This is a genomic window from Thiohalobacter sp. COW1 (genome assembly GCF_016629505.1).
Taxonomy (GTDB): domain Bacteria; phylum Pseudomonadota; class Gammaproteobacteria; order Thiohalobacterales; family Thiohalobacteraceae; genus Thiohalobacter; species Thiohalobacter thiocyanaticus_A.
In genome coordinates, this window is the sequence record NZ_AP024239.1 from 1,090,258 (window position 1) to 1,146,645 (window position 56,388).

Consider the following 56,388-nt stretch of genomic DNA (forward strand, 5'->3'; position numbering starts at 1 on the left):
TATCGCGCCACATCCGCTCGTAGAAGCGTGCGCTGTGGCGGCCGGATTTGAGGAGTTCAGGCGTGGCGCCGATCGCCTCCTCCGCCGTATAGCCGGTAATGCGGGTGAAGGCCTGGTTGACCTGCTCGATGCGCAGATCCCGGTCCGTGATCATGATGCCGTTCTCGACCTCGAAGGCGGCCGCGGCGATGCGCAGCCGGTCCTCCGTGCGGCGGCGCTCGGTCACATCGCGGATCACGCCGGCGTAGCCGAGCAGCTCGCCCGCCTCGCTGCGCAGCGGTGTGCCGATGGTCTCGCCGACGAACTCCGTGCCATCCTGTTTCCGGTACACCATCTCGTAAGGGGATTGTCTCGTGTGCGCCCCGCTGTGGTAGTGCAGCCGCCCCTGCTCACTGAAATCGTTTTCGTCGGCATAAAGCATCCGGGTCGGTTGTCCCTGCAGTTCCTCCAGCCGGTAGCCGAAGGTCTGCTCGAATCCCGGGTTGATCCACTCGATGCGCCGTTCGGGATCGGCCAGCACGATGGCGTCGGGGAAGCCGTCGGCAATGGCATGGAAACGCGCCTCGCTGCGGATCTGGCGCAGCCGGCGGCGGTGGTTCTCCACCCCGAAGCCGATGTCGGCCGCCATCTCGTCGAGCAGTGTTATTTCGCGTTCCTTGAAATAACCGGGCGTGTCGGCGTAGATGTTGAACACCCCGAAGACCTCGCCCTCGCAGACCAGGGGAAAGGCGGCAGAGGCCCCGAAACCGACCTGCTCAGCCCGCTGCAGCCAGGGCCGGGTATCCCGGTTGGCGCTGAAGTTGTTGTTGATCTGATGTCGGCGTTCGCGGAAGGCGCAGCCGCTGGGGCCGCCGCCTTCGGGCCGGCCGGCATCGACCGAGACCTGCAATCCCTGGAGATAATCCAGTTCCCCGCTGGCGGCAGCCACCTGCAACCAGCCGTCGGCATCGGGCAGGCCGATCCAGGCCAGTCGGAAGCCGCCGTACTTCGCCGCGATATCGCACACCTGCCGGAACAACTCATCCTGGTTGCTGAAGCGCACGATCGCCTGATTGGTCTCGCTGAGGGTGGCATACAGCCGGTTGGTATGGGCGATCTCGGCCTCGTTGCGCTTGCGCCGGCTGACATCGGTGTGGGTGCCGAGCATGCGCAGCGGCTGGCCCTGGTCGTCCCACTCCAGCACCCGGCCACGGTCATGAATCCAGATCCAGTGGCCGTCCCGGTGGCGCATCCGGTGTTCGATATCGTAGTAATCCAGTTCGCCGCGCAGATGGCGTTGCAGGGCATTGCGCGCCCGCGGCAGGTCTTCGGGGTGGACGCGGTCTTCCCAGGTCCTGGTGGTGGTGGGCATCAACTCATCCAGGCGGTAGCCGATCAGCTCCGCCCAGCGCTCGTTGAACACGGTCCGGCCGCTGGGGATGTGCCACTCCCAGGTCCCGACCCGGGTGCCCTCGATGATCCCGGCCAGGCGCTCGCGCTCGGTGGTGAGCGCCTGGAGCACGCTGACGGTATTGCGGTTCTCGTGCCGGATCAGGGCATAGATCAGGAGTGCAGACAGCAGCACATAGGCCAGCCCCTTGAGGTTCTGCAGACTGTGCAGCATGTCTGCATCCACGGCGATCAGGCGCACCAGCCAGTCGCTGGACAGGATCCAGGCAATGCCGAACAGGGCGTAATAGAAGGTCACCCGCAGGGCACTGCGGCTGCGGCTGAAGCGACGCTGGTCGGTTGGCGGACTCTGCATATCTTGTCGCTCGCCGGTGCTCTGTCCCTGGCGGACATGATTTCCATAAAAATCAGTTCATTAACTGCCAGCGCGGAGAGCCGGCCTGGGTGCCCGGCAGTGTCCGCCACGCCCCGCTGGAAATGCATCATACAGGGCGTCTGCATGTCATGTAACGGCCGGGATTTGTGGAATTTGATCCGCGTTTCGGAATGAAACCCGGCGATCGGACCGGTCCGGCGGGACAGAACCGACCGGGGCAGCGATCAGCTTTCAGCGGGGGAGGTGGTGTTTCACCCAGCGCACGATATCGGCCGCGCCCATCGCGCCGGGCTGGCGGGCCAGTTCGCGGCCCCGGGCGAACAGGGCCAGGGTGGGAATGCTGCGGATGCCGAAATGCGCGGCCAGTGACTGCTCGACCTCGGTGTTGACCTTGGCCAGCCGCAGCTGCGGTTCGAGCTGCCGCGCGGCCTGGGTGAACTGCGGCGCCATCATCTTGCACGGCCCGCACCAGGGGGCCCAGAAATCGACCAGCAGCGGGATGTCGCTGCGTTCGAACTGCTTCTGGAATCCGGCCTGGGTCAAGTCGACCGGTTCGCCGGTGAACAGCGGCCGGTGGCATTTACCGCATTTGGGCCCCTCGCCCAGGCGCATGGACGGGATGCGATTGACCGATTGGCAATGCGGACAGACGAGATGCAGTGCTTCAGGCATGGCGAAAATCCGCTGTCGATAACTCCATGCCGATCAGATGGGGATCGGCCTGTGATTTTCAAGATCCCTTCACCTGTCCGGCCTGGGGCTTGACTGCCTCGATGGTCGCGGACAGCACATAGTCCTCCACCCTGCTGCCGGGCAACCAGTCGCGGATGAACTCGCGCGACGCGTCCTTCGGCTCGATGCGGATGTCGGCGAAACCCGCCGCCGCCAGTATCGCGGTCAGTTCCGCGGCGGTGGAGGCACCGGACACACAGGCCGAGTGCAGCTGCAGGTCCTGTTGCATCGCCTCCGGCAGTTCGGTACCGGCCACCACGTCGGAGATGGCCAGACGCCCGCCCGGCCTCAGCACCCGGAAGGCCTCGCGAAAGACCTGTGCCTTGTCCGGTGACAGGTTGATCACGCAGTTGGAGATGATGACATCGACGCTGGCATCGCTCACCGGCAGGTGCTCGATCTCCCCCAGCCGGAATTCGACCTGCGAATAGTTGCCCTTGCGGGCATTGGCGCGCGCCTTGGCCAGCATCTCGGGCGTCATGTCCACGCCGATCACCCGGCCGGAGGCACCGACCTCGGCCGCGGCCAGAAAGGCATCGAAGCCGCCGCCGCTGCCCAGGTCCAGTACCGTCTCGCCCGGCTGCAGGCTGGCAATGGCACGCGGGTTGCCGCAGCCCAGGCCCATGTCCGCGCCTTCCGGCACGCTCTCGAGGTCGGCCTGACTGTAACCCAGTCGGGTCGAGATCAGGGCATTGATGGCGGCATCGTCGGACACCCCGCAGCAGCTCGACTCCACCCCGCAGCAGTCGCCGGCCTCGCTGGCCTCGGCCACGGCGGCATAGCTGCTGCGCACGGCGTTGCGGATATCATCGGATCGTTGTTCGCTCATGGCCATTACTCCCGTTCGGTATTAACAGAATGCAGATTGGGTCAACCCATCGTTGGCCGTCTGCGCAATGATGGGTTACGCCTTGCTTCACCCATCCTACGTTACTCCGTTACCGGATCAGATTTCCGCACAATTCCGGCCTGTCGCGCTGCAGCCGCAGCCAGTCCTCACGGGTATCGATATCATACAATGCATCCAACTCCTCCCACGCCAGGCCGGCTGCGCGGCAGCGGTCGCGGGTCTGGGCCATGACTTCTGCCGTACCCCAGTCGATATTCCGGAAGGGCGCCGGATCGGCACGGCAGGTACCCACCAGACCGTAGCCACCGTCGATGGCCGGTCCGAACACCCAGGGCACGCCCGCCTGCAGCCGCGCGGCGGCAGCTTCAATATAGGCCGGATCGATACCGGGGCAGTCGCTGCCGATCAGGATCGCGAAATCGGCGTGTCGCAGTTCGGCCGCCAGGGCATTGCCCATGCGCTCGCCCAGGTCACTGCCCTGCTGCGCCCGGAGCTGCAGGGCATGACGTGCGGCCAGGTTCTGCAGCCAGGGTGAATCGACATCGGGCCAGGCATACAGGCAGGCCGGCATCAGGGCAGCCCCGCCTGCCATGCCGGCCAGGTACGCGGTCATGGCGCAATGAATGTCAAAGGCCGCCTGTTCGCCCATCTCGGCCGCCAGGCGGCGCTTGACCCGGCCGCGCACCGGGCTGCGTGCGAACAGCAGCAGGCGGGCATCCGGGTATCTGGCTGTACGATTCATTCCGGGCGACTCGCCTGACTGACCACCAAACCCGGGAAATCCACGAACCGTATTCCTCGAGGAAACTTCTGATTGATTCCTTCTTCGTCATCCCGGCTAAGGCCGGGATCCAGAGGCATCAGACACCTGGATGCCGGCCTTCGCCGGCATGACGGATTGATCAGAGCTTCCTTTGTGGATTCAGTGGGTTTCGCAGCCATATCCTCAAGTGTAAAGCCGGGCCAGGCGCTCGGGCGCCAGGCCCAGGAAATAACCCAGACGCAGGCTCCACATCAGCAGGATGGTGCGGACCACTCCGCCCTGCTCCCAGCGCCGGCCGGAGGTTTCGATGCACTGACGCAGGCACAGCGGCGGACTGATGCGTTTAAGCGCCCGGCTCAGTTCGACGTCCTCCATCAGCGGCTGATCGGCATAGCCGCCGATGTCCAGAAACGCAGCGCGTCGCACGAAGATGCCCTGATCGCCGGTGGCGATGCCGGTCAGGCGCGAGCGCAGATTCATCATCCGGGCCACCCACCCCAGCAGAGGGGCACGGCCGTTGATGCGCACATCGAATCGTCCCCACGCCCGGTCCGGATCGGCTTGCATTGCCTGCAGCAGCGCCGCGGCATGCCCATGACCGAGCCGGGTATCCGCATGCACGAACCAGAGAATATCGCCGCCCGCCGCCCGCGCGCCGGCGTTCATCTGCCGCGCCCGGCCCGGGGCGCTCTGCAGCGCCGCATCGATATACGGGCGGGCCAGTTCGAGCGTGGCATCCTGACTGCCGCCGTCGACCAGTATGACCTCATGGCCCTGCCCGCGCAGCGGCTGCAGCGCATCGAGCAGACCGACGATACCCCCGGCCTCGTTCAGGGCCGGGATGATGATGGACAGCCGTTCAGCCACCCAGCGCTCCGCCGCAGCTGCTGCCCTGCCCCGCCGTGCAGCCATAGCAGTGATCGGCCACGGCAATGGGGCGGCCGTCCAGGTCCCGGCCGATCAGTTCGGACAGATGGGTCGGGCGATCGTCTCCCAGGGCGAGCGCGAGCATCTGGTTGAAATCGCAGTCGTAGACGTAACCCTGCCAGTCGACGCTGATCAGACTCCGGCACATCACCGTATTCAGGTTGTCCGGACAGTGCGCCGACTTGAGCAGGGCCATGTAATCCTCGAACCCGTCATGCGAGATCAGGGTGCTGCCGAAGCGGGCGATGGGCATGTTGGTCAGCGCATACAGGCGGTTGAATACCACGCCCTCGCGTTCAGCCAGTTCGCGCCGGTAATCGGCCTCCAGACCGGCCTGCGGCGGTGGCAGCCAGGGACCGACCGGGTTGTACATCAGATTGAGTTCCAGCCCGCTGTCGGGCTGCCCGTAGCCCAGGGCGTTCAACCGCTGCAGGCCGCGGATGCTGGCGGCATACACGCCCTTGCCGCGCTGGCTTTCCACGTTCTCTTCCAGATAACAGGGCAGGGAGGCGATGATGCCGACCCGGTGTTCGGCCAGGAATTCGGCCAGCCCCTCCTGGCCGGGTTCCTCCAGAATGGTGAGATTGCAACGGTCGATGACCTCCACCTCCAGCGCGCGTGCCACACTGACCAGTTCGCGGAAGCGGGGATGCAGTTCGGGTGCGCCGCCGGTCAGATCCAGCTGCCGCACGCCGCTGGCCTGCAGGAAGGCCACCACCATCTGCAGAGTGGTACCGTCCATCATCTCGCTGCGGGTGGGACCGGCATTCACATGACAGTGCAGACAGCTCTGGTTGCACTTGTAGCCGAGATTGGCCTGCAGGGTCTGCAGCGGGCCGCGGCGGATGGTCGGGAAATCGGTTTCGCGCAGTAATGGCAGGGTGGCGTGCATGCCGGTCGGACTCCTTGGGGCTGTTGGTGTCGTGCGTTGGACAGCGAGTCGAGCGGAATAGTGCCCCCGCAGTTTGATGAAACACCGTCATTTCTCCACAGGATAACCCTGCTGATTCCAGCTCACCATGCCCTTGCGCACCACATGCACATCGGCAAACCCCTGCTGGACCAGCAGCCGGGCCGCGGCGGCCGACATGCGGTCGGTGCGACACACGGTCGCCACCGGGCGCTCCTGGTACTCACCGAGCTCATCCAGACGCTGCGGCAGTTCCTCCAGCGGGATATTCACCGCACCGGAGATGTGGCCCAGCTCACCGTGATAATCCTCCGGTTTGCGCACATCCAGCAGCAGCAGATCCTCTCCGGCATCCAGCCGTCGCTTGAGTTCATCCGTGGGCAGCAGTTTGCCCTTGCGGATGATGGCGATCAGCCGCGGCAGGAAGGCCACCACCGCCAGCAGCGCCAGTGCCAGCAGCCCCTTCTGGATCAGGCCCTCGCCGCCGGCCACCGCCTCGCGCCCGGCATAGCCGAGGTAGGTATAGGCCAGCGCGCCCGGCAGCATGCAGATCCAGGTGGCAATGAGGTAATGCAGGAACCGGATGCGGGTCAGCCCCAGGGCGTAGTTGAGCAGGTTGAAGGGAAACAGCGGCACCAGGCGCACGAAGGCGACGAAGCGCCAGCCCTCGGCCTCCACGCCCTGGATCAACTGCTTCAGCCGGCCGCCGGTGCGCCGCGCCACCCAGTCCGAGGCCAGGTAGCGTGCCACCAGGAAGGCCAGGGCCGCGCCCAGGGTGGCGCCGGTCAGGTTGTAGAAGGTGCCCAGCACCGGCCCGAACAGGGCGCCGCCGGCCAGGGTCATCACCGAGCCGGGCAGGAACAGCACCGCGGCGATGGCATACAGGGCCATGAAGGCCAGCGGCGCGACCGCTCCGGCCTCGCCGATCCAGGCCTCCAGCGCGGCCACATCGAAGCGGTCGCGGTAGATCACTGCCAGGGCAATGCCGGCTGCCAGCAACGCCAGCAGCAGGAGACGGCCGGTGGACTTCATTCGCCCTCCCCCCACTTGCGCCGGTTGATGGCATAGCCGGCAGTGCCGCGGCTGAAGGGAATGCTCAGCAGCCCCGGCAGCCAGCTGCACCATTTGTCCTCGCGGAAGGTGCGGATACCGATGGTCATGCCCTCGTGGCCGGCGCGCGGCTGGTCGCGGTAGGTGCCCAGCAGCCGGTCCCACCAGGGCAGGTTGAAGCCGAAGTTGCTGTTGGTCTCGTCGTCCTCGATCGAATGATGCACCCGGTGCATGTCCGGCGTAACCACGAACCAGCGCAGTGCCCGGTCCAGCGCAACCGGGATGCGCACATTGCCGTGATTGAACATGGAGGTGGCGTTGAGCAGCACCTCGAACAGCACCACGGCCAGGACCGGCGGACCCAGCACGACGATCACGCCGAACTTGATCAGCATGGACAGCAGGATCTCCAGCGGATGGAAGCGCAGGCCGGTGGTGACGTCATAGTCCAGATCGGCATGATGCACCCGGTGCAGGCGCCACAGCGCCGGGACGGCATGCACCATCACATGCTGCAGCCAGATGAAGAAATCCAGCGCCACCACCGAGGCCAGCACTGCCAGCCAGAAGGGAACCTCCAGATAATTGAACATGCCCCAGCCCTGGGCCTGGGCGAAGGCCGCCATGCCCACGGCCGCGGCCGGGAACACCAGCCGCAACAGCACCGTGTTGAGCACCACCAGACCCAGATTGTTGGACCAGCGCACCGATTTGCTGTGGCCGGGCATGCGCCGCGGGGCCAGAATTTCCCACAGCGCCATCAAAGCGAACACACCGACGAAGAACCCGAGGCGTATCTGCGCCTCGTAGGCCAGTATCCAGCTTTCGCCTGCCATGGTCCGATCCTCTCGCTTGCATCCGGCCGGCGCCGGAGATATTCTGGTAATATTATTCAATTGATCTATTGAATACAATATACGCCACCCGGGATCGCGTCAATGAGCTTCAACGTCAAACATGCCCTGTTCACCCAGTTCGCCCGCGTCGGCAAGGTCCTGGGCAACGCCCACCGCCTGGCCCTGATTGAATACCTGGGCCAGGGCGAGCGCAGCGTGGAGGCACTGGCGCAGGTCGCGGGTCTCAGCGTGGCCAACACCTCGCAGCACCTGCAGCAACTGCGCCAGGCCGGGCTGGTGGAAACCCGCCGTGAAGGCCAGCGCATCTACTACAGGCTCTCCGGCGAGGACGTGGTCGCGCTGCTGGACGCCATGCGCCGTGTGGCCAACCGCCACCTGGCCGAGATCGACCAGCTGGTCGATACCTATCTCACCGTCAAGGACAGCATGGAACCGGTCGCGGCACAGGAACTCATGAAGCGGCTGAAACGCGGCGAGGTCACTGTGCTGGATGTACGGCCCGAGGAGGAATATGCGGCCGGCCATCTTCCAGGCGCGGTCAATATCCCCCTGGACTCGCTGGAAAAGCAACTCGCCGCCCTCCCCGCTGACCGGGAAGTCATCGCCTACTGCCGCGGTCCCTACTGCGTGCTCTCCTACGACGCCGTGGCCGAGTTGCGCCGGCGCGGCTACCAGGCCCGGCGGCTGGAGGAAGGCTATCCCGAATGGCGCAGTGCCGGTCTGCCGGTGGAGGAAACCCGGCACTGATTTCGTGGTCCAATCCGGTAATGACAGCCAGCGGAGGCGGCCATGCATCACTCAGCCGACAAACTGATCTTCGTCTACAACGCCGACAGCGGCCTGTTCAACACCGCCACCGACATCGCGCACAAGATCCTGTCGCCGCAGACCTATTCCTGCGACCTGTGCACCCTGACCCACGGGCATTTCCGGATCCGCAAGGAGTGGGTGGCCTTCCTGGAATCGCTGCCGCTCGAGCAGGAATTCCTGCACCGGGATGAATACCGGGCCCGCCACGGCGGGGCGGAATTGCAACCGCCGGCCGTGCTGCTGGATACCGGCGACGGCCCCGAACTGCTGCTGGACCGCCAGGCCATCGCTGCCTGCCGCGACCTGGCCGCGCTCAAGCAGCGCATCCGTGCCGGACTCGATGCGCAGCTGGCGGCGACCGCGTGAATGCATCGAGCCATACCCGGCCGTTCAGGCTGAGGCCTTCGCTTGCGTGATTCCTGGGCAGGCAGGACAAAAGCGCGCAGCGTGTTGAACGCCCGAAGGGCGGCCCTTTATGCCCTTCAGGGTAGTAGGGCGAGCGCAGCGAGTAATCCAGTCACCGCGGCGGCCTGGAATAACGACCGGGGCAGTACCGTCACAGACGCAACCGGATGACGCCAGCTTCGCTGGCTGATCAGAAAGCTGAAAGGAAACCCAATATGTCGACACCCATCCGAACCCTCGCCGCCCTGGCCCTGACCACCGCCCTCGCCTTCCATCCGGCACTGGCCGAACAACTGGACCGGCTGGTGGTGCACAAGAGCCCGACCTGCGGCTGCTGCGGCAAGTGGATCGATCACATGGAAGCCAACGGCTTCGCCGTCACCCCGATCGACGTGGCCGATCTCGGCCGGATCAAGCGCGAGCACGATATCTGGCCCGCCTACCGGTCCTGCCACACCGCCGTGGGCGAGCAGACCGGCTACATCTTCGAAGGCCATGTCCCGGCCCGGATCGTGGCCCGCTTCCTCGCCGATCCGCCGGCAGACGCCAAAGGCCTGAGCGTCCCGGCCATGCCGGTGGGCAGCCCCGGCATGGAGGTCGGTGACAAGTTCATGCCCTATGAAGTATTGCTGCTGCAGAAGGACGGCGGGAGCCGGGTCTATGCCCGGATCGATTCGCCCGACGATCAGTACTGAACCAGCCTGGCCCTGGAGCGGGAATGAGCCATGTCAGATTCACCACTTCCCAGTCCAGGGCCTTGCATACGGCAATCACGATCGACACAATCACCTTTCCGCCTGATCCTGTAATTCGAACACCAGATTCACCGCGGTTCCGGCTTCGTATTCCCACGAATACACACGATCGACCACGCCATCTCCATCGAAGTCCTGGCTCTCCGTCAACTGCATACCGTTCGCGTCATAGGTGCGGGTCAGGATATAATCCTTGTCGCCATCGGCATCGCGGTCCTCCGACTCCTCGATGAAGTTGCCAGCCGCATCGTATATATAAAACTCGACCGTCTCCAGCACACCGTCGGCATTCCCGTCATACTCCTCTCGCACCCGCCGCCCCTGGGCATCGTAGATGTAGCTATCGATCTCATCAGCCACGCCATCACCGTCATGATCCTCAGTGTAGCCGGTCACGCCCCGGGGATAAGAAGCATTGGCATACGCATATTCATCAATCCGCTCGGCCACGCCGTCGGCATCAGTATCGTCCGCGAACTTCATCAGGTTACCCAGGGCATCGTAATCATACCGGGCGATACGATCCACCTGTCCATCGCCATCATTGTCCTCCTCCAGACCTGTAGCGTACCCGGCATCGTCATAGAAATAATTAGCAATATAATCCCAGGCCCCATCAGCGCCTGAATCGTGCTTGTAAACACTGGTAGCCCCGGCCGCTGTCAGTATGACTGCTCCGATGAAGTTCCAGTCCCCGTCCGCATCCGTATCAATACGTTCTCCGGTCCGGGTGCGCGGATGGTCGCTGTCCGAGAACTCGTACACCTCGATGCGATCCCAGACACCGTCACCGTTCGAGTCAAGACGCTCACGGATCAGATTGCCGAAGGCGTCATAGGCAAAATCCTCTGCTCTTTGCGCAGTTCCGTCACAACCGTCATCGCGACTTTCACTTTCCAGCTTACCGTCCTCACCCCAGACGTAGAAGCGACACTGATCGTCTATGCCATCGCCTTCATAATCCTCGGCCGTTCTCACCAGGCGGTCCTGAGCATCATATTGGTAGGCCATCTTCCAGTCCCCGCGATCGCGTTCCAGAATCCGGCCGTTCTCGGCATAGGTGGTATTCATAATGGTGTCGAAGACACCGTCGCCGTCATTGTCATCGCGTTCTATAACGAGACGGCCATCCTCGTCATATTCATACTCTTCCCGCTTGTCTGCCACGCCGTCATTATCATCATCCTCCTCATAGGCAACAGGACGGGCAGCAGTGAAGCCCACCCCCTGGGCGGCGGAGAAATGGGCCAGAGCCTGAGCGGGAGAGGGAATCCGCGTGCTCGCAAGCAGACCGGCGCCCACCCCCATCTGGACAACGTGTTCGAGTTCGGAATCCCGGTGGAAATCATTCGGTGACTGCGCGAAGTCGATCTCGGTATGCTCTAGCAGTTCCAACATACCGGATTCGATGGATATCCCGTTCTCGGGATTGCCATCACTGTCCAGTGCCTGCAGGAGCACCAGCTGGTTGATCGCCTGGATGGCGCCGGGCACCAGCTGCTCCAGGGTTGCCCCTTCAGGTAGCCTGATTCGCGGGCCGCTATTTTCCGGGATCTGCCGCAATAGGGAATAGATCGCCTGTTGGCTGTCCGGCACGCTCGCATCGGGAAACAGATCAAAAGGTGTCATGGTGGCTCTGGCCTGACCACCACCCAGCACGACAGCGCCAAGGGTGAAGGTGATCTCCTCACCCGGCAGGTAGAGAAAGCTGCCGTCGGCGCCGGTCAGGCCGGACTGGGTTGCGGTGCTATAACCTACGCCTGCAACCGGAGAGTCAACGAAATAGCCGGTTGACGGACCGGAGGCATCGCCCCCACCACCACCGCAGCCAGCAAGCAGATACAAACACGGAAGGAATAGACGGTTTTTATTCATTTTTCACCACTGTGTATAGTCTGTTGGCTTATGTGGACATCAAAGCCCGACTGGAAGCCTCGGGTTCCAGGCTATTCGTACATCCCGAATAACACAGCAAAGCTGCAGACAGTATACCTCTTCAGTTGCTGATGCCCGGTTAGCGACCCCTTGAGAAATTACTTGAACTGAACCATATAATAATATTTGAAAAATATATTATATGTTCAGATGCCGGAAATAATCCGGAGGTGTCGTATCAGTTACTGACACGGGACAAACGGCGATTTCAGGGATATCTCCGTCACCGCCGAAGGCTACACGCCGGGACCAGGCAGGCTCATTCAGCCATCTCATCCGGCCAACCGAACTCGTCCAGGTACTCCACCAGGTTCTGCGGCCGGTAGTCGGGGTCACCCTCGTAGCGCTGGCGCACCGAACTGTGGATCAGCACCTCACCCTTGCCGTGGTCGATGGGACGCAGGTATTCCTGCCGCAGCCGGTAGAACTTGCGCCGGGAATCGTGCACCGTGGCGAACGGGCTGCCGTGGATCTGCTCGCCCAGGTGGGGTTCGACGCTGAGGCCGGCCTGGGTGGCCTCGTTCACCATCCACACCAGCGGGACATCGGACAACACCCTGCCGTCCGCATCCGGCTTGTAGCTGCCGCCGACATTGCTGTGCGCGCCGGCAAACCACACCTGCCGGATGTCGATATCGGCGCGCGGTTCCCAGACCGTGGGCATGAAATCGATGCGACGCTCGTCGATCGCCATGGCGTGGCGGGCCACGCGGACATTGCGGCCGAGCTTGGTGTCGTAAAATTCGTCCCTGTCGTCGAACAGGCCCAGGAAGGAGATCGGGATACCCATCGCCCCCACCGTGTCCCAGACGCCGACGAACTCCACCTCCCGGGAGGGGTGGGAATGCGCCTCCCGGAACTCGATCGATTTCTCACCGTCGGGCTTGTAGGCCCGGGCCGGATTCTTGTAGTGATCGAAGGCCTGCTGAATCAGGTGCGCCACCGGCCGGGTGACGATGCCGACATTGTTGATCAGGCCGCACAGGCAGCGCACGGTATAGGCGCCGCGGCTGAAACCGAACAGATACAGTTCGTCACCGGGCTTGTAGTTCTGCACGATATAGCGGTAATCATCCATGATGTTCTTGTGCAGGCCCTTGCCGGTGGCCCCGCCGACGACCGGGTCGTAGTAGGAGCCCACGCCCCAGTCGTAGAACACCTGCTGCGGCACGCCATCGGTGCCGACGGGCGCGATGGCCCGGGCGAGTTTCAACACATTGGTGGGAAAGTCCTGGGCGAGGTCCTTCTCCGGACGGTTCCAGGTACCGTCGGCGCAGATCACGATTCTTTTCTTCATTGCATCAATCCCTGATGACGTTCCGACAGGAGACAGTGAGCGGGGATTAAAACCGAATCAACAGCGTTTGTCACCGTGCATCCGAAGCTTCCCTGCCCTTCGGACACCTGCGCCCCCACCGGGTTCAGCCGCCGAGCCTGCTCAGCACATGGTCGATAACCCGGCCGTGCTCCTCCTGCGGGCTGAACATGACGATGTCGGTGTCCTCCTCGGCGCGCACGCTGTGGCCGGGCGGCCAGTAGAACAGATCTCCGGTCGCCGAGGTTTCCTCCTCGCCGTTCTGGTAGATCGCCGTGATGCGGCCGTCCACCACGTAGCCCCAGTGCGGGGACTGGCAGGCATCGCCTTCCAGCCCGTGCAGCAGTTCGGTGATATCGGTGCCGGCACCGAAGGAGAAATACTCCGCCCCCATCCGGCCGTAGCCGGAGACATCGCCGAAATCGGCCTGCTGGCGTGCCGTCGCCCCCGGGACGTCGATCCGCACCGGTATGTCTTCGCGTGCAATGCGCATGCTTCCTCCTTATTGGTGTCGATTCATGTCAACTCAGCGGTATCCGCGCCTGCGGCATGGTCATTCCATGCACTTGGGCAGGGTCCCGCACAGCCAGGTGGAATAGCTGATCTGTGTATAGGGCACGTTAACATTGCGCACAAGGTCGGTGTACTGCATCTGTTTGGCCTCGATGCGCAACTGGGTGTCGTCGAGGGTCTGCTTGTCCCGGTCCTGATGCCAGACCATGTACCAGCGAACGTCGGGATATCCCTCCAGCTTGTGCGGTTCACCCAGGCGCTCGAGCACATAGGCTTTCACAGCATCAGGGCCATCGAAGGTGCTCGCGCTGACGCTGATCCTGCCCACCCGCCCCTCGTAGGCCACCAGCGAAACCTTGCCTGACTGCACGCTCTGGATGCCGAGCCGGGTCTGGTAGGCCCGGGATTCCGCCGGCGTCATTGTGCCGGGAAAGGGTTCGGTCTCGCCCTTCTCCAGTTCGGCGAAATCCAGCCAGTACTGGTACACCCCCAGCTTGTGCAGATTGCCGCCCTTGTCCTTGAGCCGGAACCCCGCCTGCTGCACCGCCTCGATCGCGGCCTCCAGTGGCATGCCGAGGCGAACGCCCACCAGCCGCGTCTGCGTGACATCGGCGCCGCCCTGCAACGGCGGCGGCAGCAACTCGATCTGCGAGATATCCGGCACGTCGAGAGACTGGGAAGCGGCGACCCGGGACTCAGCCGGCGCAGAGGTCTCTGCCTGCTCCGTTGTCGTCGTCGGCGGCGTCGCCCGGCGATCCGGCGACTGCGATGCGACCGCACGGCTCTGCGCGTCCTTCTGCGCTTCGACATCCGCCCCGCCCGGCACCCTGTCAGCACTGGTCCCGGCAACGCCCTCGCCGCTGCCCAGCTGCGCCTGCAGGGCCTCGATATCCCGCTGCGGCAGCAGGCCGTGGATATTGGTCAGCCCCATCAGCGGCCGCATGAACTCGCGCGGCACATTGCGCAGTTCACGCCGGATGTTGGTTCCCCGCAGGGCCTGCTGCGCCAGTTCGATCGCCGCTGCCCTGCCTTGCGATTCGGGTGCGGCCAGGAGACTGGCGACGGCCTGCTCCGCCTCGCCGCGACTACGGTCAAACTGCTGGACATAGCCGGTCAGCCGCATCATGGCCCCGCTGGCGGTCGCCAGGGTCCGGGCAGCGGCAGGGTCGCCGTCCTGCAGAAACTGCTGGCGGCACGTGCGCATCCACTGGCTGAGATTGCGGAAATCCTCCATCGACCAGCGGGTTACCGACTCGCCGAACACCGGCACCAGGACCTCATCGCGGCTGATGCCGGGAAACTGATAACGGGGAGTGACCTGCCATTGCTGCTTCTGATCATGCTGCGCCGCCCACGACAGGAGTTGCGCGCAGCCCGGCTCGGTGATCGCGGCATGCAGGGGAATGCTGCACAGCAGCAGATACAGGCTGACGACATATTTCATGCTCACCGCCTCCTCGGCGCCATCCCGGGGTTGATTCAAGTATAGAAGCGGATTCCGAGGCTTCTACATTCAGGGGCGGCGGGCATCGGGGCATTCTGATGACCGGGCTGCACCGGGGCGGACTCAGGCCAGGTCGAAGCGGTCTGCATTCATCACCTTGGTCCAGGCCGCGACGAAGTCCCGGACGAACTTCTCCTGGTTGTCGTCCTGCGCATAGACCTCGGCATAGGCGCGCAGGATCGAGTTGGAGCCGAACACAAGGTCCATCCGCGTGGCCGTCCATTTGACCTGATCCGTGCTGCTGTCTCGAACTTCATACAGGTCATTGCCGGCCGGCTTCCAGGCGTAACTCATATCGGTCAGATTGACGAAGAAGTCGTTTGTCAGAACCCCTTCGCGATCGGTGAACACACCGTGTCGGCTGCCGCCGTGATTGGTGCCGAGCACCCGCATACCACCCACCAGCACGGTCATCTCCGGCGCGGTCAGGCCCATCAGCTGGGTGCGATCGAGCATCATTTCCTCGGCGCTGACGACATAGTCCTGCTTGAGCCAGTTGCGGTAACCGTCGTGGAGGGGTTCCAGCGGTTCGAACGATTCGGCATCGGTCATCGCGTCGGTGGCATCGCCACGGCCGGATGCGAAGGGAACGCTGATATCGAAGCCGGCAGCCTTTGCCGCCTGCTCAATGCCAACGTTACCCGCGAGGACGATGACATCCGCCAGGCTGGCGCCACTGTCGGCCGCTATCGGTTCGAGCACATCCAGCACCCTGCTCAGGCGCTGGGGCTCATTACCTTCCCAGTCCTTCATCGGGGCCAGGCGGATACGCGCGCCGTTGGCACCGCCGCGGTTGTCGGAACCGCGGAAGGTTCTGGCGCTGTCCCAGGCAGTGGCAACCATGTCGCTGATGCTCAGACCGCAGGCGGCGATCCTGTCCTTCACGGCCTGGATATCGTAGTCCGTCCTGCCCGCCGGCACCGGATCCTGCCAGATCAGATCTTCATCGGGCACATCGGGACCGATATAGCGCGCCTTCGGCCCCATGTCGCGGTGCGTCAGTTTGAACCAGGCCCGCGCGAAGGCATCGTTGAACGCAGCGGGATCCGCGCGGAATTTCTCCATGATCCCGCGGTAGACCGGGTCCATCTTCATCGCCATATCGGCATCGGTCATGATCGGTTTGCAGCGGATCGAAGGGTCTTCCACATCTACGGGCATGTCTTCTTCCTTGATGTCGACCGGTTCCCACTGCCAGGCGCCGGCAGGACTCTTCACCGATTGCCACTCATGATCGAGCAGCATATCGAAGTAGCCCATGTCGAACCGGGTGGGGTCGGACGTCCAGGCCCCCTCGATGCCGCTGGTGACCGTGTCGCGCCCGATGCCGCGCCGGGTGTGGTTGTTCCAGCCCAGGCCCTGCTCTTCCACATCGGCGGCCTCGGGTTCCGGACCCAGCAGCGCCGCATCGCCGTTGCCGTGGGTTTTACCCACGGTATGGCCGCCGGCGGTCAGGGCAACGGTTTCCTCGTCGTTCATGGCCATGCGCTCAAAGGTAACGCGAACGTCATGGGCGGTCTTCAGCGGGTCAGGATTGCCGTCCACACCCTCGGGGTTGACGTAGATCAGCCCCATCATCACCGCGGCCAGCGGGTTTTCCAGATCGCGCTCGCCGGAATAGCGGCTGTGAGGATTATCGCTGGGGGCGAGCCATTCCTTCTCCGAGCCCCAGTAGGTGTCCTTTTCCGGGTGCCAGATGTCCTCTCGGCCAAAACCGAACCCGAAGGTCTTCAGGCCCATGGACTCATAGGCGATGGTGCCGGCATAGGCGATCAAATCGGCCCAACTCAGCTTGTTGCCATATTTCTTCTTGATCGGCCAGAGCAGACGCCGGGCCTTGTCCAGGTTGGCGTTGTCCGGCCAGGAGTTTAGCGGCGCAAAGCGCTGGTTGCCGGCACCGGCACCCCCGCGGCCATCCTGCATACGGTAGGAGCCGGCCGCGTGCCAGGACATGCGGATCATCAGGCCGCCATAGTGACCCCAGTCCGCCGGCCACCAGTCCTGGCTGTCGGTCATCAGGGCATGCAGGTCTTTCCTGAGGGCGTCAAAATCGAGTTTTCTGACCTCATCCCGATAGTTGAAGTCTGCCCCCATCGGGTTCGTCTTGCGGTCGTGCTGATGCAGGATGTCGAGGTTCAGCGCCCTGGGCCACCAGTCCATGTTCGACATGCCGATCTCCGTTGCGCCACCGTGCATCACCGGGCATTTGCTTTCAGACATTGGGCACCTCCTTATTGGGAATTTCGCTGTTTATTACCGGCCTGGCAGGCTGGCATGGCAGAGTGTGGACAGGATTCGATAAATTGACTCCGAATGAAACAGGCCGTTACTGCCCATTGCAGACGGCTGGCACGAAGGGTACGGCAATAACAAGAATGGCCGCGTGGCATGCCCCCCTGACTGTTGCCGGGATTAAGGAAAGTATAGAACCGGATCGCGGCTGATCTATATTCATGGATGCCACCCAGTCGGATTCAAGGAGACAGCATGCGCTACGAACTCTTCTACTGGCCCGCCATCCAGGGCCGCGGTGAATTCGTGCGGCTGGCACTGGAGACAGCCGGCGCCGACTATGTCGATGTGGCCCGCGAGGGCGCCGCCGGCATGCAGAGGATGCTGGACCTGATGCAGAGCCCGGAGTTGAAACACCCGCCCTTCGCCCCGCCCTTTCTGCGGGCCGGCAGGCTGGTCATCGCTCAGACCGCCAATATCCTGCACTACCTGGGGCCGCGGCTGGGCCTGGCGCCCGATTCAGAGGCCGGCCGGCTGTGGGCACACCAGCTGCAGCTGACCGTGGAGGATTTTCTGGTGGATATCCACGACACCCACCATCCCATCGGCGCCAATCTCTACTACGAGGATCAGAAGCCCGAGTCACGGCGCCGGGCGAAATACTTCCGGGAGGAACGCGCCCCGGAACTGCTGGGCTATTTCGAGGGCGTACTCCAGCACAACGGCGGCCAACGCGGCTGGATGCTCGGCCGCAGTCTCAGCTACGTGGATCTGTCCATGTTCCAGCTCGTGGCCGGTCTGCGCTATGCCTTTCCGAAACTGATGGCGGGGATCGAGCCGGATATCCCCGGCCTGGTCGCCCTGCATGACCGGGTGGCCGGACGAGCGAATCCGGCGGCCTATCTCACCACGCAGCGGCGGCTGGCTTTCAACGAGGATGGGATCTTCCGGCATTATCCGGAACTGGATAAGCCGTCATGAAAACCGCAGGCCCATGTGCCTGCACGATTGCCGCAGCCTGACTGCCTCCCTCGATCCGCCTTATTCGAATGGATTATCGGAAAACAGGATGCTGAGATATGGCGCATACGTCAGTACTGCACCCTGCGTCCCCTTCAGGTCATTGAACGCGGCCGCCACCTGCACCAGACACGATTCATTCCGAGGCTCTGCTTTCAGTGCCTCCAGGGCATAGAGCAGGGGTTTGATATCGTCGGCGTCCAGATAGGTTTCCAGCATCTGGATCGCGTGTTCAATCCTCTCTGCATCAACAGCCTGCACCTTGACCCGCAGTCGAATATCATGGGATTCCTCGAATTCCTGCGGCTCATGATGATGGTTTCCATCGAATTCGCCGGAATGAGAAGCTGCCTTTACCCCGGCGGCAACGCTGTATTCTTCCAGCACCCGCCGCTTCAGCGCCTCGACAAAGGCATCGAATTCCTCGGGGTTCGGCTGGTTCAGCAAAAGCGACAGCACCGGCTCGTTTGTATCGCGACCATGAAACTCAAGACATGCCTGGTTGACGACGGGGTTGGGGTTCAACATCGACAGCGACACCGTCAATTTTTCCTTATTGAATGGCGTCTTTATCCGCACATGAATGGCATCATCGATTATCTCGAATTCCCGGGTGCCTTTCAGAAAGCGTTTTTGTGTCAGCTTCATGCTCATGGTGATGTGATGATCTACCTGTATATCCGGTTCAATGGTGTCGGTTGAAAAGAAACAGGGCGCGACGGGTAAAACGCAATCCCGATGATCCGCCACCAGGCCCGCAGCTCGATAGCGACCGATTTCGGCAAATCGGAGATTGCCATGTCGCCGCGCTCCCCGCAATGACGGCCTGATGCTGATCGGTTATGTTTTCTGCTTCGCCACCCACTGCACGTGTCGCCTGATCTGGTCGTCCCGCTGCAACTTCTCCAGGGTGTTCAGTTCCTTCGCCAGCGTCATCTCGTCGTGGGCATTGTGGATGCCATTGTGACAGAGCCGGCAGACATGGATGCCCGCGGCGAGCTGATTCCGGCTGTAGTGCCTGACGAAGTGATTGCGGCGGTGGACCTTGCGCGGGATGAGGTGGTGGAAGGTCAGGGGCACGGCCCGGCCGCAGAGGGTACAGGTTCTGGAGGAGTTGTGAAATGGCTTATCCACCCAGAAAATCCTTGAGGAAGCGGGCAGTGTGGGATTTCCTGCTGGCAATGAGGGATTCAGGTGTGCCTTGGGCAACGACGCGGCCGCCGCCCTCGCCGCCTTCGGGGCCCATGTCGATGAGCCAGTCGGCTTCGGCGAGCACATCCAGGTTGTGTTCGATCACCACCACGGTGTGGCCGGCGCCGACCAGGCGGTGCAGGACCTGGATGAGTTTTTCCACGTCGGCCATGTGCAGGCCGACGGTGGGCTCGTCCAGGATGTAGAGGGTGCCGGGGCGGGCGGCCGGTTCGGCCGCGTCGGTCCTGGCCTTGGCCAGTTCGCTGACCAGCTTGATGCGCTGGGCCTCGCCGCCGGACAGGGTCGGGCTCTGCTGGCCCAGGGTGAGATAGCCCAGGCCGACGTCGTCCAGCAGCTGCAGGGCGCGGTGGATCTTCGGATGGGCCCGGAAGAACTCCACCGCCTCGCGCACGTCCATGGCCAGCACCTCGCCGATGCTTCTGTCCTTGTACAGGACTTCCAGTGTTTCCCGGTTGAAGCGGGCGCCGTTGCACACCTCGCAGGGCACCTTCACGTCCGGCAGGAAGCTCATCTCCACCTTCTTGAAACCCTGCCCCTCGCAGGCCTCGCAGCGCCCGCCCTTCACGTTGAAGGAGAAGCGGCCCGGGCCATATCCGCGCAGGCGCGCCTCGGGGGTGCCGGCGAACAGCTTGCGGATATCGTCCCAGAAGCCGATGTAGGTAGCCGGGCAGGAGCGCGGGGTCTTGCCGATGGGGGTCTGGTCCACCTCGAGCACACGCTTGAGATGCTCGATGCCCTGTATATCCCTGCAGCCGATCAGTGCCGGAGTCTTTTTGCCTTTGGCTTTGCCGCGCTGCAGCAGGGCGTGCAGGTTGGTCTGCAGCACCTCGCGCACCAGGGTGGACTTGCCGGAGCCGGAGACACCGGATACGCCGATCAGCCGGCCCACGGGGAAGCGCACATCCAGGTTCTTCAGGTTGTGCAGGCGCGCGCCCTGGATCGCGATGAAGGCGTCGGCTCCCCGGCCCTTGATACGCACCGGGCGGCGTTCACTCAGCGGGTGCCTGAGCGGATGGGCGAGGAACCTGCCGGTGAGCGAGGCCGGATTCTTCATCAGCTGATTGACGGTGCCGGCGGCGACCACCTCGCCGCCCTGCACCCCGGCGCCGGGGCCGAGGTCGATGACATGCTCGGCGCGGCGGATGGTGTCCTCGTCGTGCTCCACCACCACGATGGTGTTGCCCTTGCCCTCCAGCCGACCGAGGGTGTCCAGCAGCATCTGATTATCGCGCGGGTGCAGGCCAATGGTGGGCTCGTCCAGGATGTAGCACACGCCGCGCAGGTTGGAGCCGAGCTGGGCGGCCAGGCGGATGCGCTGGGCCTCGCCGCCGGACAGGGTCGGCGCGGCGCGGTCCAGGGTGAGATAGCCCAGGCCCACGTCCTGCAGAAAACCCAGCCGGCTGCGCAGCTCGGGCAGGATGTCACGGGCGATCTCTGCCTCCCGGCCCTTCGGGCGCAGCTTATCGAAATGCTTGCCGGCCTCACTGACGGTCAGGCCGGCCAGCTCGGCGATGGAGCTGTCACGGTAGTAGACCGCCAGCGCCACGGGATTGAGCCGCTGGCCCTCGCAGGCGGGGCAGACGGCCGCCTCGCCTTCCCACCAGTCGTTCCACCAGGTCTCCTCGCCGGTCTGCTCCTCGTCGAAGCCCTGTAATCGCAGGCCGGTACCGTAGCAGGCCTGGCACCAGCCGTGCTTGGAGTTGTAAGAGAACAGTCGCGGGTCCAGTTCGTCGAAACTGCGGCCGCAGCCGGGGCAGGCGCGGTGGATGGAGAAGGTCACGCCCCTGCTGCTGCCGGGGCCGCTGTCGGGCAGCAGCTGGATGATACCCTTGCCCAGGTCCAGGCCGAGCCGGATCAGTTCGCGCAGTCGGCCTTCCTGTTTGGGCGCCACCTTCACCTCGCCCACCGGCAGTTCGATGTCGTGTTCCCTGTAGCGGTCCAGGCGCGGCCAGTCGGCGGTCGGAGTGAGTTCGCCGTCGACGCGCAGGTGTTCATAGCCGCGCGCCAGCGCCCATTTGGCCAGATCGGTGTAGAAACCCTTGCGGGCCACGACCATTGGGGCCAGCACGCTGACCGATCTGTTGCGGTAGTCGCGCATCACCCGGGCCAGGATGGAGGCCGGGGTCTGCGGCTCCACCGGGATCATGCAGTCGGGGCAGTACTGGGTGCCGAGCTTGACGAACAGCAGGCGCAGGAAGTGATGGATCTCGGTGAGCGTGGCCACGGTGGACTTGCGCCCGCCGCGGCTGGTGCGCTGCTCGATGGCCACGGTGGGCGGGATGCCGAGGATGGCATCCACGTCGGCACGCGCCGCCGGCTGCACGAACTGGCGGGCATAGGCGTTGAGCGATTCCAGGTAGCGGCGCTGGCCCTCGTTGAACAGGATGTCGAAGGCAAGCGTGGACTTGCCCGAGCCGGACACGCCGGTGATGACGGAGAACTTCCCGCGCGGGATGTCGACGGTGACGTTCTTCAGGTTGTGTTCGCGGGCGTGGCGGACCTCGATGTGGCGGGAGGCGGCGGGCGCTGCCTTGTTCGCCGTGGTTTCGAGGTCGGCCGGGGCGCGGGCCTGGTCGAGGCCGGCGGCATAGTCGCACAAGGCGAGACCGGTGTGGCTGGCCACCCGTCCTTTCCCGTCATCCCCGCGCAGGCGGGGATCCAGGCTTCCGCAGTCTGTGGATCCCCGCCTGCGCGGGGATGACGGAGCATTGAGGTCAGCGGTCCTCATTAACGCCTGCGGCGTCCCGGCGAACACCAGCTCGCCGCCGCCCTCCCCGCCCTCGGGACCGATGTCGATCACCCAGTCGGCGGCGCCGATCACATCCAGGTTGTGTTCGATCACCACCAGCGAGTGGCCCTCGGCCTGCAGCCGGCGGAAGGCCTGCAGCAGCTTGTGGATATCGTCGAAGTGCAGGCCGGTGGTGGGCTCGTCGAACAGGAACAGGGTGCGCGGTGTACCTTTGCTCTTGTTCCTGCCCCTGCCCTTCGCCTTGCCGCCGGTCTTGGCCAGATGGCCGGCGAGCTTCAGGCGCTGGGCCTCGCCGCCGGACAGGGTCGGCACCGGCTGGCCCAGGGTGAGATAGTCCAGCCCCACGGCGGCCAGCGGCTCCAGCGCCTGCTGCACGGCGGCGTCCCCGGCGAAGAAGTCCAGCGCCTCGGTCACGGTCATGGCCAGCACATCGGCCACCGAGACCGCGCCTTCCCGGCTTCCGGCCGGCGGCGGCAGCCGGATCTCCAGCACCTGGGGGCGGTAGCGGCTGCCGTCGCAGTCGGGGCAGCGGATGTAGACGTCGCTCAGGAACTGCATCTCCACGTGTTCAAAACCGTTGCCGCCGCAGGTGGGGCAGCGGCCGTCGCCGGAGTTGAAGCTGAAGGTGCCGGGTTTGTAGCCGCGCTCGCGCGCCTCGGGATGAGCAGCGAAGCGTTCGCGGATGGCGTTCCAGGCCCCGACATAGCTGGCCGGGTTGGAGCGGGTGGTCTTGCCGATGGCGGACTGGTCCACCAGCACCACTGCATCGATATGCTCATGGCCGCTGATGGCCCGGTGCTCGCCGGGCGGGTCCACCGGGCTGCCCTTGAGCTTGCGCAGGCCGTTGTAGAGCACGGTCTGCATCAGGGTGGACTTGCCCGAGCCGGACACGCCGGTCACGCACACCAGCCGGTTGAGCGGCAGGCGCACGTCGATCTGTTTCAGATTATGCGCGGCGGCGCCCTGCACCTCGATGCAGGGGCCGTCCGGCTCCGGCGGCGACGCGGCGTCCTCGTCATCCACGACGGACTTCTCGCCGCGCAGGTATTGCGCGGTGAGCGAACGCCTGTTGCGCAGCAACTGTTTCGGCGTGCCGAAGAACACCGCCTCGCCGCCGCGCTCGCCCGGCCCCGGGCCCATGTCCAGGATGCGGTCGGCGGCGAGCATGATCTGCGGGTCGTGCTCGACCACCAGCAGGGTGTTGCCGGCATCGCGCAGCCGGCGCAGTACGCCGGTCATGCGGTCGATGTCGCGCGGGTGCAGGCCGATGCTGGGCTCGTCCAGCACGAACAGGGTATTGACCAGCGAGGTGCCAAGCGCGGTGGTGAGGTTGATGCGCTGCACCTCGCCACCGCTGAGGGTGCGTGACTGCCGATCCAGGGCGAGATACCCGAGGCCGACCTCGACCAGGTAGCCCAGGCGCGAACGGATCTCGGCCAGCAGCAGTTCGGTGGCCTCGTCCAGCGGCTTTGGCAGTTCCAGCTGCTCGAACAGGCGCAGGGCGCGGTCCAGGGGCAGCAGCATCAGGTCGTGGATGGTCAGGCCGGGCAGTTGTTCGAATGTTACTTCGGAATCCCCTCGATCATTTCCTTTTCCGTCATCCCGGCGCAGGCCGGACAAAAGCGCGGAGCGCGTTGAACGCCCAGAGGGCGGCCCGAAGGGCGAGCGAAGCGAGTAATCCACGCTTCCGCGGATGCTGGATCCCGGCCTGCGCCGGGATGACGGCTTCATTTGAGTGTCTCTGGGAACCTGCATGCCGGGCGGATAAAAGCGCTGATCAGGGGGCAGTGCATTATCGGCATTGTCCCGCGTGCCCAGCCGCCACAGCAGCGGCTCGGGCTTGAGCCGGGCGCCGCGGCAGGCAGGGCATTCGTTGTAGGCCCGGTAGCGCGACAGCAGCACCCGGATGTGCATCTTGTAGCTTTTGGTCTCCAGCCAGGCGAAGAAGCGCTGCACGCCGTACCAGACACCTTCGTCCCAGTCGCCCTCGCCCTCGATCACCCAGCACTGCTGCTCCTCGGTCAGCTCCTGCCAGGGGATATCGGTGGGGATGCCGCGCCTGTGCGCGAAGCGCATCAGATCACCCTGGGCCTCGATGTAGCTGTCGGTCTGCCAGGGCTTGATCGCGCCGTCGGCCAGGCTGCGCGCGGGATCGGGGATGACCAGGTTGTAGTCGATGCCCTGGGTGCGGCCGAAACCGCGGCAGGTCTCGCAGGCGCCGACCGGGGAGTTGAAGGAGAAGCTGTTGGGGATCACCGGCGCATAGTGGATGTCGCAGTCGGCGCAGTGCAGTTCACTGGAATAGCGCCAGGCGGTCTGTGCATTACCCGCGTCATCCAGCGGCTGGATGTTCACATGCCCATGGCCGTGCTTGAGCGCGGCCTCCAGCGCCTCGGTGAGACGCTCGCGTTTTGCGGGCTCCAGCCGCAGCCTATCCTGCACCACCTCCAGGCGTTTGCCCTCAAGACGCTGGATGCGGGTATAGCCCTGCTGGCCGAGCAGGCCCTCGACCTCCTCCAGGCTGAAGTTGTCCGGAACCTGAATGGTGAAGCTGATGCTGGCGCGCGGGGCCGAGGCATCCGCGCGCTGCAGCAGGCTGTCGGCAATGCTCTGCGGCGTGTCGCGGCGCACCCGGGCACCGCAGCCGCGGCAGTACAGCTGCGCGGCGCGGGCGAACAGCAGCTTGAGGTGATCGTTCAGCTCGGTCATGGTGCCGACCGTGGAGCGCGAGGTGCGCACCGGGTTGGTCTGGTCGATGGCGATCGCCGGCGGGATGCCGTCGATGCGGTCGGCGCCGGGCTTGTCCATGCGGTCCAGGAACTGGCGCGCATAGGGCGAGAAGGTCTCCACATAGCGGCGCTGGCCCTCGGCATAGACGGTGTCGAAGGCGAGCGAGGACTTGCCCGAGCCGCTCACGCCGGTGACGACAATGAACTCGTTCAGAGGCAGGTCGAGGTCGAGATGCTTGAGGTTGTTCTGGCGCGCGCCGCGCACGCAGATGGCGGGTTTTGCCACGTCGGTGTCCGGTTGGTGGAGTGGGTATTGAGAGTCGGATTTTACCCGTTTTCAGAGCACAACGTCATCGCGGGCGGGGCGTGGCAAGCCCCCAACGCAGACTCGATCGGCAAGAGATTGCCGCGGCGCTTCGCGCCTCGCAATGACGATCAATTGACCAAACTACAGGGAACAGGGTCGGCGATAAACCGATACCGCGTGGGGTTATGGAACTTCCCTGTTGCCGAGGGCTTCTATACTCGTGAGACTGCAAGCGCAAAGCGGGTCCCCCGCGAGGAGGCTGTCATGGAGCACACCCCCGGTTATCGTGTTTTCGCCTACTGGATGCTGGCCGCAGGCGCGGTGCTGGCGTTCATCTCCGGCCTGGCGCCGCAACCGGCCATGGGCCATGAACTCTGGGTCAGCGTGATCCTGGCCGGCCTGGTACCCTATATCGTCTACGCCATGACCTTCCCGCATCTGCGCGGCTCCGCCCTGACCGTCCCCGGCGCCGCCCTGGTGCTGATTCATGCCGGACTGGTCGCCAACCAGCGTTTTCTCAACTTCAACGGCTACGAGGACGGCCTGATCTACACAGTACCGCTGGTGCTTGCCGTGATCATGGCGGGGCTGGTGGTGTGGGCGCTGCTGAACCGGGATCCGATGGGCCGGCCCTGGCATCCGCTGCATCACTGATGCCTGCCTCAGCGACAGAGGCGGCCGGGCGCACCGGCCGGCCTGAACAGCGATAAACGTCATTCCCTGCACAATCAGGGCGCATACCACGCCCTGATTGCACCTCTACCGTCCCGGCCTCCACACACCGAGTACTGCAGGCCCCTGTTTTTCCCCACAGTCGGGATCAGGCACGAATAGTGCCTGACAAATGCAGATTGTCACGGCGGCGGGGAGAAGCCAGACACCATGGACGAATTGAGGCAGGAGGTCTCGGCCAAGAAACGCGCCATAGCGGCATTGATTGATGCGCCCCTGAATCAGCTGGCCGATTGCTGCAGGCCGGTATGGGATGACAACGACGCGCTGGATCGGTGTCTGCATCAGGCTCTGGAATCACTGCCCTACTGCAATCATCTCTATGCCATCGCACCGGATCTGAAGCAGGTGTCCTCCAACGTCGGTCATGGCCGCATCGATTCGGACAAACGCGAGCAGGACCTGGCCGACCGCCCCTACCTGGAATCCACCCTGCCCTACCGCGGCTTCGTGTTGTCGAACATCTATCTCGACCGGCTCGACCACGAGCCCTGCATCACCGCCGTGCAGGCAGTGAGCGCGGATGAGCGGCTGCTGGGCTTCGTGCTGGCGGACTTCCGGCTGCGCGACCTGCCGTTGACCACACCCGTCACCGCGCTGCTCCGCCGGCAGCAGCAATTCAGGGGCGATCCGGCCATCCGCGGCGGGATCTTCGCTCAGGAACGCACGCAGAGTTTCCTGGATGAACACATTCAGGCCACCCACGCGATGGCACAGACGCTGATGCAGGGACACGGCGTCTTTCATCTCAAGCTGCACTACTCCAGTTCCCGGGTCACGCTCTGGCTGCTGAACGATCCCTGGTCCTATCGCGTGCACGGAGTGGAGGAGATCCTGGACCCGGAGATCTGCCTCGCCTATCCGCCCTGCAGCTATTCGCAACGGGCCAGTGTCGCGGCGGACCGGATCGAGGCGGTGTTCGAACAGTTCCGGGCACTGCGCACCCTGGACACCAACATCTATCTGCGCTCGGGCTCGCTGAACCTGATCAACGGCATGGTGGGGCTGACCTTTTCCTGCGACGGGTCGTATTACATCCCGGTGGATGAGTTCATTCGCCGGAGTCTGGGATTCTGGCTCGGGACGAGCCATGCGGGATAGGGCCTGGCTCAGGCCGCCGTGCGCAGCGGCGGCTGATGCACATGGAGGAACCAGCGATCCAGCACCACGTGGCGGGTAAACCAGCGGTTCTTCAGCAGCGGCGCGGCCAGACGCTGACGCAGGCCGTCGGGGATCATGCTGTAGTCATTCGTCTCCAGCGGTCCGAAACGGGCCTCCAGCCGCTGGCGATAGGGCGCGAGACGGGCGACGCTGTAATCGCCGTCGGCCTCGCGCAGGGTCTGCGCGGCCAGCACGGCGGACTCGATCGCCGGCCGGATGCCCTCCCCGCTCTGGGGATAGGCCAGGCCGGCGGCGTCGCCGATCAGCAGCACACCGTCGTCGATGAGCGGCCGGTTGCCGTGGGCATAGAGCAGGTAGGCATGACCCTTGAAGCGATGATCGATGTCCGCGGGAATGCGCCCGCTGGCCTTGAGCCAGTCCATGAAGGCGTCGATGTGCTCGGACAGCCGGTGATTGTCCTCACGGCCCAGGCCGATATTCAGGTAATCCCCCTTGCGGAAGATCCAGCCGTAGCCCTTGAGGTCACTGCAGAAGTACAACTCCGGCCGGCGCGCATCGACCCGACAGGCCTGACGCTGCGCCGGCGTCATCTCGAACTCGATCTCCTTGGCCGCGACCACCGGCTCACCGCTGCCGACGCGGGCGCCGAGTTGTTTCGCCACCGGGCAGAAGTGGCCGCCGGCTCCGATCACCAGCGGCGTGCGCAGACGGTCGTTGATGAGCCATTCACCCTCGCGGCGCTCCATTTGCTTCAGTGGCTCGCCGAGCAACAGTCGGGCATCGCTGCGCCGGAGCAGATAATCGTCGAACTCGCAGCGGCGGATGCCATAGCTGACCACCTCCGCATAGTCGACCTCCACCGCATCACCGCCGATCATGCCGCTGCGGAAACTGCTGATCGGCTGCAGTACCCGGCCGTCGGCATAGTCGTCGCGATCGATCTCCAGGGTCTGGAGCACCAGCGGTGTGACCCAGCCGGCGCACACCTTGTCCCGCGGGAAGGTCTTCTTGTCCAGGATGACGACATCCAGCCCGGCGCGGCGCAACTCGCGGGCGCAGGTCGCCCCGGACGGACCGCCGCCGACGATCAGGGCGTCGCAGCGTTCCCCGCTCATGCCGGCTCCCGGTAGATATAGTCGCGGGTCCAGGGCAGTTCGTTGCTGCCGTGGCGGTTGAACACCACCTGGAACAGCTGCAGGGCGCCGCTGGTGAAGGCGGCGATGGAGCCGGCCAGGTACAGCCGCCAGGCGCGGACGAAGGTGTCATCGAACATGTCGCGCACGCGGTCGGCGTTGGCATCGTAACGCTCCAGCCAGTGCTCCAGGGTGCGGGCGTAGTGCAGACGGATGTTCTCCACGTCCAGCACCGACAGCCCCCAGGGTTCGAGTATTTCGGTGATCTCGCTCAGGCTGGGAGGATAGGCGCCGGGGAAGATGCGCCGTTCGATCCATTCGTTCATGGGGCCGGGAGCGTCACGGCCGATGGTGTGGATCAGGCCGCGGCCATGGGGCGCCAGCACCCGATCGATGGTCTCGCCCAGGGCGCCGTAGTTGTCCACGCCCACGTGTTCCAGCATGCCCACCGAGACAAAGGCGTCGAATTCGCCCTGGATGGCACGGTAGTCGTCCTCGATGAATTCGACCCGGTCGTCCAGCCCTTCGGCGCGGGCCCGCTCGCGGGCAAAGGCCAGCTGTTCGCGGGAGATATTGTAGGCCTTGACGTGGACACCGTAGTGGCGCGCCATGTGCAGTGCCAGCGCGCCCCAGCCGCAGCCGGCCTCGGCCACCCGGTCGCCGGGCTGCAGCCGCAGCTTGCGGCAGACATGGTCCAGCTTAGCGGTCTGCGCCAGCTCCAGACCGGCTTCGGAATGCGGATAATAGGCACAGGTGTAGACCATGTTCTCATCCAGCCACAGCCGGTAGAAGTCGTTGCCGATGTCGTAGTGATGGGTGATGTTCTGGCGGGCGCGGTCCTCGGTATTGCCCTGACGCCGGGCCAGCAGGCGCACCAGCCGACCGCGCAGGCCGTCGCGGCGGACCTTGTGCAGATGGCGATAGACCACATCCAGAAACTCGGCCAGGTTGCCCTCCACCTCGATGCGCCCGGCGCTGTAGAGCTCGCCGAACTCGTAATGGGGGTTGCCCAGCAGCTTCTGCAGGGCACGACGGTCATGGATGTGCAGACGGGCGACCGGTTCGGTCCGGCTGGAGGCATACTCGGAGCCGTCCCACAGCCGGACCGCCACTGGCGGCTGTCCGGCCAGGTCGAACAGGCGTCGCACCAGCCAGTTGCCGGACTGGCGCGCACTCTCGCCGGCGTTGTCCACCTGAGTGATACGGGGACGTTCAGGGGTCCCGTTGCCGGCTGGGTAAGAATCCTGAGCCTGATCCCGCTTGTTCAACATATCGACTCCTCGACATCGTTTCCTTCCGGGTTTACCCAAAATCCGCTGCCGGTGCAAGTCCTCGCCGTTGCTCCGCTCCGCCGCCGCCGGGGTCTACTCGGCCCGTGCCGCGGTCTGTGACAGGGGCGCGGCCATCGACATCGGCATATCCATGCGGTTGCGCGCATGCAACAGCATCCAGTAGCCGAACAGGTTCACCGGAATACGTTCCACCAGATCGAGGCGGGTCTCCCACAGGAATTCCTCCAGCGAGAAATCCGGCCGCCAGCCCAGGCGCCGCGACAACGGCGCCAGCAGCCGCTCGATGCCGCCGAGCACCGGGTTGGCACTGGAGAAGTGGTTGAGAATGAACAGATCGCCCCCGGGCTTGCATACCCGCCCCATCTCCTCGATCAGGCGCGCCGGCCGGGGCGAGACGGTGGCGACGTACATGGCGGCCACCTTGTCGAAGCTGGCATCATCGAAGCTCATGTCCTCGGCATCCATCAGTTCCAGCCGGACCCGGGACTGCATGCCCAGGCGCCGGCAGCGCCGTTCGGCCCGCTCCAGCATCTCGGGCGAGAGATCGATGCCGACGATCTCCACGTCGGCGGGATACATCGGCAGCGACAGCCCCGTGCCCACGCCCACCTCCAGCACCCGGTCGCCCGGTTGCAGGTCCATGCGCTGGACCAGGGTGGTACGTCCGGCGTGAAATACCCCGCCGAACAGCAGATCGTAGCCGGCGGCGTAACGCTTGTAGCTTTTTCGTATCGCCTCGATATCCAATGTCATCCCCTTCCGCTAGCTGGCCAATTCAGGCGCGTGTCGTGTCTCCGGACAGACACCTGACGCAGTACATACTATCTTAACCTTAGAAAAAAATGGACAATCCGTCATTATTTCCAACCCACCATGGTGTCATACATGGCAGATATCAAGAACCCCGACCTGGCCGCCGGCGGCCGCGAGCGCATCGCCTGGGCCGCCCGGGAAATGCCGGTGCTGCGCCAGCTGAGTGAACGCCTGGGCCGCGAGCGCCCCCTGGCCGGGCTGCACATCAGCGGCTGCCTGCACATCACCACCGAGACCGCCAACCTGGCCCTGGCCCTGCAGGCCGCCGGCGCCGAGGTCGTGCTGTGCGCCAGCAATCCGCTGAGCACCCAGGACGACGTGGCCGCCGCCCTGGCCGGGGATCACGGCATCCCGGTGTTCGCCATCCGCGGCGAGTCCACCGAGACCTACTATGGCCATATCAATGCCGCGCTCGATCACCGCCCCGTCATCACCCTGGACGATGGCGCCGACCTGGTCAGCGAGATCCACAAACGCCGACGGGACCTGATCGACACCATGCTCGGCGGCACCGAGGAAACCACCACCGGCGTCATCCGGCTGCGGGCGATGGCCGCCGAGGGCGCGCTGAGCTACCCGGTGATCGCGGTCAACGACGCCCAGACCAAGCACCTGTTCGACAACCGCTACGGCACCGGCCAGAGCACCCTGGACGGACTGATCCGGGCCACCAACATCCTGCTCGCCGGCAAGACCTTCGTGGTGTGCGGCTACGGCTGGTGCGGCCGCGGCATCGCCATGCGGGCAAAGGGCCATGGCGCGCATGTGATCGTCACCGAGGTCGAGCCGTTGCGGGCGCTGGAAGCGGCCATGGACGGCTTCCGCGTCCTGCCGCTGCGGGAGGCGGCGGCGATCGCCGATTTCATCGTCACTGCCACCGGTGACAAACACGTGGTGGACCGGACTCACTTCGAACGCATGAAGGACGGCTGCGTACTGGCCAACTCGGGCCACTTCAACGTGGAGATCAACATCCCCGCACTGGAGGCCCTGGCGGTCGAGCGGCGGCGGCCGCGGGCCTCGGTCGAGGAATTCTTGCTGGCCGACGGCCGGCGCCTGTGCCTGCTGGCCGAGGGCCGGCTGGTCAACCTGGCCGCGGCCGAAGGTCACCCCTCGGCGGTCATGGACATGAGCTTCGCCAACCAGCTGCTGGCAGTGGTGCACCTGGCGCAACACGGGCGCGAACTGGCAGCGCAGGTGCATCCGGTTCCCGCGGAGATCGACCGCGAGGTCGCCCGGCTCAAGCTGGCGGCCATGGGCATCGACATCGACAACCTGACCGGGGAACAGCGCGACTACCTGAGCTCCTGGCAGGAGGGAACCTGAAGCATCCTCCAGCATCGCGGGAGCGGGCGTGTCCACCTGGCCAGCCGGAACATCCATGCTGACAGAACTGCGGCCCTCAGGTAGGCTGCGACTGTCACTTCGAACCGCAACAAAGGCATCATGACCATGTCCACCGATCCCGCCGCCGCCCTCCATATCCGGGAAATGGAACTCGAGGATCTCTCCACCGTCTACGCCCTGGGCGAGCGTGTGTTCACCGCCGACAAATGGCCCAGCCTGTACCGGACCTGGGACGAGTACGAGGCGGTCGGGCTGTTCTCCTCTGATGGCGAGTACTGCCTGGTTGCCGAGCGTGACGACCGGGTGGTCGGCTTCGCGCTCGGCACCCTGATCAACAAGCGCAAGAGCGCCTGGACCTACGGCTACCTGATGTGGCTGGCGGTGGAGCCCGACCTCAAGCGCAGCGGCATCGCCTCGCAGCTGGTCGACGCCCTGACCGAGACCTTCATCCGGACCGGCGCCCGCATGATGATCGTGGACACCGACGCGGCCAACGCGGCCGCCATCGCCTTCTTCCACCGTCACGGCTTCGGCAACGAGGACAAGCACGTCTACCTGAGCAAGAACCTGACCAGTCACCCCGATTATCAGCGCCTGCGCGATGAAGGCCTGGACTGAAGCCGCCACCGGACAGCGAGACCCTGGATCATGACGCAGTCACTGAAAGACATACTGGAACAGATCAACGATGACCGCCTGGTCGAACTGCTGACCGAGGCCGTGGCCCAGTACAGCCCCTCCTTCGCCGAGGAGCCGGCCATGGAGGTGTTTGCCTCGCAGCTGGCGCAGGCCGGCATCAGCTACCTGCGTCAGCCGGTGGAAACCCCAGGCGGCACCATGGGCGATGCCCGCGCCAATCTGATCGTCCAGCTCGGCCCGACCCCGCCGGCCTTCATGTGGGTCGGGCATGTCGACACCGTACCCATGATCGACGAGGAGGAGCAGGCCCTGCGCCGCGAGGATGACGTCCTGCACGGCCTCGGCACGGCCGACATGAAGTCCGGCTGCGCCGCCATCGTCGAGGCGGTGACCGCGCTGCACGAGGCCGGCGCGGAATTCAAACACGGGCTGTGCATCGCCCTGGTGGTGGGCGAGGAGGAATACGGCGACGGCGCCGAGGCCCTGCTGCAGGCCCATACCGCGCCGCTGGTGGTCATCGGCGAACCCACCGGACTCACGCCCTGCATCAATCACTACAGCTACTACGAGTGCCGGCTGAGTGCGCGCGGCACCCGCGCCCATGCCGCACTGCCCGAGGTCGGCGCCAGCGCCATCCACGCCATGCTGGAATGGATGCAGCAGCTGCTCCAGGTCGGCAGCGAGGCCGAGTTCGCGCGCCAGCTCACCATCAATCCGCGCGAAATCCGCGGCGGCGCCGATCAGTTCGTGGTAGCCGAGGACTGCGAGGCCGCCATCGACATCCATGCCCCGCCGGGAGTGGACCGGACCGAGGTCGACGGTCTGATCGAGATGGCGATGCTGCGCGCCCGCGAGACGCACCCGACCTGCCGGCTGGAGTACGAGAACATCTTCTGGGGCCCCGGCTACGCCAATCCTGCCGACCATCCCCTGCTGACGCCGTTGAGCGCAGCCTATGGCGCCTGCGGACTGGCCTGGGAGCCGGTGGCCTTCCGCTCGCATTCCGACGGCAGCCTGTTCCACCAGAGCGGCGCGGTGCCGGTGATCTGCGGCCCGGGCCGGCTGGAGGTCGCCCACACCCGCGGCGAGCATGTGGCGCTGGAGGAAGTGCGCCGCGCTGCGCGGCTGTACACGGCCATGATCTACGAGGCCTGCGTGAAGCAGGAGGGGTGAAGCGCAGCGTAACCCATCATGCCGATTGCGATGGGTTGCGCTGCGCTTCACCCCTCCTACGCCCGGCCTTTGACGCCGCGCAGCACCGACAGCAGGTCACGCAGTGCCGTCGGACCGGGGGATTCGATCAACTCCGGCAGGATCGCCCTGATCGCCTCCGCGCGCCGCCCCTGGCGCAGCAGCGCCGTGGCCCAGTCGCGCCGTACCCGCCGCACCAGGGCCCTGAGCGCCCGGCCCACACCGGGATCCGCATCCCGCAGATCTGACCGCAGCCGGGTGAAGGTGACCACGGATTCGGCCTGCGCCCGCAGGCTGTCGGAACGGATCGCCCCGGTGTCATGTACGGTGTATACCGCCATCGGCGCGGTGATCACGCCGACGGCCCGGGCGCGGGCACACAGCTGGACGATGCAATAGACGTCCTCGCCCACCGCAATGCCCGCAGGGAAACCGCCGACCGCCTCCATCAGCGGCTTGGGTACGCTCAGGCAGCGGACGTCGGAGAACTGGTGCTCGATGAACTGCAGGATATCCTCGCCTTCCATGATGACTTCACGCCGGCCGCCGGCCTGCTCCAGCAGCCGCTGACCGACCGCGGTGCCTGCCATGCCGGTGCCGAGCGGCCTGCCGGTCTCATCGCGGTGTTCGAAGTTGCCGACGTAGAAATCCAGCCCCGGATTGCGTTGTATCCATTCGGCATGCCACCTCAGGCGGTCGGGCAGGTACAGATCGTCGGCATCCAGAAAGGCGAGCCAGTCGCCGCTCGCGGCGCGGATGCCATGATTGCGGGCGGCGGATACGCCGGCGTTGGACTGATGGATGTAGCGGACCCGTTCGCCATAGGCCAGGATGCGGTCGGCGGTAGCGTCGCTGGAGCCGTCGTCGACGATGATCAGCTCGTGTGCCGGCCAGCTCTGCGCCAACACGGAATCGATGGCGGCAGCAATGGTCGCCTCGCTGTTGTAGGCGGGGATGATGACCGAGAACCGGGGGGAATGGTCGGGCATGGGCATGCGCTCGGCTCAGCCGTAAAGGGTCTTCCACTCGGGGAAGTCGCAGCCGAGCAGTCGGCGGAGTTCCTCGGTCTGTTCACGCTGGATCGGACGCAGGTAGTCCACGGCCGCCCGGCGGTCGACGTCGGCGCGATCGACCTCCTTCTGGGACAGCCTGACACCGAGCCTGCGCACGCCCGCCGGGACCCAGGGGCCGACCCGGTCCCACAACCGGGAGTGGCGCAGCCGGTGCAGCAACCCCCTGCCGCTGACCTGCTGGACGCGTTCGGCAGTGACGTTTTCGCGCTTGGCCGGATCCGGCGGCACGAAATCGGGGTCCACGCCCAGCCAGGCGAATACCTGCTGCACCGTAGTGAGCGGATCCGACTGCAGCGCCTCGAAGGTCAGGGTGAGAATGCGCTCTCCCGTGAAGGCGTCGAGATAGGGCCGCAGCTGGCGGGCGTAATGGCTGACCTCGAGGTAGTGCGGCTCCTCGCGCAGCGCCATGAGCATATCCCGGCGCTCGGCCCGGTGCGTGACCATATGCCAGTAATGGCTCAGGGTGCGCTCGACCGGATCGCGCATGATGTAGATGAAGCGCGCCTGCGGATTGAAGGCCCGGATCCTCTCCACCACGCCGGCAAACCGCGGCAGCTTGCTGTAGTCGGTACTGGATTCGCCGATGACGGGGACATCGCCGGCCGCGGCAAACAGCTTCAGGTAGGCCGCCTCGCTCTCCCAGTAGCGGCGCTCCCACATCTCCGGCCAGTAGCGCCTGAGCTGGTCCGGGTCCAGGAAATAGCACGGCTCCTTCGGCTCGCACATGAACACCTGGGGATGCATGGCGAGCAGCGCATGCAGGCTGGTGGTACCGGATTTCATCGCCCCGATCAGAAACAGGTTGGGCCGGGGCGGGCTGGCGGGCAGGGGCGAAGTCACGGTCGGAATCGGTCCGGGCTGCACAACGAAGGGCACAGTATACAGCCCTGCCCCGGCTGCGGGCAGGCCGGAGGCCGATCGGCCTTACATGCACCGGTCAAAGTCGATAGACTGGGGCGCAGACATCAACCCGAGGGGGAGTTCCATGCCGGATTCATCCGATCACACACCGCCGTCACCGCCCCTGCGCCGCGTGGTGTTCAGCGTACTGGCGAGTTTCTTCGGCGTGCAGGGCAGCAGCCGGCACGAGGAGGACTTCACCCGCGGCCGCCCCCTGGTCTACATCGCAGTGGGACTGGTGGCGACCCTGGCGTTCATCCTCACGATCTGGTTCGTCGTGCAGGGGGTGCTCAGCGCGGCGGGCGTATAACGCGACCCAAAACCTGGGTTATGGGGCTACAAGCACCTGTTATCATCGCCGTGCAAAAGCGTGATATTGAGACGATTTTGTTTATAATCGGGCGAAAACCGGCCGGAACCGAAACCAGAACAAGACGCCCTCCCGGCGCGCCCGGTCCGAGCCTCACACAAATAAACACAAACCACCAACCCGTAACCACGAGAGCGAGGACTATGAAGACAAAGCATCTATCAGGGCTGCTGATGCTGGCTGCCGCCGGCTGCCTGCCGCTGGGTGCGGCCGCCGCGGGCGATCCGGTCGCCGGCAAGGACAAGGCCTTCACCTGCATGGGCTGCCACGGCGTCCCCAGCTACAACAATGCCTACCCGACCTTCCATGTGCCGAAACTCGGCGGCCAGCACGCGCAGTACATCGTCGACGCGCTGAAGGCCTATCAGGACGGCCAGCGCCCGCATGGCACCATGCATGCCCAGGCCGCGTCGCTGAGCGAGCAGGACATGCAGGATATCGCCGCCTATTTCTCCCAGCTTGGGAACTGACACCGATTGCACCGAGGAGTGAACCGATGAAAGCCCTGTCATATATTGCATCCGCCTGCCTGCTGACCGCGGCGGGCGCCGTGCAGGCCGGCGGCGACCTGGAACGCGGACGGCAGATTGCCGAACAGCAGTGTCAGGCCTGCCACGGCGTGGACGGCAACAGCGACAATCCCATGTACCCGCGCCTGGCCGGTCAGCACGCCGACTACCTGGCCTACTCCCTGGCCCAGTATCAGAGCGGCGAGCGCAAAAACGCCATCATGGCACCCATGGCCGCCGGCCTGTCCGAGGCCGACATCGAGGCCGTCGCGGCCTGGTATGCCTCCCGCAACGGACTGATGGCACCGAAGGATCCGCGCACCCTGGAACGCTGATCCCGGCTCGGCTGCACCCCGGGCAGGGCCCCGCCATGGCGGGGCCTTTTTTATGGTTCTTGGCAGATTTGCGGGGTGCTCAAGAGCCGAGGCCCATGCGCGCAGACAAACAGGCCTGCATCCGTCATTGCGGCCAAGGCCGCAATCCAGACCGCCGCGGCATCTGGATCCCGGCCTGCGCCGGGATGACGGCCATAGGCCACGGCCTGCCGGCTGGGCGGGTTGGCTTGCCTTCCCCGGAAATGTGCGATGAACCTTTTTTATGTGCTGGGCAGCCGGGTCAGGGAAAGGCGGGAATGGTGGGCTCGGTACCGCCGTAGCCGGCCTCGGGATGATGCTTGCGCACCGATGCCTCGATCTCGTGCACCCGGCCCTTGGGGACATCCACCATCAGCAGGATCTGTCCCTGCGCCAGCGGCTGTTCGAAGCGCCGCATCTGGCTGTTGGGCACATCCAGGCCGATCATGCCGCCCGCCCAGGCGCCCATGCCGGCACCGACCAGGCCCATGGCGAGGATCGCCCCGCCGGTGATCACCACCTCCGGCATCAGCAGGGCCACCAGTCCGGCGACGATGCCGGTCGCTCCGCCGAAGGTGATGCCGCGTTCAATGCCGGGAATGAAGTCGCTGCGCTGGGCCAGCGAGGCGCGGGGCAGGTCACCCAGTTCGCTGTCGTCCCGGGCCATGACATGTATATGACGATCGTCGATTCGCTGCAGCAGCAGCTCCTCGACCGCCTTGTGAGTCACTTCCAGGTCAGGCAGGAGAAAATAGAGTCGTCTCATCGTCCACCTCCAGTAAGTGTGCGGACAGACAGATACGCCCGTTACCCCAAGCCTAGTTCAGAACAGCCGGCTGACAATGCCCGGCGAATGAATGATTGAATGACCGGTGATCATATTTTCTTATGACGTCTGCGCCTCACACCAGGCGCTGATCGTCTGCAGGAAGTCGCTGCCGTAACGCTCGAACTTGGTCTGGCCGACGCCGCTGATGGCCAGCAGCGCCTCGGCGTCACGGGGTCTGGCGCGCGCCATCTGGATCAGGCTGGCGTCGCCGAAGATGATGTAGGGCGGCACGCCCTGGGCCTCGGCCAGGCGTTTGCGCAGGGCGCGCAGTTCCTCGAACAGGGCCTCGTCATAGGGACCTTCCGCGGCGGCGGCACGCGGACGCTTGCGGCTGCGTTCGCGCACCCGCGGCCGGGCCAGTTCCAGGTTCCGCTCACCGCGCAGCAGCGGCCGGGCACGTTCGGTGAGTTTCAATACCGAGTAGTTGGCGACGTCCTGGGTCAGGTAGCCCAGGTGGATCAGCTGGCGCACGATGGACACCCAGTCCTGTTCGCTGGTCTCGCTGCCGATGCCGTAGGTGGAGAGACGGTCATGACCGAGTCGGCGGATGCGTTCGTTGTCCAGTCCGCGCAATACATCGACCACATGCTTGATACCGAAGCGCTGGCCGACCCGGTACACGCACGACAGAGCCATCTGCGCCGGCACCGTGGCATCGAAGCGCTCGGGCGGATCCAGGCAGACATCGCAGTTGCCGCAGTCCCGCTCCAGGCTCTGGTCGAAGTAGTGCAGCAGGATACGCCGGCGGCACACGCCGCTTTCGGCGAAGTCCACCATGGCATTGAGCTTGTGCAGCTCGATGCGGCGCTGGTCGGGATCCTCGGTATTGTCCACCAGCCGGCGGGCGGTGACGATGTCCTGCTGGCCGTGCAGCAGCAGCGCCTCGGCCGGCAGGCCGTCGCGCCCTGCCCGCCCGGTCTCCTGATAATAGCCCTCGATGTTGCGCGGCAGGTCGTAATGGACGACGAAGCGCACATTGGGCTTGTCGATGCCCATGCCGAAGGCTACCGTGGCAACCACCAGGTCGAGCCGGTCGCGCAGGAAGTCCTCCTGCACCCGGCGACGCTGCTCGCCCGGCAGGCCGGCGTGGTAGGCGGCGGCGCGCAGACCGCGCTCGGCCAGCCGCTGCGCCACCTCGTCGACCCGCTTGCGGCTCAGGGCATAGACGATGCCGGCCTGCTCCGGACGCGTCTCCAGAAAGGCCAGCAGCTGCTCGAAGGGCTTGTGCTTCTCCAGCACGGTGTAGCGGATGTTGGGCCGGTCGAAACCGGTGACGTGCTCGCGTGCGCCTGTCAGTCTGAGCACCCGCAGGATATCGGCGCGGGTCTGGACATCAGCGGTGGCCGTCAGCGCGATGCGCGGCACGTCCGGAAAATGCTCGGCCAGCCCGCCCAGGCGGGCATATTCAGGCCGGAAATCATGCCCCCACTGGGACACGCAATGGGCTTCGTCGATGGCGATCAGGGCCAGCGGGATCTCCTGCAGGCGTTCCAGGAAGCCCTCGCTCAGCAGCCGTTCCGGGCTGACATAGAGCAGGTCCAGCTCACCGGCGTGCAGACGTGCCAACACCTGGCGGGCGCTGTCACTGTCCAGGTTCGAGTTGTAGCCGGCCGCGGCCACGCCGTTGGCCTGCAGGGCGGCGATCTGATCCTGCATCAGTGAGATCAGGGGCGAGACCACCAGCGCCGTGCCGGATCGCAGCAGGGCCGGGATCTGGTAGCACAGGGACTTGCCGCCACCGGTGGGCATGAGTACGAAGGCGTCCTCGCCGACGGTGAGCTGCTCGATGATGCGCTGCTGGTGAGGACGGAAATCGGTGTAACCGAAGGTGTCACGCAGGACGCGGCGGGCCGCCTCGGCCGGATCGTCGCGGGTGTGGGGCTGCGGGTCCATCCGCCTCATTCTACCCGATCGGGATCGGCGCCGCTCAGGCGGCCACCTCCAGGCAGTGTACGCTGAACAACTGATCGCGATCGGTCCAGACCGCCAGCGGCGCGAAACCGGCCCGGGCCGCCAGGGTCTGAAAACCATCCACGCTGTACTTGTAGGAGCATTCGGTATGGATGCCCTCGCCGGCCTCGAACCGGAAACGTTGACCGTCCAGCCGCACCTGCTGCAGGCAGTCGCTGATCAGGTGCATCTCGACCCGACCGTGCCCGGGGGCGTAGAAGGCCCGGTGGTGAAAGTGCGCCAGGTCGAAATCCGCGCCCAGCTCGCGGTTGATGCGCACCAGCAGGTTGCGGTTGAAGGCAGCGGTCACACCGGCAGCATCGTTATAGGCGGCGTTGAGGATGGCCGGGTCCTTCTGCAGGTCCACGCCGATCAGCAGCCGGCCGCCCGGACCCAGGGCGCGGGTGACATGCGCGAGCAGCTGCCGGGCCTGGTCCGGCTCGAAGTTGCCGATGCTGGAGCCGGGGAAGAAAGCCGCGCGCGGCAGCCCTTCCGGCAGTGCGGGCAGCGCCAGGCCCTGTGAATAATCCACGCAGGCGGCGTGCACCCGGATAGCGGGATAGTCACGGGCCAGTTCACCGGCGGACAGCAGCAGGAACTCTCGTGAGATGTCCAGCGGCATGTAGAGTGCCGGCCGCAGGGCGTCGAGCAGCAGCCGGATCTTGCGGCTGCTGCCCGAGCCCAGTTCCAACAGCACACCGCCGCGGCCGAGCAGTTCCGCCATCGCCTCGCCGTGCGCCTCCAGCAAACCAAGTTCGGTGCGGGTGGGATAATACTCCGGGGTATCGGTGATGGCCTCGAACAACTCCGAGCCGCGCTGGTCATAGAAGAACTTGGGCGGAATACGCCGCGGGCGCTGTGCCAGGCCATGCAGCACCTCCGCGCGCAGATCCTCTGCCGGCGGGTGCATATCATGGAATTGCACGGCAGATTCGTGCGGCGGATTCATTCCGCATCCTCCGCCAGTCTCAGCCCCATGAACTGCCAGCGGTCATGGGGATAGAAGAAATTGCGATAACTGGGTCGGACATGGTCTGCCGGTGTGACGCAGGAGCCGCCGCGCAGCACCTGCTGATTGCACATGAACTTGCCGTTGTATTCACCCAGTGCGCCGGCCGGGGCCCGGTAGCCGGGATAGGCCGTGTAGGGACTGGAGGTCCATTCCCACACATCGCCGTAGAGTTGCTGCAGACCCGGCGCCGTGGCGATGCCCGGATGCAGCCGGCCGGCCTCGCGCAGGTTGCCGGCCACGGGCCGCTGCGCCGCGGCGACCTCCCATTCCTGCTCGCCGGGCAGGCGCTTTCCGGCCCAGCGGGCAAAGGCATCGGCCTCGTAGTAGCTCACGTGACAGACCGTCTCATCGGGATTGAGCGGTCTGAGGCCGCCGAGCGTGTACTGCCACCAGTCGCCATCCTGCTGCAGCCAGTACAGCGGCGCCCGCCAGCCCAGACGCTGCACCGTCGCCCAACCGTCGGACAGCCACAGTTCGGGCCGGCGATAGCCGCCGGCATCCATGAAGGCGAGGTATTCGGCGTTGATCACCGGCCGGCTGGCCAGGCGCCAGGGCGCGATGTAGACCCGATGCCGGGGCCGTTCGTTGTCGAAGGCGTAGCCGTCGCCGCCGCAGCCGATCTCCTGCACGCCGCCCGGATATTCATGCCAGTCCAGCGGCGCGGCGCGGCCTTCGGACCGCGGCAGCTCCTCGCGATAGGCCGGCAGCAGCGGATTGACCCAGAAGTTGTGCTTGAGATCGGTCAGAATCAGTTCCTGGTGCTGCTGCTCGTGGTTGAGCCCGATGGCCAGCCGCAGCGCGATATCCGGCCAGTGTTCTGCCTCCGCCTGATCGATCAGGGCCTGCATGTGTTCATCGACCCAGGCCCGGTAGCGATACACCGTGTCCAGGTCCGGGCGCGACAACAGCCCGCGCCGCGCCCGCGGGTGGTAGCCGTCGAGTTGCTCGTAATAGGAATTGAACAGGTAGCGGAAGCGCGGATTGAAGGGCCGGTAGGCGGGCAGGTATTCCTGCAGCAGGAAGGTCTCGAAGAACCAGCTCACGTGCGCCAGGTGCCACTTGGGCGGGCTGGTCTCGGTAATGCTCTGCAGCAGACAGTCTTCCGGCTGCAGCGGCCGGCACAGGGTTTCGGTAATGGCCCGTACCGCGCCATAGTCGTGCCGTGCCTGTTGCCGATCAAGCAGGGGGAGGCTGCTGCCGGCATCGCGTTCCTGCGTCAGGGTCTGACTCATGCCCGTTCCTTCAGTCGTTTCCTGCAGCGCCGTGCGGGAATCACGACGCCGGGACTGTCCCGGAGAGTGCCATGACGCCATGGCGGCTGCAAACGCAGGCGCAGAAAAGACAGGGTTATTGCAGTCCGCGCAACAGGCGCCCGCATGCAGGCATGCATTGAGGATAGTTAAACATCCAGTTTGCGCCGCAGCGCCTTGTCCTGGCCCCGGCGTTTCTTGGCTTCCAGCCGGCGCTGGCGCGCACTGCGCGAGGGCTTGGTGGGGATTCGCCGTTTCGGCGGCGTGAGCGCGCTGCGAATCAACTCGCGCAGGCGCTCCAGGGCCTGGGCACGGTTGCGCTCCTGGGTGCGTGCGGCCTGGGCCTTGATCACGAGCACCCCGTCGCGGGTTATGCGGCGGTCGCGGCGGGCGAGCAACCGCTGTTTGCAGGTCTCGGGCAGCGAGGAGGCGGGGATATCGAAGCGCAGATGAATGGCCGTGGCCAGTTTGTTCACGTTCTGGCCGCCGGCGCCCTGGGCCCGCACCGCGCTGATCTCGAGTTCCTCCTCCGGCAATGTCAGCTCGGGCGTGATCTGCAGGTCCATGGCACAGCTGCGGCCGGACTCAGTCCTTCCGCGGCCCCCCTTCTGCCGGCAGCCCCTGCAACAGGCGCTCGACCTCCTCCAGTTCCTCGGCGGTGCTGCGGGCGATGGCCGCCAGCACTTCGGCGTTCTCCAGTTGCTGCGCACGCTCCCCCGAATCGGGATCCAGGCCGGCGGCATAATCCTGCTTTATCGCATCGAGACGCTCACGCAGGGCCTCCCTGCGCTGCAGCAGCCCGTCGCGGTCGGTGTCTTCGGGATCGATCGGCATGTTCCCCTCCCAGCCTGGCGTGCAAATCTGCTAGGCTGTTGTCCAACTGAAACCATCCATGAGGATAAGCGACCATGCAACAGGATGAAAGCCTCGACAGCCCGCAGATGGACGCCGCCGATCTGTATCGCGAGGAAGTGATCACCGACCGCCGGGTGGGCAGTATCCGGGTGCTGACTCCCGTCACCGCCGAGGGCGCCACCGATCCCGGACGCACAGTGGTCTATGTGGGACAGGCACAACTGATGACCCCTGCCGGGGCTCTGCCATTGAACTTCGAGATCCCTGCCGCCACCCTGGCTGAGGCCGTGGACAAGTTCAGCGAGGCGACCGAGCAGGCCGTGGAACGCACCATGCAGGAACTCGAGGAGATGCGCCGCGAGGCGGCTTCCTCCATTGTCCTTCCCAAAGGTGGCGGTGAGGGCATGGGCGGTCCCGGAGGCGGATTCGGCGGCGGCATGCCCGGCGGCGGCTTTCAGCTGCCCTGAATGCACATCCGGAGCGGATGACAGCAACATGACAAAACCGGCGCTTTTTTACTGTACATATGCGGATGCTGGGGTAAACTGAAATTGATTGCATGAACTCAGGTGTCTGGCTTGCGCCCTCCCCACGCCGTCTTCCTCGCATGCAATCTGTCATCATCGTCAGTCAAGTGCTAGAGGTATGTTTCATGGCTACAGGTACTGTGAAGTGGTTCAACGAATCCAAGGGCTTCGGCTTCATTACTCCCGAGGACGGCGGTTCGGATGTCTTCGTGCATTTCTCGGCGATCCAGGGCAAGGGCTTCAAGACCCTGCTCGAGGGTCAGTCCGTGACCTTCGATGTCGAACAGGGGCCCAAGGGACCGCAGGCCGCGAACGTCGTGGCCCAGGGCTGAGCTCGCTGCAGCGGCAATGAGCATGCAGACCCCGCGCTAAGGTGCGGGGTTTGTTTTTTCCGGCGTGGGAAATGCGGGGCATGCATTGAATTCCGGGGAGCGGTAATATGCGGGGTCTGACGACCCATCCGCACAAGGAGCTCACATGCGCGCCCTGATCCTGTTTCCCCTCCTGCTGATCTGCAACCTCGCCGTCGCCGCCGGCGACAATGCCCCCTGGGGCACGGCGGCCGATAACCAGCTCGAGATCGAGTATGCACCGCACAAGGTGCTCTACGATGTCAGCGCCGGCAGCATGGAACAGTTCGAGGGTGTGCTCGATCGTGCCAGTTATCTGAATAATGTCTACGGCGCCGATCCGTTCGATGCCTCCATCGTGCTGGTCCTGCACGGCGGCGAGATCGACTTCTTCGCCCTGGAGAATCACGACCGCTACCGGGAACTGATGCGCCGCGCCCAGAGCCTGACGGTCGGCGGAATCATCGAGTTCCGCATGTGCCGCATTGCCGCGCGGGGCCACGGCTATGCCCCGAAGGATATACACGGCTTCGTGCAGATGGTGCCGATGGCGGATGCCGAGATCGTGCGCCTGCAGCAGGAGGAAGGCTACGCCTACATGCGCTGATTCACTCGATCTCGAGCCGGGTCAGGCGCGCACGGATCTCGCGCAGTTTCACCTTCACCCGGCGGGCATTGTCCGGTCCGATACGGATCAGTGTCTTCTGCCCGGCTGACAGCGCCTCCAGTTCGGGATCGGCGTACTGATACAACACATGCGGGCGCGCCAGCCGGATCGGGTCGCTGACCTCGGGCGTGGCCAGCAGGTGATCGATCACTTCCACCAGGCGGTCGTTGAAGTAGGCGTCGGGATAGCCGAGTTCCTCGTAGGCGGCCTGGAACAGCGGGTAATAGCGGATATAGAGCCCGGCGAAGGTCGCGGTATCCAGGGATTCCAGCAGACGGACATGGGGGATGTAGCGGCGGTAGTTCTCCGGCCGGATGAAATATTCATCCTCGCCCGCGCCGGCCCGGACCAGAAACCGCTCCGGCGCGGTCTGTACCGCCAGCTGCTTCAGTGGCAACCTGGTCCGCGGCAGATTGTCGACGGTCACCACCAGACGCCGGATGAAACCGTCGATATTGAACAATCCCAGGGCATCGCCGGCGGTGAATACGGTCTGCAGGGCCTGGGCGGCCAGCGGATCGCTCTCGCCGAGTGCGGGCAGTGGCGGCGCGGGCTCCGGTCCCGGCGCCGGCGCGGCCCCCGGCGGCGGCTCCATCCCGCCGCCGTCACCGGCATCCAGGGCCGACGACGGCTCCGGCACCGGGTACTCTGGAGCCGGGGGTTCGGCTTCCTGTATGGAGCGGGCAGGTTCGGGAGCGGGGGTGAGCGTCTGCGGCGGCGGTTGCTGCCAGAAATACAGTGCGCCCAGCACCACCAATACCACCACAATCGCCAGGATTGTCCTGTTCATATACCCCCGCCGGCTGGATCCATGTCAGGGCATTGTGCCTGATCCATCGGCCGGGGAAAATCCCGCTAACTTGCACCCGCCTCCAGTTGGCGCAGGCAGTCCAGTATCTCGTCCAGCAGATCATCAGACTCGCCGGGCGCCGGCATGTTCTCCTCCTCGGCGATCTCCAGTTCGCGGGCATCGTATTCCCAACGCCGCAGGAGTTCGATCTTCTGTGCATCGCTCAGATCGGCCCGCGCCATCAGTTCGCGGGGACGGCGAAAGACCGCGGTTGGATCGAGTCGGGCGGTTTCCCATTGAGCCGCATCCATCATGTCCACCTCCGTGATTGAAATGCATGTCAAGCATAGTCGAGTTTCCAGACTGGAGTCGGCGGCTGTCGGATTCAACCCGCCGCCGGACGGGGGCTTGAAATCGGCCCGTCTCGAACAATACTTCCGGTCAGGCAGCGTGCTGACAGGCAGAGGGAAGACACATGAACCACACCGACCAGCTGATCGAACAGCACATCCGGGAGTACGAGGCACGGCTCAAGCGCATTGACGAACTCATGGCCCGGGCCGGAAGCAAGGGCGTCACACCTGCCACACATGCAGAACTGGCCGAAATCCGGGACCAGCGCCAGGCGCTGGCGGGCAAGGTCGAAACACTCAGGCAGACGCCACAGGAGCAGTGGGAAAAGGACGAGATCCGTCAGGCCGGGCCGATGGCGGTCTGGGACGTGGTGGCGCAGAAGCTCGAGCACCTGCTCGAGCGGCTGGAGAAGTAAGCCTCAGGGCAGCAGCAGACGTGGGCGCAACCAGGCCAGGATACGCTGCTCGGCCCAGTAGACCGGCCGCCAGGGGAAGCGTCCGGCGACGAAGCCGACATGACCGCCGTGCGCGGACAGCGCCAGGGTCACGCCCGGCCCCAGATCGCCGGGGTCCGGCACCGTATCGGGATACATGAAGGGGTCGTCACGGGCATGCAGGATCAGGGTCGGTGTGACGATGGCACCGACAAAGCCGGCAGCGCTGCAGCGACGGTAGTAGTCAGCGGCATCGGCAAAGCCGTTGAGCGGGGCGGTGATGCGGTCGTCGAAGGCGCGGATACTGTCGATGCCATCCAGATCCACCTCCAGCACTGCCGCCCGGTGCCGGCAGCGGCGGCGATAGGAGAATTTCAAGCGATTGAGGAGATATCTTCCATATATCCTTGAAATCCCTTTATTCATTCGCTGTACCGCAGCCTCCAGCCGGAAGGGGACCGACACGGCCACGGCGCACTCCAGACCACTGTCCGCGCCGCTTTCGCCCAGGTGCTTGAGCAGCAGGTTTCCGCCCAGGGAGAAGCCCACCGCGGCCCGTGGCGCGCAATCACGCGCGCGCAGCCAGGCCAGCACCTCGCGCAGATCGTCGCTGGCGCCGGAATGGTAACTGCGGGCCAGGCGGTTCGGCTCCTCACTGCAGCCGCGCAGGTGCATGAACCGGGCGCGGCAGCCGGCCGCGGCCAGGGCATGCAGGAGGGGGGTGGCGTAGTGGGAGCTCAGCGAGCCTTCCAGCCCGTGGATGATCAGCACCCCCGGTCCGGATTCCGGACCGCAGGCGGCCAGATCGATGAAATCGCCATCGGCGAGTTCGACTCGCTCGCGGGCCAGCGCAAGGCGCCGGGGCCGGCGCGCCAGCACCGGCCACAGGGTCTGCAGATGTGGCGATGGCAGCCACCAGGCCGGCCGGAAATCGGCCTGGTGGCGTCCCGAGGCGGTCTCAGTCGACCGGTCCATGCCGGGACGGGGAGTTGCGTGCTTACTGCCCGCCCATGACCGAGTTGCGGATCTCCATCATCTGCTGCTGCTTGTTCTGCATATCCTGCAGCAGCGACTCGGTCCTGGAATCCTCGGATTTCATCGCGGTCAGCATGGCCTGGTTCAGTTCCTGGCGGGCCGACTGCACCTGTTCCTGCTGCATGACCTGCTGCTGGGCCTGCTGGAATTCCATCACCGCCTGGCGATATTCGTCGTAGTGACCGCGGCGCTGATCTTCGGACAGGTTCTGGTCCTGGACCTTTTCCTGCAGGGCCTGGATCTGTTCGAATTCCTGCTCGGGCTGATGGCCGTTGGCGCGCATCTGCTCCATCACCAGCTGCTCGAAATCCTCCTGCTGCTGCGCCAGTTCGGGCCGTGCCTCCAGGGTCTTCTCCTGGATCGCGCCGAGTTGCTGCTGCAGTCCCTGCAGTTCGGCCTGCAGTTGCTGGAAACGCTGCACCTGCTGAGTCTGTTCCGGGCTGAGTTGCTGTTGCTGTTGCTGCGCGCCCGGAGCCGGTGACTCGGCGCGCACACCGGCGCTGCCCAGCGCCCCCGCCAGCACCACGCCCGCGGCCAGGGCCGGCAGCAGTTTGCGCAGTGACTGACTGAAATCGGAAACAAATGCCATCATGCTCTACCTCATGGTCGATTACAGCCTGTCACTGTAACAGCCTGCCCGACCGGCTTGTCAAATGAATGGCTCACAGATCACGCGGCCGCGGATCCCGCCGTCGGCAGCCGGCGCCGGCGCCTGTAGGCCAGTGCCTCTCGCGGTGTCAGTCCTGCCCACGGTAACAGGCCATGGCCGCCTCGACCGCCCTGCCGGCGTCGATCTTCGCGCCCATATCGCTGAGCACGGCATCCATCGCGCCCAGGCAGGTCAGCACGTTGGTGCGGTTGCAGGCAAAGCCCATCAGCCCCACCCGCCAGACCTTGCCGGCCAGGGCCCCCAGGCCGGCGCCGATCTCCAGGTTGTACTCCGTCAGCAGGCGCGTGCGCACGGCGGCGTCTTCCACCCCCTCGGGAATGGTGACGGCATTGAGCTGGGGCAGGCGCTCGCCTTCCGGGACCACGAAGTTCAGTCCCATGGCCTCGAAACCGGCCTTGAGCGCCTCATGATGCTTGCGGTGGCGGGTCCAGGCATTCTCGATGCCCTCCTCCTGCAGCAGCACCAGGGCCTCGTGCAGGGCATACAGGGTGTTGACCGGTGCGGTGTGATGATAGGCACGTTTGCCGCCCGAGCCCCAGTAGCCCAGCACCAGGTTCAGATCCAGGAACCAGCTCTGCACCTTGTGCCGGCGGTTCTTCACCACCTCCAGGGCGCGCTCGCTGAAGGTGACCGGCGACAGGCCCGGCACGCAGGACAGGCATTTCTGAGTGCCGGAATAGACGGCGTCCAGCCCCCACTCCCCGACCTTGAGCTCGCAGCCGCCCAGCGAGGTGACGGTATCGACGATGGTCAGACAGTCATGCCGGCGGGCCAGTTCGGCCAGGGCCTTGGCGTCCGACATGGCGCCGGTGGAAGTTTCGGCGTGAACGAAGGCCAGGATCTTCGCATCCGGATTGGCCTTGAGCGCGTCCTCGACCTTGTGCACGTCCACCGCCCGGCCCCACTCGTCTTCCACCATCACGGGGGTGGCGCCGCAGCGTTCGACGTTCTCCTTCATGCGGCCGCCGAACACGCCATTCTGGCACACGATGACCTTGTCGCCCGGCTCGACCAGGTTGACGAAACAGGTCTCCATACCGGCCGAACCGGGCGCGGAGACCGGCATGGCCAGGTCATAGTCGGTCTGGAAGGCATAGCGCAGCAGGCCCTTCATCTCGTCCATCATCTGTACGAACATCGGATCCAGATGGCCGATGGTGGGCCGGCTCATGGCCTCCAGGATGCGCGGGTTCACATCGGACGGACCGGGACCCATCAGGGTACGAACGGGGGGATGAAAGGACTGCGTCATGGTGACCTCGACTGCTGGAATAATTGACTCAAAGGCTCGGGATTCTAGCACCCCGGGCCGGGGGAATACACACAGCGACGTTACGGATTGGAGGCACGCCGCCCGGCCAGACGGCCCACCAGCAGCAGCGTCAGCAGCAGTGTCAGCCCGAGGTCATGGCGATCCTGTCCTGCGAGCATGCAGCCCCCGCCGCCGCTGTCCACGGCGGCCGAGCCGGACTGCGCGACCTGCTGCAGGGCGGCATCCAGATCCAGGATGCCGGCCCCGCAGATCGTCGTGGCGCAGGTGCTGCCCCCGGGGAAGGGCTGCGCCGAGTTGATCAGCAGGCTGGTCACGGTCGCGGGTGAAACATCGCCATCCACGGCGCGCATCAGTGCCACCGCCGCACTGACCTGCGCCGCGGCCATGCTGGTACCGTTGAAGGCCGCGTAATCATCGAACTCCGCTGTGATATCGCCCGTGTTGTGAAGGGTCAGGATCGATTCGAATCCCTCCCCGCCGGGGGCGGAAATCTCGATCTCCGCGCCGTAATTCGAATACCCGGCCCGATCGCCGGTGCGGGTGGTGGCCGCCACCGCGATCACCCCCGTACAGTTGGCCGGCAGCACACTGCTCATATCCGGCATGCCCTCGTTGCCGGCCGCCGCCACCAGCACCACGCCGCGGGCCCGGATCTGGTCGATGATGTCCTGGATGACGGGATCGCAGGAGCCGCTGCCGGCAAAGCTGAGATTGATCACATCGGCCGGGTTGGGATTGTCGGGGATCGGGTTGTCCGCCTCGTCCGTGACCGGCAGCCCGGCCGCCCAGCTCATGCCGGTGAGGATGTCGACGAAGTCCCCGCCGCACCTGCCGAAGGCACGCACCGGCAGCAGCCGGGCGCGATGATCCACGCCGACCACGCCCAGGGTGTTGTCGGCCGTCGCCAGCATGATGCCGGCCACCAGCAGGCCGTGCCAGGAACTGTCTGCCGCATCGTTGCCGTTGCCGCATTCATCCTGGGCCACCGCGTCGCCGGGGTCGGTGGGGTCGGCGTCCATGCCGTCGCCGTCATTGGCCATGAAGGGGTCGGAGACGAAGTCGTATCCGGGTAGCACGCGGCCGCTGTCCAGATCCTCGTGGCCGAGGATGCCGGTGTCGACCTGGGCGATGACCACGCTGCTGCTGCCGCGCGTGCGATCCCAGGCCTCCTGGGCATTGATGCCGTAGGTATCGAACAGATGCCACTGATTGGGATAGAGGGCATCGTTGGGCACGAACTGCGGCTGCAGGCGGCCGCCCGGCAGCTGTGCATACATCACCTCCGGCAGTGAATCGACCTGCACTGCCAGATCCGCAGCCGCGGTGCGTGGCAGGGCGGGAGTGAAATTCAGCACCAGGGTATGTCCGAGACGGCGCTGAATGACGAAATCGCGCGCGAAACGCTCGCCGATCCGCTGCAGGAATGCGGTCTCATCGACGCCCTCCTGCAATCGCAGCAGAAGCCGATCATGGGTCTCCGCGGCCAGGGCGGACAGGCTGAAGCCGGCCAGCAGTACCGGCAGCACCAGACGTTTCCAGATTTCAAACACAATGCTTCTCCGGGTTCAACGACATCAATCAACTCTGTGCATGTCGGGTACTGCGCGATCGTGTGACAGAGACAGCCCTGCTTGTGCGCCGGTTCGCGCACATCCGTAGTGTATATACCACCGGCGCCGGGTTGCGACTATTCCAGCAGCCAGCAGCGGGCCCAGTGCTCCGATCCCCGCTCGAAGCGCTCGGGATAGGCCCGGCGGCAGCGTTCCATGGCCTGCGGACAGCGGGGGTGGAAATGACAGCCGGCCGGCGGATTCGAGGGCGAGGGAATATCGCCTTCCAGCCGGATCACCTCGCGCCCGCCGCCGGCATCGAGGGTCGGTACAGCCGAGAGCAGCGCCTGGGTGTAGGGGTGCTGCGGATCGGTCAGCACCCGGTCGACCGGCCCCTCCTCCACGATGCGGCCCAGGTACATCACGGCCACGCGGTCGGCGAGATAGGCCACCACTGAGATGTTATGGGTGATGAACAGGTAGGCCAGGTCAAGTTCCAGCTGCAGTCGCTTGAGCAGATTCAGGATCTGCGCCTGGACCGAGACGTCCAGCGCGCTGGTGGGCTCGTCGCAGATGATCAGCCGAGGTTCCACCGCCAGGGCGCGCGCCACGCAGATGCGCTGACGCTGGCCACCCGAGAACTCGTGCGGATAGCGTCGGGCATGTTCGGGGCGCAGCCCGACCTGATCCAGCAGTTCAGCCACTCGCCGCTCGCGCGCAGCCGTATCCGGCAGCAGGCCCTGCGCCACCATGCCTTCCTCGATGATCTCCCCGACCTGCATGCGTGGGTTCATGGAGGAGAAGGGATCCTGGAAGATGATCTGGAATTCGCGGCGCCGGCGGCGCAACGCCTCGCCGCGCAGCCGGGTCAGTTCGTCGCCGTCGAACCGCACGCTGCCGGCGGTGGGACGCAGCAGCTGCAGAATGGACTTGCCCACCGTGGTCTTGCCGCAGCCCGACTCGCCCACCAGCGCCAGGGTGCAGCCGCTGGGGATACGGATATCGACATCGTCCACGGCATAGACATGCCCGACCGTGCGCTTGAACAGCCCCTTGTGGATGGGGAAATGCACCTTGAGTCCGCTCACGTCAAGGAGCTCGCGCGGCGCGGCCGTGCGCTTGCCCAGCTTTTCGGACGCGGCGACGGCTGCGGCCGCGGCCGGATGTGGATGGTTCGGATCGTACAGATGGCAGCGCACTCCCCGCCCGCCGGTATCCTCCAGCCAGGCGGGCTCGAGCTCGCGGCAGGTCTGCCAGGCGGATTCACAACGCTCGGCAAAGCGGCAGGCATGGAAACGCTGGTTCAGGGGCGGCACGGTGCCGGGAATCACGGTCAGCGGCCGGTCGCGCTTGTCCATATCCGGCAGGGCGGCGAACAGCTTGCGGCTGTAGGGATGGCGCGGTTCCTCGAAGAAGGCCCTGCGGTCGGCCTGCTCGACGATCTGGCCGGCATACATCACCGCCACCCGGTCGGCCATCCCGGCGACCACGCCCAGGTCATGGGTGATCAGCAGCATGGCCATACCGGTCTCACGCTGGATATCGCGCATCAGCTCCAGCACCTGGGCCTGGATGGTGACATCCAGTGCCGTGGTCGGCTCGTCGGCGATCAGCAGGTCCGGCTCGCCGGCCAGCGCCATGGCGATCATCACCCGCTGCTTCATGCCGCCGGAGAGCTGATGCGGGTATTCGTCCACCCGGCGGGCGGGATCGGGGATCCCGACCAGGTCCAGCAGCTCGACGGCCCGGGCCGTCGCCGCCCGTCCCTGCAGACCCTTGTGCGCGGCCAGCACCTCGCCGATCTGACGGCCGACCGTCATCACCGGGTTGAGCGAGGTCATGGGCTCCTGGAAGATCATGGCGATGCGCCCGCCGCGGATGCGGCGCATGCCCACCTCGGGCAGCGCCAGCAGATCCTGCCCCTCCAGCAGCACCTGCCCGCCGGCGATGTGCCCGGCCGGCTGCGGCAGCAGCCGCAGCAGCGCCAGCGCGGTCATGGATTTGCCGCAGCCGGATTCACCCAGCAGCGCCAGGGTCTCGCCGCGATCGATCTCCAGGCTGATCCCGTCGACGGCGCGCACCGCGCCCTCGCCCGCGCCGAAGCGCACCTGCAGATCCCGGACTGTGAGCAGCTTGTCGGACATTATTTACCCAGTAGTGAAAGGATTTCCATTACCACAAAGTGCACAAAGGACATCAGAATACATAAAGCCCGTTTTCCGTCTCCCCGTCATCCCGGCGCAGGCCGGACAAAAGCGCGGAGCGCGTTGAACGCCCGCAGGGCGGCCCGAAGGGCGAGCGAAGCGAGTAATCCAGTAACCGCAGCGGCATCTGGATTCCCGCCTGCGCGGGAATGACGGCTTCGTGAATTTTGCGATGAAATCAAGTAAAGCAGTGTCTTTGTTTCCTTCGTGCCCATTGCGTTCCCGTCACCAGGCCCCGGACATCACCCACGCTGCTCCCGCAGCCGCGGGTCGAAGGCATCGCGGACCACATCGGAAAACAGGTTCGCCGCCAGCACCAGGGTGAACATGAAAATGAAGGCGGCCAACAGCGACCACCAGACCATGGGTTCGCGCGCCATCTCCAGGCGGGCGCGGTTGATCATGTTGCCCCAGCTGTTCATGGTCGGATCCACGCCGACGCCGACATAGGACAGTACCGCCTCGGCCAGCACCAGGCCGCTGAAGTCCAGCACCACGGCGATCAGCACGATGTGCATCACATTGGGCAGGATGTGGCGCAGGATGACCACGAAATTCGGCACGCCGAAGGCGGTGGCGGCCTGGATATAGTCCAATTCGCGCAGTTTCAGGGTTTCTCCGCGCAGCATGCGGCACAGACCGGTCCAACTGGTCACGCCGAGTATGATGCACAGGAACAGCAGTCGCAGGTCGGCCCGCTCGGCCATGGTCTCGAACAACTCCGGATGGGTATCCATGTAGACCTGCATCATCAGCACCGCGGCGGCGATCAGCAGCACCCCGGGGATGGAATTCAGCGTGGTGTAGAGATACTGGATGACATCATCCACCCAGCCGCGGAAATAGCCGGCCATGATCCCGAGCAGGACGGCGAAGGGCAGCATGATGAGAGTGGTCAGGGTACCGATGACCAATCCGGTGCGGACGCTTTTCAGGGCCTGATAGAAGACATCCTGCCCCACCTTGTCAGTGCCGAAAACGTGGTAGGCCCCGGCCAGGTTGATGCTGGCGAACAACAGCCAGAGCAGCGCACCCAGGGTCAGCAGGAGTGTGGGCAGCGGCAGCGCCGTGCCGCCGCGCAGGCTTCTGCCCAGTGCCGGGCCCAGTCCCTGCCGGTAGCGCCTGGCCACCAGGGCGGAGGTGATGAGCAGCACCAGCCCCATGCCAGCCAGGGTCTGCAGCGTGGCCAGCCCGAGACGGCGGGCGATGTCCGGTCCCCGCTCGTTTACCGGGTCGGCCAGGTGCGCCGCGCCATATTCCAGCCGCGGGTAATCCCGGACCTGGCTGCCGTCGGGGCGCTCGATCATCTCCTTCATGTACAGCCAGGCCGAGAACGGCGCCGAATAGGTCTTCTCCACCTGGGTACGCAGCGGTCCGACCAGTTTGTCGAACAGGCTCAGCACCTCGCCGGAATAATGCACCTCCTCGCCCGCCGCCTGGTCCGGAAGGGCCTCGCGGAAATGCAGCGAGTCCAGCAGCCCGATCAGAACGAAGGCCAACAGCACCACCAGCGCGGACATGCCCATGCGGCTGCGGATCACCCGCTGCCAGGGCTCGCGCAGGTGGGGCTTGCGGCGCATGTAGAGACCCGTGAAGACGATGACCGCCACCAGCAGCCAGATCAGCGCATCGGTCCAGAGGATCACCGGCTTCATGACAGGCGTATCCTCGGGTCGACCAGGGTGTAGGAGATATCGGTCAGCAGCAGGCCGAGGATGTAGAGCACCGAGCCTAGGAAGACCATGGAACGCACGATGGCGAAATCCTGATTCTGGATGGCATCGATGGTGTAGCTGCCCAGGCCCGGGATACCGAAGAAGGACTCCATGATCAGACTGCCCATGAACAGCAGCGGCAGGATGACCACGATGTTGGTCAGCACCGGGATCATGGCGTTCTTGAGCACGTGGCGGAACATCAGGCGCGGCTCGCTGGTGCCCTTGGCGCGCGCCGTACGGACATAGTCGCGGCCCAGTTCCTCCAGGAAGATGGCACGGTAGAAGCGGCCATTGCTGCCGATGGCGGCGACCACGCCGATCAGCACCGGGAGAATGGTGAACTTGAGCGCCTGCCAGCCGGTATCGAAACCGGAAATCGGCACCAGGTGCAGCATCTTGCCCACCAGATACTGACCGCCGATGATATAGAACAGCGCCGAGATCGACATCAGGACAATGCACAACACCACGCCGCCGATGTCGATGTAGCTGCCGCGGAAAAAGGCCAGCAGCAGCGCGAAGCTCAGATAGACCGCCAGCCCGATCAGCAGGGTCGGCAGGGCGATCAGCAGGCTCGGCCACATGCGCTGGCGGATATCATGGCCGATGTCACGGCCGCTGTCGGACTGACCGAACTGGAAAGCGAACAGCTTGACCGACTTCTCAAAGAAGATGGTATCGGTCAGGCTATCGACCCCGTCCGCCGCCGCATTGTACAGCAGCGGCCGGTCATAGCCGTGCTCGGCCTTCCAGGATTCGATCGCCTCAGGCGTGACCCGCTTCATGCCCAGGTGCATGCGCGCCATGTCGTCGGGGGTGTTGACCACGAAGAACAGGGCGAAGGTGATCAGGTTGACCCCGATCAATATCGGCAGGGCGTAGAGGACGCGGCGGAAAATGTAGGCCAGCATCAGTCCTGCCTTCCGCGCATGTACATGCGCCGGCGGTAGCCGATCACAGCCGGCACGGTTGCCGCGACGAGCAGGATGCCAGCCAATACCAGCGGCCACAGCATCGGCGAGTTCCACTCCCGTCGCAGACGCTGGCGCAGTTCGGTGTCAATACGCTTGTACTTGAGTGTGTTGCGCGCCATCAGATTGGGTTTGTTGTTCTTCAGCCAGGCATGATGCAGACTGAAGCTCTTGGGATAAAAGCCCCAGAGCCAGGGACCGTCACGGCGGGCAATGGCCAGCATATCGTCGATCAGCGCCTGACGCTGCGGACCATTGTCCATGTTCTTCATCCGTTCGAACAGCCGGTCGAATTCCCCGTTGCGGTAATTGGCCGCATTCTCGCCGTTCTTCTCCGCCTTGCTGTTCTCGCCATAGAGCAGGAACAGGAAGTTCTCCGGATCCGGGTAATCGGCATTCCAGCCCCACTGGAAGATCTGCGCCGTGCCGTTGCGCATCTTGTCCTGGAAGCGGTTGTAGTCGGTGGCGCGGATCACCAGCTGAATATCAAGTTTATCGAACTGCTTGCGCAGCCAGTCCATGCGCGCCTTGTCGTCCGGCCCGCCGCCGGTGGTGTCGAAATACAGCACCAGTGGGCTGCCGGTTTCGGCGTCGCGCCCGCCGGGATAGCCGGCCTCGGCCAGCAGGCGTCTGGCCGCCTCGATCGGTCTGCGCTGCGGCTCGCCGTCGATCCAGTCATAGACATGGGGATTGATGCCGGCCTCGCCGTCACGATGGCCGAAAATCCCCGGCGGGATCGGCCCCTGCGCCGGTACGCCGCGGCCATTGAGGAAGATGGAAATGAACTCCTCGTAATCCATGGCGATGGCAATGGCGCGGCGCAGTTTGCGGGCGCGTTCGCTGTCACCGCCCACCACCGGGTCAAGCATGTTGAAGCCCATGTAGAAGATGGAGGTAGCCACCGCAGTCTGCAGCCTGATGCCCTTTTCCTGCATGTCCTGCGTAAGCCCGACCTCGCCGCCCTCGCCCACCTTGATGGCCTGGTCGAAACTGTCGGAACTGATGCCGGAACTGTCGTAATATCCCTGCAGGAACTTGTTCCAGTAGGGAATCTGTTCCTTCTCCAGCTTGAACACTGCCTTATCGATAAAGGGAATGGGCTTGCCGGTGTCCTGCAGCAGCCCCGCCTCGCGGTC

The 56,388-nt window shown here is 65.0% G+C and carries 53 protein-coding genes (2 of these 53 cut by a window edge); 16 read left to right on the forward strand and 37 right to left on the reverse strand.

All coding sequences use genetic code 11. From position 1 onward, the window contains the following. The 8 genes from COW1_RS05050 to COW1_RS05085 form a co-directional block, all read right to left on the reverse strand. On the reverse strand, window positions 1-1,744 hold the 5' portion of the coding sequence (locus tag COW1_RS05050) for an EAL domain-containing protein (protein WP_201345615.1). The gene continues 1,493 nt to the left of window position 1, outside the view; 1,744 of the gene's 3,237 nt are visible here — the first part of the coding sequence; its start codon is at window positions 1,742-1,744; the stop codon falls past the left edge of the window. 252 nt (window positions 1,745-1,996) lie between these two features. Continuing rightward, window positions 1,997-2,437 carry a thioredoxin TrxC gene (gene trxC, locus COW1_RS05055; RefSeq protein WP_096366167.1) on the reverse strand — a complete coding sequence of 147 codons (441 nt, stop codon included), beginning with the start codon at window positions 2,435-2,437 and terminating at the stop codon, window positions 1,997-1,999. Between the two features lie 58 nt (window positions 2,438-2,495). Next, window positions 2,496-3,326, reverse strand: coding sequence for an arsenite methyltransferase (locus tag COW1_RS05060; protein ID WP_201345616.1), 831 nt, complete (start codon window positions 3,324-3,326; stop codon window positions 2,496-2,498). Window positions 3,327-3,435: 109 nt separating this feature from the next. After that, window positions 3,436-4,089, reverse strand: coding sequence for a TIGR04282 family arsenosugar biosynthesis glycosyltransferase (locus tag COW1_RS05065; protein ID WP_201345617.1), 654 nt, complete (start codon window positions 4,087-4,089; stop codon window positions 3,436-3,438). 204 nt (window positions 4,090-4,293) lie between these two features. Beyond that, window positions 4,294-5,022 carry a TIGR04283 family arsenosugar biosynthesis glycosyltransferase gene (locus COW1_RS05070; protein WP_201345618.1) on the reverse strand — a complete coding sequence of 243 codons (729 nt, stop codon included), beginning with the start codon at window positions 5,020-5,022 and terminating at the stop codon, window positions 4,294-4,296. Then, window positions 4,970-5,929, reverse strand: a complete 960-nt coding sequence (gene arsS, locus COW1_RS05075; RefSeq protein WP_201345619.1) for an arsenosugar biosynthesis radical SAM (seleno)protein ArsS — start codon at window positions 5,927-5,929, stop codon at window positions 4,970-4,972. Before arsS ends, COW1_RS05070 begins: the two co-directional genes overlap by 53 nt. A gap of 87 nt (window positions 5,930-6,016) precedes the next feature. Continuing rightward, window positions 6,017-6,979, reverse strand: coding sequence for a VTT domain-containing protein (locus COW1_RS05080; protein WP_096366163.1), 963 nt, complete (start codon window positions 6,977-6,979; stop codon window positions 6,017-6,019). Next, window positions 6,976-7,833, reverse strand: coding sequence for a sterol desaturase family protein (locus COW1_RS05085; RefSeq protein WP_096366162.1), 858 nt, complete (start codon window positions 7,831-7,833; stop codon window positions 6,976-6,978). Before COW1_RS05085 ends, COW1_RS05080 begins: the two co-directional genes overlap by 4 nt. A 102-nt stretch (window positions 7,834-7,935) precedes the next feature. On the opposite strand from COW1_RS05085, the gene COW1_RS05090 reads away from it, so the two are divergent. The 3 genes from COW1_RS05090 (at window position 7,936) to COW1_RS05100 (ending at window position 9,764) form a co-directional block, all read left to right on the forward strand. Continuing rightward, complete coding sequence (locus COW1_RS05090; RefSeq protein WP_096366161.1) at window positions 7,936-8,601, forward strand: metalloregulator ArsR/SmtB family transcription factor; 666 nt, start codon at window positions 7,936-7,938, stop codon at window positions 8,599-8,601. Window positions 8,602-8,643: 42 nt separating this feature from the next. After that, complete coding sequence (locus tag COW1_RS05095) at window positions 8,644-9,030, forward strand: hypothetical protein (RefSeq protein ID WP_096366160.1); 387 nt, start codon at window positions 8,644-8,646, stop codon at window positions 9,028-9,030. A gap of 254 nt (window positions 9,031-9,284) precedes the next feature. Continuing rightward, window positions 9,285-9,764, forward strand: a complete 480-nt coding sequence (locus COW1_RS05100; protein WP_096366159.1) for a DUF411 domain-containing protein — start codon at window positions 9,285-9,287, stop codon at window positions 9,762-9,764. A 90-nt stretch (window positions 9,765-9,854) separates the two neighbouring features. On the opposite strand, the gene COW1_RS05105 is transcribed toward COW1_RS05100, so the two are convergent. The 5 genes from COW1_RS05105 to katG form a co-directional block, all read right to left on the reverse strand. Continuing rightward, window positions 9,855-11,699, reverse strand: coding sequence for a hypothetical protein (locus COW1_RS05105; RefSeq protein ID WP_201345620.1), 1,845 nt, complete (start codon window positions 11,697-11,699; stop codon window positions 9,855-9,857). A 319-nt stretch (window positions 11,700-12,018) separates the two neighbouring features. Further along, the gene (locus tag COW1_RS05110) at window positions 12,019-13,056 is read right to left on the reverse strand and encodes a DUF2235 domain-containing protein (protein ID WP_201345621.1); all 1,038 of its coding nucleotides are present in this window, start codon (window positions 13,054-13,056) and stop codon (window positions 12,019-12,021) included. A 124-nt stretch (window positions 13,057-13,180) separates the two neighbouring features. Further along, the gene (locus COW1_RS05115) at window positions 13,181-13,567 is read right to left on the reverse strand and encodes a cupin domain-containing protein (protein ID WP_201345622.1); all 387 of its coding nucleotides are present in this window, start codon (window positions 13,565-13,567) and stop codon (window positions 13,181-13,183) included. A 60-nt stretch (window positions 13,568-13,627) separates the two neighbouring features. Continuing rightward, window positions 13,628-15,031, reverse strand: coding sequence for a hypothetical protein (locus tag COW1_RS05120; RefSeq protein ID WP_201345623.1), 1,404 nt, complete (start codon window positions 15,029-15,031; stop codon window positions 13,628-13,630). A gap of 123 nt (window positions 15,032-15,154) precedes the next feature. After that, complete coding sequence (katG, locus tag COW1_RS05125) at window positions 15,155-17,311, reverse strand: catalase/peroxidase HPI (RefSeq protein ID WP_201345624.1); 2,157 nt, start codon at window positions 17,309-17,311, stop codon at window positions 15,155-15,157. Between the two features lie 267 nt (window positions 17,312-17,578). Here katG and COW1_RS05130 point away from each other — a divergent pair, with 267 nt between their 5' ends. After that, window positions 17,579-18,304, forward strand: a complete 726-nt coding sequence (locus COW1_RS05130; protein ID WP_201345625.1) for a glutathione S-transferase — start codon at window positions 17,579-17,581, stop codon at window positions 18,302-18,304. A 60-nt stretch (window positions 18,305-18,364) separates the two neighbouring features. Here COW1_RS05130 and COW1_RS05135 read toward each other — a convergent pair whose 3' ends face one another. From COW1_RS05135 to uvrA, 3 genes are all read right to left on the reverse strand, one after another. After that, complete coding sequence (locus COW1_RS05135) at window positions 18,365-18,997, reverse strand: hypothetical protein (protein WP_201345626.1); 633 nt, start codon at window positions 18,995-18,997, stop codon at window positions 18,365-18,367. 186 nt (window positions 18,998-19,183) lie between these two features. Next, entirely contained in the window at window positions 19,184-19,477 is a 294-nt protein-coding gene (locus COW1_RS05140; RefSeq protein ID WP_242466497.1) for a hypothetical protein, read from the reverse strand. Beyond that, the gene (gene uvrA / locus COW1_RS05145) at window positions 19,470-25,319 is read right to left on the reverse strand and encodes an excinuclease ABC subunit UvrA (RefSeq protein ID WP_242466498.1); all 5,850 of its coding nucleotides are present in this window, start codon (window positions 25,317-25,319) and stop codon (window positions 19,470-19,472) included. Before uvrA ends, COW1_RS05140 begins: the two co-directional genes overlap by 8 nt. Before the next feature lie 285 nt (window positions 25,320-25,604). Between uvrA and COW1_RS05155 the strand changes: the two genes are divergently transcribed. Continuing rightward, on the forward strand, window positions 25,605-25,994 hold the full coding sequence (locus tag COW1_RS05155; RefSeq protein ID WP_096366149.1) for a hypothetical protein: 390 nt from the start codon (window positions 25,605-25,607) through the stop codon (window positions 25,992-25,994). A 228-nt stretch (window positions 25,995-26,222) separates the two neighbouring features. Beyond that, window positions 26,223-27,173 (forward strand): PDC sensor domain-containing protein, encoded by a 951-nt coding sequence (locus COW1_RS05160; RefSeq protein ID WP_096366148.1) that lies wholly within the window; start codon window positions 26,223-26,225, stop codon window positions 27,171-27,173. 8 nt (window positions 27,174-27,181) lie between these two features. On the opposite strand, the gene COW1_RS05165 is transcribed toward COW1_RS05160, so the two are convergent. The 3 genes from COW1_RS05165 to COW1_RS05175 form a co-directional block, all read right to left on the reverse strand. Next, on the reverse strand, window positions 27,182-28,309 hold the full coding sequence (locus COW1_RS05165; protein ID WP_201345627.1) for an NAD(P)/FAD-dependent oxidoreductase: 1,128 nt from the start codon (window positions 28,307-28,309) through the stop codon (window positions 27,182-27,184). Next, window positions 28,306-29,598 (reverse strand): cyclopropane-fatty-acyl-phospholipid synthase family protein, encoded by a 1,293-nt coding sequence (locus tag COW1_RS05170; RefSeq protein ID WP_096366146.1) that lies wholly within the window; start codon window positions 29,596-29,598, stop codon window positions 28,306-28,308. The genes COW1_RS05165 and COW1_RS05170 overlap by 4 nt, the downstream gene beginning before the upstream one ends. A 93-nt stretch (window positions 29,599-29,691) precedes the next feature. Beyond that, window positions 29,692-30,372 (reverse strand): class I SAM-dependent methyltransferase, encoded by a 681-nt coding sequence (locus COW1_RS05175; RefSeq protein WP_231971477.1) that lies wholly within the window; start codon window positions 30,370-30,372, stop codon window positions 29,692-29,694. Window positions 30,373-30,504: 132 nt separating this feature from the next. Between COW1_RS05175 and ahcY the strand changes: the two genes are divergently transcribed. The 3 genes from ahcY to COW1_RS05190 all read left to right on the forward strand — a co-directional run bounded on the left by ahcY (window position 30,505) and on the right by COW1_RS05190 (window position 33,591). Next, window positions 30,505-31,758 (forward strand): adenosylhomocysteinase, encoded by a 1,254-nt coding sequence (gene ahcY, locus COW1_RS05180; RefSeq protein WP_242466499.1) that lies wholly within the window; start codon window positions 30,505-30,507, stop codon window positions 31,756-31,758. A gap of 126 nt (window positions 31,759-31,884) precedes the next feature. Further along, a complete protein-coding gene (locus tag COW1_RS05185; protein ID WP_157745519.1) occupies window positions 31,885-32,397 on the forward strand; it encodes a GNAT family N-acetyltransferase in 513 nt (170 codons plus the stop codon). A 30-nt stretch (window positions 32,398-32,427) separates the two neighbouring features. After that, window positions 32,428-33,591, forward strand: coding sequence for a M20 family metallopeptidase (locus tag COW1_RS05190; RefSeq protein WP_096366143.1), 1,164 nt, complete (start codon window positions 32,428-32,430; stop codon window positions 33,589-33,591). Between the two features lie 56 nt (window positions 33,592-33,647). On the opposite strand, the gene COW1_RS05195 is transcribed toward COW1_RS05190, so the two are convergent. Together COW1_RS05195 and COW1_RS05200 are read right to left on the reverse strand one after the other, a co-directional pair. Then, a complete protein-coding gene (locus tag COW1_RS05195; protein ID WP_096367547.1) occupies window positions 33,648-34,598 on the reverse strand; it encodes a glycosyltransferase family A protein in 951 nt (316 codons plus the stop codon). A gap of 15 nt (window positions 34,599-34,613) precedes the next feature. Then, a complete protein-coding gene (locus COW1_RS05200; protein ID WP_201345629.1) occupies window positions 34,614-35,522 on the reverse strand; it encodes a sulfotransferase in 909 nt (302 codons plus the stop codon). A 145-nt stretch (window positions 35,523-35,667) separates the two neighbouring features. Between COW1_RS05200 and COW1_RS05205 the strand changes: the two genes are divergently transcribed. The 3 genes from COW1_RS05205 to COW1_RS05215 all read left to right on the forward strand — a co-directional run bounded on the left by COW1_RS05205 (window position 35,668) and on the right by COW1_RS05215 (window position 36,796). After that, a complete protein-coding gene (locus COW1_RS05205; protein WP_201345630.1) occupies window positions 35,668-35,892 on the forward strand; it encodes a DUF2970 domain-containing protein in 225 nt (74 codons plus the stop codon). Window positions 35,893-36,095: 203 nt separating this feature from the next. Then, entirely contained in the window at window positions 36,096-36,422 is a 327-nt protein-coding gene (locus COW1_RS05210) for a cytochrome c (protein ID WP_096366138.1), read from the forward strand. 26 nt (window positions 36,423-36,448) lie between these two features. Further along, on the forward strand, window positions 36,449-36,796 hold the full coding sequence (locus COW1_RS05215; RefSeq protein WP_201345631.1) for a cytochrome c: 348 nt from the start codon (window positions 36,449-36,451) through the stop codon (window positions 36,794-36,796). Window positions 36,797-37,076: 280 nt separating this feature from the next. On the opposite strand, the gene COW1_RS05220 is transcribed toward COW1_RS05215, so the two are convergent. From COW1_RS05220 to COW1_RS05245, 6 genes are all read right to left on the reverse strand, one after another. Continuing rightward, the gene (locus COW1_RS05220) at window positions 37,077-37,580 is read right to left on the reverse strand and encodes a DUF1269 domain-containing protein (RefSeq protein ID WP_096366136.1); all 504 of its coding nucleotides are present in this window, start codon (window positions 37,578-37,580) and stop codon (window positions 37,077-37,079) included. 120 nt (window positions 37,581-37,700) lie between these two features. Beyond that, the gene (gene recQ, locus COW1_RS05225; protein ID WP_201345632.1) at window positions 37,701-39,536 is read right to left on the reverse strand and encodes a DNA helicase RecQ; all 1,836 of its coding nucleotides are present in this window, start codon (window positions 39,534-39,536) and stop codon (window positions 37,701-37,703) included. 34 nt (window positions 39,537-39,570) lie between these two features. Then, window positions 39,571-40,542, reverse strand: a complete 972-nt coding sequence (egtD, locus tag COW1_RS05230) for an L-histidine N(alpha)-methyltransferase (RefSeq protein WP_201345633.1) — start codon at window positions 40,540-40,542, stop codon at window positions 39,571-39,573. Continuing rightward, window positions 40,539-41,837: an ergothioneine biosynthesis protein EgtB gene (egtB, locus tag COW1_RS05235; RefSeq protein ID WP_201345634.1), complete on the reverse strand. Its 1,299-nt coding sequence runs from the start codon at window positions 41,835-41,837 to the stop codon at window positions 40,539-40,541. The genes egtD and egtB overlap by 4 nt, the downstream gene beginning before the upstream one ends. 167 nt (window positions 41,838-42,004) lie before the next feature. Continuing rightward, window positions 42,005-42,421, reverse strand: coding sequence for an alternative ribosome rescue aminoacyl-tRNA hydrolase ArfB (arfB, locus tag COW1_RS05240; protein ID WP_096366133.1), 417 nt, complete (start codon window positions 42,419-42,421; stop codon window positions 42,005-42,007). Between the two features lie 19 nt (window positions 42,422-42,440). Continuing rightward, window positions 42,441-42,689, reverse strand: coding sequence for a hypothetical protein (locus tag COW1_RS05245; protein WP_096366132.1), 249 nt, complete (start codon window positions 42,687-42,689; stop codon window positions 42,441-42,443). Window positions 42,690-42,763: 74 nt separating this feature from the next. Here COW1_RS05245 and COW1_RS05250 point away from each other — a divergent pair, with 74 nt between their 5' ends. The 3 genes from COW1_RS05250 to COW1_RS05260 all read left to right on the forward strand — a co-directional run bounded on the left by COW1_RS05250 (window position 42,764) and on the right by COW1_RS05260 (window position 44,194). Then, a complete protein-coding gene (locus COW1_RS05250) occupies window positions 42,764-43,177 on the forward strand; it encodes a hypothetical protein (RefSeq protein WP_096366131.1) in 414 nt (137 codons plus the stop codon). A gap of 185 nt (window positions 43,178-43,362) precedes the next feature. Next, window positions 43,363-43,569, forward strand: coding sequence for a cold-shock protein (locus COW1_RS05255; RefSeq protein WP_096366130.1), 207 nt, complete (start codon window positions 43,363-43,365; stop codon window positions 43,567-43,569). Between the two features lie 145 nt (window positions 43,570-43,714). Further along, complete coding sequence (locus COW1_RS05260) at window positions 43,715-44,194, forward strand: DsrE family protein (RefSeq protein ID WP_096366129.1); 480 nt, start codon at window positions 43,715-43,717, stop codon at window positions 44,192-44,194. A 1-nt stretch (window position 44,195) separates the two neighbouring features. Here COW1_RS05260 and COW1_RS05265 read toward each other — a convergent pair whose 3' ends face one another. After that, window positions 44,196-45,044: a DUF3014 domain-containing protein gene (locus COW1_RS05265; RefSeq protein WP_096366128.1), complete on the reverse strand. Its 849-nt coding sequence runs from the start codon at window positions 45,042-45,044 to the stop codon at window positions 44,196-44,198. A 65-nt stretch (window positions 45,045-45,109) separates the two neighbouring features. Next, on the reverse strand, window positions 45,110-45,358 hold the full coding sequence (locus COW1_RS05270; protein WP_201345635.1) for a hypothetical protein: 249 nt from the start codon (window positions 45,356-45,358) through the stop codon (window positions 45,110-45,112). A 161-nt stretch (window positions 45,359-45,519) separates the two neighbouring features. On the opposite strand from COW1_RS05270, the gene COW1_RS05275 reads away from it, so the two are divergent. Further along, a complete protein-coding gene (locus COW1_RS05275) occupies window positions 45,520-45,813 on the forward strand; it encodes a hypothetical protein (protein ID WP_096366127.1) in 294 nt (97 codons plus the stop codon). A 3-nt stretch (window positions 45,814-45,816) separates the two neighbouring features. On the opposite strand, the gene COW1_RS05280 is transcribed toward COW1_RS05275, so the two are convergent. The 8 genes from COW1_RS05280 to COW1_RS05315 form a co-directional block, all read right to left on the reverse strand. Continuing rightward, window positions 45,817-46,806, reverse strand: coding sequence for a hydrolase (locus COW1_RS05280; protein ID WP_096366126.1), 990 nt, complete (start codon window positions 46,804-46,806; stop codon window positions 45,817-45,819). A 22-nt stretch (window positions 46,807-46,828) separates the two neighbouring features. Further along, on the reverse strand, window positions 46,829-47,458 hold the full coding sequence (locus COW1_RS05285; protein WP_096366125.1) for a hypothetical protein: 630 nt from the start codon (window positions 47,456-47,458) through the stop codon (window positions 46,829-46,831). 145 nt (window positions 47,459-47,603) lie between these two features. Continuing rightward, entirely contained in the window at window positions 47,604-48,788 is a 1,185-nt protein-coding gene (locus tag COW1_RS05290) for an alanine--glyoxylate aminotransferase family protein (RefSeq protein ID WP_096366124.1), read from the reverse strand. An 80-nt stretch (window positions 48,789-48,868) separates the two neighbouring features. Then, window positions 48,869-50,359 carry a S8 family peptidase gene (locus tag COW1_RS05295; RefSeq protein WP_201345636.1) on the reverse strand — a complete coding sequence of 497 codons (1,491 nt, stop codon included), beginning with the start codon at window positions 50,357-50,359 and terminating at the stop codon, window positions 48,869-48,871. A gap of 137 nt (window positions 50,360-50,496) precedes the next feature. After that, window positions 50,497-52,503: an ABC transporter ATP-binding protein gene (locus COW1_RS05300; protein ID WP_096366122.1), complete on the reverse strand. Its 2,007-nt coding sequence runs from the start codon at window positions 52,501-52,503 to the stop codon at window positions 50,497-50,499. A 302-nt stretch (window positions 52,504-52,805) separates the two neighbouring features. Next, entirely contained in the window at window positions 52,806-54,218 is a 1,413-nt protein-coding gene (locus COW1_RS05305) for an ABC transporter permease (RefSeq protein ID WP_096366121.1), read from the reverse strand. Then, window positions 54,215-55,192, reverse strand: a complete 978-nt coding sequence (locus COW1_RS05310; RefSeq protein ID WP_096366120.1) for an ABC transporter permease — start codon at window positions 55,190-55,192, stop codon at window positions 54,215-54,217. Before COW1_RS05310 ends, COW1_RS05305 begins: the two co-directional genes overlap by 4 nt. Further along, on the reverse strand, window positions 55,192-56,388 hold the 3' portion of the coding sequence (locus COW1_RS05315) for an ABC transporter substrate-binding protein (RefSeq protein ID WP_201345637.1). Its footprint extends 993 nt past the window's final position; 1,197 of the gene's 2,190 nt are visible here — the last part of the coding sequence; its start codon lies beyond the right edge, outside the window — the gene reads right to left on this strand; it ends in the stop codon at window positions 55,192-55,194. The genes COW1_RS05310 and COW1_RS05315 overlap by 1 nt, the downstream gene beginning before the upstream one ends.

Coding starts and splice junctions, on each gene's coding strand:
- COW1_RS05170 (WP_096366146.1), bottom strand. CDS start 29,598: ATGTTGAACAAGCGGGATCAGGCTCAGGATTCTTACCCAGCCGGCAAC.
- COW1_RS05245 (WP_096366132.1), bottom strand. CDS start 42,689: ATGCCGATCGATCCCGAAGACACCGACCGCGACGGGCTGCTGCAGCGC.
- COW1_RS05215 (WP_201345631.1), top strand. CDS start 36,449: ATGAAAGCCCTGTCATATATTGCATCCGCCTGCCTGCTGACCGCGGCG.
- egtB (WP_201345634.1), bottom strand. CDS start 41,837: ATGAGTCAGACCCTGACGCAGGAACGCGATGCCGGCAGCAGCCTCCCC.
- COW1_RS05135 (WP_201345626.1), bottom strand. CDS start 18,997: ATGAGCATGAAGCTGACACAAAAACGCTTTCTGAAAGGCACCCGGGAA.
- arsS (WP_201345619.1), bottom strand. CDS start 5,929: ATGCACGCCACCCTGCCATTACTGCGCGAAACCGATTTCCCGACCATC.
- COW1_RS05270 (WP_201345635.1), bottom strand. CDS start 45,358: ATGATGGATGCGGCTCAATGGGAAACCGCCCGACTCGATCCAACCGCG.
- COW1_RS05210 (WP_096366138.1), top strand. CDS start 36,096: ATGAAGACAAAGCATCTATCAGGGCTGCTGATGCTGGCTGCCGCCGGC.
- COW1_RS05185 (WP_157745519.1), top strand. CDS start 31,885: ATGTCCACCGATCCCGCCGCCGCCCTCCATATCCGGGAAATGGAACTC.
- COW1_RS05165 (WP_201345627.1), bottom strand. CDS start 28,309: ATGAGCGGGGAACGCTGCGACGCCCTGATCGTCGGCGGCGGTCCGTCC.
- COW1_RS05065 (WP_201345617.1), bottom strand. CDS start 4,089: ATGAATCGTACAGCCAGATACCCGGATGCCCGCCTGCTGCTGTTCGCA.
- COW1_RS05095 (WP_096366160.1), top strand. CDS start 8,644: ATGCATCACTCAGCCGACAAACTGATCTTCGTCTACAACGCCGACAGC.
- COW1_RS05175 (WP_231971477.1), bottom strand. CDS start 30,372: ATGACATTGGATATCGAGGCGATACGAAAAAGCTACAAGCGTTACGCC.
- COW1_RS05130 (WP_201345625.1), top strand. CDS start 17,579: ATGCGCTACGAACTCTTCTACTGGCCCGCCATCCAGGGCCGCGGTGAA.
- recQ (WP_201345632.1), bottom strand. CDS start 39,536: ATGGACCCGCAGCCCCACACCCGCGACGATCCGGCCGAGGCGGCCCGC.
- COW1_RS05110 (WP_201345621.1), bottom strand. CDS start 13,056: ATGAAGAAAAGAATCGTGATCTGCGCCGACGGTACCTGGAACCGTCCG.
- trxC (WP_096366167.1), bottom strand. CDS start 2,437: ATGCCTGAAGCACTGCATCTCGTCTGTCCGCATTGCCAATCGGTCAAT.
- COW1_RS05250 (WP_096366131.1), top strand. CDS start 42,764: ATGCAACAGGATGAAAGCCTCGACAGCCCGCAGATGGACGCCGCCGAT.
- COW1_RS05070 (WP_201345618.1), bottom strand. CDS start 5,022: ATGGCTGCACGGCGGGGCAGGGCAGCAGCTGCGGCGGAGCGCTGGGTG.
- COW1_RS05060 (WP_201345616.1), bottom strand. CDS start 3,326: ATGAGCGAACAACGATCCGATGATATCCGCAACGCCGTGCGCAGCAGC.
- COW1_RS05280 (WP_096366126.1), bottom strand. CDS start 46,806: ATGGACCGGTCGACTGAGACCGCCTCGGGACGCCACCAGGCCGATTTC.
- COW1_RS05085 (WP_096366162.1), bottom strand. CDS start 7,833: ATGGCAGGCGAAAGCTGGATACTGGCCTACGAGGCGCAGATACGCCTC.
- egtD (WP_201345633.1), bottom strand. CDS start 40,542: ATGAATCCGCCGCACGAATCTGCCGTGCAATTCCATGATATGCACCCG.
- COW1_RS05090 (WP_096366161.1), top strand. CDS start 7,936: ATGAGCTTCAACGTCAAACATGCCCTGTTCACCCAGTTCGCCCGCGTC.
- COW1_RS05160 (WP_096366148.1), top strand. CDS start 26,223: ATGGACGAATTGAGGCAGGAGGTCTCGGCCAAGAAACGCGCCATAGCG.
- COW1_RS05205 (WP_201345630.1), top strand. CDS start 35,668: ATGCCGGATTCATCCGATCACACACCGCCGTCACCGCCCCTGCGCCGC.
- COW1_RS05220 (WP_096366136.1), bottom strand. CDS start 37,580: ATGAGACGACTCTATTTTCTCCTGCCTGACCTGGAAGTGACTCACAAG.
- COW1_RS05120 (WP_201345623.1), bottom strand. CDS start 15,031: ATGAAATATGTCGTCAGCCTGTATCTGCTGCTGTGCAGCATTCCCCTG.
- COW1_RS05260 (WP_096366129.1), top strand. CDS start 43,715: ATGCGCGCCCTGATCCTGTTTCCCCTCCTGCTGATCTGCAACCTCGCC.
- COW1_RS05080 (WP_096366163.1), bottom strand. CDS start 6,979: ATGAAGTCCACCGGCCGTCTCCTGCTGCTGGCGTTGCTGGCAGCCGGC.
- COW1_RS05195 (WP_096367547.1), bottom strand. CDS start 34,598: ATGCCCGACCATTCCCCCCGGTTCTCGGTCATCATCCCCGCCTACAAC.
- COW1_RS05155 (WP_096366149.1), top strand. CDS start 25,605: ATGGAGCACACCCCCGGTTATCGTGTTTTCGCCTACTGGATGCTGGCC.
- COW1_RS05100 (WP_096366159.1), top strand. CDS start 9,285: ATGTCGACACCCATCCGAACCCTCGCCGCCCTGGCCCTGACCACCGCC.
- COW1_RS05275 (WP_096366127.1), top strand. CDS start 45,520: ATGAACCACACCGACCAGCTGATCGAACAGCACATCCGGGAGTACGAG.
- COW1_RS05310 (WP_096366120.1), bottom strand. CDS start 55,192: ATGCTGGCCTACATTTTCCGCCGCGTCCTCTACGCCCTGCCGATATTG.
- COW1_RS05290 (WP_096366124.1), bottom strand. CDS start 48,788: ATGACGCAGTCCTTTCATCCCCCCGTTCGTACCCTGATGGGTCCCGGT.
- COW1_RS05285 (WP_096366125.1), bottom strand. CDS start 47,458: ATGATGGCATTTGTTTCCGATTTCAGTCAGTCACTGCGCAAACTGCTG.
- COW1_RS05300 (WP_096366122.1), bottom strand. CDS start 52,503: ATGTCCGACAAGCTGCTCACAGTCCGGGATCTGCAGGTGCGCTTCGGC.
- ahcY (WP_242466499.1), top strand. CDS start 30,505: ATGGCAGATATCAAGAACCCCGACCTGGCCGCCGGCGGCCGCGAGCGC.
- COW1_RS05115 (WP_201345622.1), bottom strand. CDS start 13,567: ATGCGCATTGCACGCGAAGACATACCGGTGCGGATCGACGTCCCGGGG.
- COW1_RS05190 (WP_096366143.1), top strand. CDS start 32,428: ATGACGCAGTCACTGAAAGACATACTGGAACAGATCAACGATGACCGC.
- katG (WP_201345624.1), bottom strand. CDS start 17,311: ATGTCTGAAAGCAAATGCCCGGTGATGCACGGTGGCGCAACGGAGATC.
- COW1_RS05265 (WP_096366128.1), bottom strand. CDS start 45,044: ATGAACAGGACAATCCTGGCGATTGTGGTGGTATTGGTGGTGCTGGGC.
- COW1_RS05105 (WP_201345620.1), bottom strand. CDS start 11,699: ATGAATAAAAACCGTCTATTCCTTCCGTGTTTGTATCTGCTTGCTGGC.
- COW1_RS05305 (WP_096366121.1), bottom strand. CDS start 54,218: ATGAAGCCGGTGATCCTCTGGACCGATGCGCTGATCTGGCTGCTGGTG.
- COW1_RS05255 (WP_096366130.1), top strand. CDS start 43,363: ATGGCTACAGGTACTGTGAAGTGGTTCAACGAATCCAAGGGCTTCGGC.
- arfB (WP_096366133.1), bottom strand. CDS start 42,421: ATGGACCTGCAGATCACGCCCGAGCTGACATTGCCGGAGGAGGAACTC.